The sequence below is a fragment of the Xanthomonas phaseoli pv. dieffenbachiae genome (assembly GCF_008639345.1).
In the GTDB taxonomy this organism is placed as follows: Bacteria; Pseudomonadota; Gammaproteobacteria; order Xanthomonadales; family Xanthomonadaceae; genus Xanthomonas; species Xanthomonas phaseoli.
Genome location: NZ_CP041380.1, coordinates 1,781,274 through 1,836,946 on the forward strand (window position 1 = coordinate 1,781,274; position 55,673 = coordinate 1,836,946).

A 55,673-nucleotide genomic window follows, 5' to 3' on the forward strand; every position below is an offset into this window, starting at 1 on the left:
CCGCTCCGGCGGCGATTGCGTCCGTATACGCGAAGGCACCGCAGCGGGCAACGCGACTCCATCCTGGCCTGCCGGGCAGCGACCGCCTGCGACGCCTGGCGGTGCATGCGGCCGGCTGGCAGGCTGCCACGGCCGGACGCGTTGGCGACCGACGCAGCCACGCGACCGGCGGAGCAAGCGATGCAGGGTGGTGCCCGCAGGGCAGGCGACCGACACCGTGGGCATGCAAGCAGGGAGCAGGTGGCGCGCCATCCGTCCGCCCCCTCGGGCGGCGACGCGCCATGCCGCGTTGGCCGCGCCTACTTCAAGGTGTTGAGGTAGGCGATCAGTGCGTCGAGCTCCTTCGGGTCGTCCAGGCCGTCGTACTTCATCTTGGTGCCCGGCAGCGCCTTGGACGAGGACTGCGACAGATAGGTCTTGAGCTGGGCCGGGGTCCAGGTCCACTTGCTGTTCTTGAGCACGTCGGAATAGCCGGCAAAGTCGGCGACGGTCCCGGCTGGGCGTCCTGCCACGCCGAACAGCGATGGGCCTTTCTTGTTCTTGCCCGGTTTGACGCTGTGGCACTCACCGCATTCGGTGAGGAAGACGCCGGCGCCGTCGGCGGCGTATGCCGAGGGCACGGTCAGTGCGCCCGCCAGCATCAGGCCGGCCAACGGGGCGCACAACGCGGAGAGTTTGCGGGGTGGGTTCATGTGGATCCGTACAGGTGCGGGAGGGATCAGAAGGCCAGGTTGACCGACAAGGTGAAGCTGTCGAGATCGCGCGGATTGGTGATCGGCGGGCCACGGAAGACGTTGGAGGTACTGCCGTTGAACTTGTCGAAACGGAACCAGCCGGCGGACACGCGCAGGTTGGCCATCGAGGTGTAGGTGCCGTCCTTGCCGAATGGGGTCCAGTACAGCAGGATCAAATTGCTGGTGGTGTCCGGGATACCCACTGGCGAATAGCGCGCCGCATCGAACGAGCCGCTGTTGATCATGTGCGCGGCCAGCACGCCGTAGCTCTGCTTGAAGGCGTAGTTCATGCTGAGGGTCTGATCGCGCACGCTGCCCCGGTCCAGCGCCGGCATGGTCGGGTCGGTCGACATCAGCGGGCTGCCGTATTTGCGACGCTCGTAGATGTTGACGTAGGCCAGCGACAGCACGTGCTCGCGGGTGCCGAGGAACTGGTAGGTCAGGTCGTAGCCGAAATCGGTGAGGTCGTCGCTGGGCCCGGTTCGCAAGGGCTGGCGGCGCGTATTGAGCGCGGTCAGGCCCACCGAGAAGAACTGGCGCTTCATGTCCTTCATGTAGGCAAGACGCGCGTAACTGGTGCCGCTGAGCTTGCCCGGGTCGCCATTGACCGGCCAGCCGAGGCGGTCCTGCGCAGACGGCGACAGCGCGCTGTAGCTGCCCACTTCGCCGTACCAATTGCGGTCGTACAGGCCGTAGACGCTGGCGCCGATGACGCGGTTGGACAACGCCGAGGAGCTGAGCATGGTGGAGGCGCCGCCATTGGAGGCGGGGGTGAGCGTGGAGGCATTCGGCAATACGTGCACCGGGTCGGAAATGCCCGGGTTGTTGTTGACGCTGACGCCGATCATGGTGTCCTTGCCCGCCATCTGGAACGGCTTGCTGACAAAGCGCAGATCGACGTCGTCCAGGCGCGTGTCGAAGGTCGCATTGCCGCTGTTGTTGGAGCGGATCTTCGAATAGCCACCGATGTTGTCGTTGAGGCGGCCGCCCAGATACAGATCGGCCTCGCGCAGGCGCGAGGTGCTGTCGCCGCGGCTGGGGTTGTTGCGCGACCAGGTGAGCTGGCCGGACACCGGGATCTTGGTGCCTTCGCCATCGGTATCGGTAAAACCGCCGAGCTTGAAGCGCATGCCGTAGGGCGTGAGCGAGGGGCCATACGAACCGACATGGCAATCGGCGCAGGACGAGCCGGTCTGGCGCGCGAACGAGGGAATCGCCTGCGCCTGCGTACTGGCCAGTAGCAACAAGGGGCCGGACACGCACAACAAGGACGTCAGGCGGGCGGTACGCGTCGCGGTGCAACGCGGGGCGGGCTGGAAAGCGGGCATGGAAAGTCCTTGTTCGACGGTGCGGGATGCAGCAGTGCGGGAATGGGCGAAGAGACGGATCGCAGGCGGCCGGGCATGGCGGTTCATGCGTGCTTGCCCGGCAAGACGCGACGCAGCAGGCCGTCGCGCAGGACCAGGTGATGCCAGAGCGCGGCGCCGATATGCAGCAGCACCAGCGCCAGCAGCGCCCAGGCCGCATTCAAGTGCCAGGTGCCCAGGGTGTCGCCGAGGTCGCCATCCGGCGCGACCAACGCGGGCAAGGGAGCGCCGAAGAAAGACACTTGCTTGCCGTAGGCGCTGCTCAGCGACCAGCCCAGCAAGGGCAATGCGAGCATCAGGCCGTACATCGCCAGATGCGTGGCGCCAGCGGCCAGGCGCATCGGCAGCGACGCGGGCGGGCCGGGCGGCAATCTGCGCAAACGCAGGCGCAACCCGATGCGTAATGCAAACAGCACCAGCACCAGCAAGCCAAAGTGGCGATGGCCTTCCAGCAGCCACTGACGCAGTGCGCGGCCATCCAGCTCGGCGCGCAGCAGGATCAGCGTGGCGGCCATGGCCAGGCACAGCACGGTGAGCCAGTGCAGCACGCGCATCGCTTTGGGCAAGGGCAGCACGCGCGCAGCTGCGGGCGCCTGTTCTGCCAGGGGCACGGTGTCTGTACCGTTGACGGGAGCGCTGGCGGGCGCCGGGGGGGAGGAACGCATCTGATCTGTCTTCCGGTGGTGGTGGTTGGTTTCCGGCTGCGCACCGCGCGGCCAGGCCTGGCTCCCCACGCCGGCCGAACGGCGGCCAGGTGAACGTGCACCGATGGGTGCGGCGATGTCGGAAAAAGGTTGCGTCGTGATGGCGATTGGTTCGCACGTGCCGCACACCGAAGCGCTGCGCCAGGGTCGGCTGCGCTTGCGCGCACAGCGCTTCGCAGGGCCGCGGCCGCGCGCAACCTTTCGCGTCACCCGACGCACTCAGGCATGTCGCACTACGTGCAGTCAGCGGTTACGCCTCTCTAATCATGGCTATCGAACGCATCCAGTTGCATACCCACGGTGACGATCGCGGGCTGCTCATTTCATTGGAGCAGCAGCGCAATGTTCCGTTCGAGATCCGCCGCGTGTATTACCTGTTCGGCACGCGCCACGACGTGCACCGCGGCCAGCACGCGCATCGCCAGCTCAATCAATTCGCCGTGGCCTTGCACGGCTCGGTGACGATCCTGCTCGACGAAGGCCACGGCAATGGCCCCAGCGAAGTGGTGCTGGACGACCCATCGCAAGGCCTGCTGCTCGGCCGCATGGTGTGGCGCGACCTGTACCGCTTCAGTGCCGACTGCGTGCTGATGGTGCTGGCCGACCAGCTTTACGATCCTGGCGACTACATTCTGGATTACGACCAGTTCGTGAGCGAAGTGCGCAATGGCACCGTGCTGCAAGCCCGCAGGCTGGAAGCATGAGCGCACCGAAGCAACTGGTGATTGTCGGCGCGGGCGAGTTCGCGCAGATCGCCTGCGAGTACTTCCAGCACGACAGCCACTACACGGTGGCGGCCTTCAGCGTGGAGCGCGCTTTTCTGCTGCAGCCCTCAGTGGCCGGGTTGCCGGTGGTGGCGTACGAAGAACTGGAGCAACGCTACCCGCCGCAAGACTACGCGGTGTTCGTGGCGATTCCTGCAACGCAACTCAATCGCCTGCGCACCCGTTTCTTCCAGGATGTGCTGCGGCGCGGCTATCGCTGCGCGACGTATGTGAGCTCGCGCGCATTCGTCTGGCAAAACGCGCAGATCGGCGCCAACTGCTTCATCTTCGAGGGCAATGTCGTGCAGCCGTTCACCCGCATCGGCGACAACTGCGTATTGTGGAGCGGTAACCATATCGGCCACCGCACGGTGGTGCAGGATCATGTCTTCATTGCCTCGCATGCGGTGATTTCCGGCTATTGCGAGATCGGGCAGGGCAGCTTTATCGGGGTCAACGCCACGCTCAGCGACAAGGTGCGCATTGCCGCAGACAACGTCATCGGTGCCGGCGCGCTGGTGACGCGACATACCGAAGCCGAGCGCGTGTACGTGGGCTCGCCGGCACGCGCGGTGGCGGGCAGATCCAGCTTCGATGTGGAGCTCTGAGCGGTGTTTGCCTGGAAAAAACGCGGGCTTGTGTTCGATGTCGCCCGCCATGGGGTGGGCGGCTGGATGCACCATGCCGCACTGACGCCAACACCGCATCGCTTGTCTGCTCAGGTGCTGCGTGTGTACGCCGGCTTTCGCGATGCGCAGGGCGTGAGCCGGATCGGCTACGTGGATGTGCGCGCCGATGCGCCAACGCAGATCGTCGGCGTCAGCAAGCAGCCTGTGCTCGACATTGGCCGTGATGGGTGTTTCGACGACAACGGCATGATCCTGGGCGATGTGGTCGCCGGGCCGGATGGGCTGTACCTGTTCTATGTCGGGTTCCAGCGCGTGGCCAAGGCCAAGTTCCTCGCCTTTACCGGGCTGGCGGTGTCCTGCGATGGTGGCGAGAGCTTCCAGCGCCGGCAGGAAACGCCGCTGCTCGATCGCGCCCCTGGGCGCAGCACGATTGCCGCGGTGCATTCGGCACGCTACGACGATGGCCGCTGGCGGTTGTGGTACGCGGTGGGCGATGACTGGGAAACGATTGGCGGCCACCCCTATCCGCGTTACCACATCCGCTACGCACAGACCGACGACCTGCGTTGCATTCCCACCGACGATGTTGTGTGCCTGCGCCCACGCGGCGACGAATACCGCATCGGGCGTCCGCGCGTGTATCGGTTCGGCGAGCGCTACGTGATGTATTTCACCCGTGGCGACCTGAAGGGCGGCTACTTTCCCGGCATCGCCTTCAGTGGCGACGGGGTGCACTGGGAGCGCGACGACCGTCGATTGGGGCTTGCATTGTCCAATGAAGGCTGGGATGCGCAGACGCTGTGCTACCCCGCCTTGATTCGGCGCGGCGAGCGCGTGTTGATGTTCTATAACGGCAACGCGATGGGGCAGGCGGGCTTCGGCCTGGCAGAGGCGGCGTTGCCGGTTGCGTTGCAGGACTGCGATGTTTTCGGTTAGGTCTTACGTGCCGGGCGATGCGCCGGCGTGGGACGCCCTGGTGGCGTCATCGCGCAATGGCAATCTGCTGCATCGGCGTGACTATATGGACTATCACGCCGAGCGCTTCGTGGATGCGTCCGTGTTGGTTGAACGTGGGGGCGCGGTGGTGGCGGTGCTCCCGGCCAATGTGCAGGGCAGTTGCGTCAGCAGCCACGCCGGGCTCACCTATGCCGGGCTGCTGTCGTCGATGGCGCTGCGTGCCGGCGCCACCTTGCAGGTGTTCGAGCAGATTGCCGCGCACTACCGCGCGCTAGGCGTGCGCGAGGTCATCTACAAGCCGGTGCCGCATATCTTTCATGCCTACCCGGCCGAAGAACAGCTGTACGCGCTGCATCGGCTGGGCGCGCAGCTGTGCCGGCGCGATTTGTCGTCGGTGATTGCGCTACGCGAGCGGCCTGCATTCAGTGCCGAGCGGCAGCGTTCCATTGCCAAGGCGCGCAAGGCTGGGGTGCAGGTCCAGCGCGGGACCCAGCTCGTCGAATTCCATGCGCTGCTGACCCAGGTCCTGCAGCGGCATGGCGTGGCACCGACGCATCGGCTGGATGAGCTTCAACTGCTGCAACGCCGGTTCGCGCAGCAGATCGTGTTGCATGAAGCGCGCGCTGATGGGCAATTGGTCGCAGCCGCGTTGGTCTTCGACTTCGGTCGCTGTGTGCATACCCAATACCTGGCGGTCTCCGAACAGGGCCGCCGGCTGGATGCGTTGAGCTTGCTGCTGGCCGACCTCATCACCGATGTCTACGCGCAGCGCGCCTATTTCAGTTTCGGTATCTCCACCGAACAGGGCGGGCAGGTGCTCAACGAAGGTTTGGTGGAACAAAAGGAACGCTTCGGCGCGCGTGCCGTGGTGCAGGATGTCTATCGATGGTTGATGTAATGGATGTGCCTTTCCTGGATTTGCGTGCAGTCAATGCACGCTATGCCGATGCGCTCAAGACCGCAGCGGCGCGTGTCATCGATGCCGGCTGGTATGTGCTCGGCCAAGAGCTGGCCGCGTTCGAGGACGAATTCGCCAGTTATTGCGGCACCACGCAGGCAATCGGCGTGGGCAATGGGCTGGATGCGTTGGCGTTGATCCTGCGGGGCTACCGTGAGCTGGGGGTCTTGCGCGAAGGCGACGAAATCATCGTGCCCGCCAACACCTTCATCGCGACATTCCTGGCGATCAGCCAGAACCATCTTGTGCTGGTGCCGGTCGAGCCGGACCCGGTCACGTTCAACATCGACCCGGCAAGGGTGGAGAAGGCGATCGGGCCCCGCACGCGCGCGATCATGGCAGTGCACCTGTATGGGCAGTTGGCTGAGATGCAGGCCCTGCAGACCCTGGCCCATCGCTACGGCCTGCTGCTGATCGAGGATGCCGCTCAAGCGCATGGTGCACGCGCACACGGGCGGCGCGCCGGTGCGTTCGGCGATGCGGCGGCCTTCAGTTTCTTCCCGACCAAGAACCTGGGTGCACTGGGCGATGGCGGCGCAGTCACGACCTCGGATGCACGTCTGGCCGAGTGCATTCGCGCGCTGCGCAACTACGGCTCGGAAGTGAAGTATCACCATCTCTGCCAGGGGGTGAATTCGCGTCTGGATGAAATGCAGGCTGCGTTCCTGCGCGTCAAGCTGGGCTATCTGGAGGACGAGATCGCGCTGCGGCGCGCAGTGGCGCAGCGGTATCTGCACGGTATCTGCAACCCGCTGGTCATGCTGCCCGCGCCGGTGGCCGAGCAGCAGCACGTCTGGCATCTGTTCGTGGTACGCAGCCCGCAGCGCGATGCCTTGCAGGCACATCTGTTGCGGCAGGGCATCCACACGCAGATCCATTACCCGGTGCCGCCGCACCGGCAGCCTGCATATGCCTCGCTGGGCGAGGCCTGCCTGCCGCTGAGCGAACAGCTGCACCGGGAAGTACTGAGCCTGCCGATGGGGCCGGCGTTGGACGATGCAGCAGTTGCGCAGGTGATCGCGGCCTGTCAATCGTTCGGCAGCAACACATGAATCTCGTGCGCAGCAGCGCCTACACCGGCGTTGCGACGCTGGCCAAGCTGCTGGCGGCATTGGTGGTGGTCAAGCTGGTCGCCGTCGACGCCGGTCCGCAGGGCGTGGGCCGGCTTGGCCAGTTCCTCAACCTGATGTCGGTGCTGGCGGTATTGGCCGGTGGCGGCATCAGTGCCGGCATCGTCAAGTATGTAGCGCAGTACCGCGACGATGCGCCCGCGTTGGCGCGCTTGCTGAGTGCGGCGCTCTTATACGCATTCTGCGCGGCCTGCGTGATCGCACTGCTGGCGGTGGTCTTCAGTGGAGCGATTGCCGAGCGCCTGCTGGGCGATGCGAGCTACCGCCCGCTGATCTGCGTATTGGCAATCGCGCAGCTGGGAATCGCACTGCTCAATTACCTGCTGGCGCTGATCAACGGCTTCATGGATGTACGGCGGCTCGCCTTCGTGCAGACGACAGGCGCCATGCTGAGCGTTGCCTTGGTGGCGTGGCTCTCCAGCCGGGCGCAATTGCACGGGGCGCTGTTGGCGCTGGTCCTGGGGCAGGTGCTGTGGCTGCTGGCGGCGGTCCCTGCGCTGCGGCGTAGCCCCTATTTTCAACCTGCAATGTGGCGGATGCGCTTTGACGCGCAGATGACCCATCGGCTGGCGGCATTTTCGCTGATGACGCTCACCTCGACACTGGTGCCGCAGCTGGTGACCATCGTGGTGCGCCATCATCTCGCGGCGCGGTTCGGTTGGGAGCAGGTGGGCTACTGGCAGGCGGTCAGCCGGGTCTCCGATGCCTATCTGCTGTTCTTCACCACCGCCATCAACGTGTACTACCTGCCCAAGCTGGCATCGCTGCAAGACGGCGCGGGTCTGGGCAGCGAGCTGCGCAGCGCGTATCGCTACGTCATGCCGGCGGTGATCGTGGTGGCGCTGGGCGTGTATGTAGGCCGCGATTGGGTGACCTGGCTACTGTTCGATATGCAATTTGCCGCTGCAGCGCCCTTGTACGGCCCGCAGCTGCTGGGCGATGTCATCAAGGTTGCGGCGTTCGTGCTGTCGTACGTGATGCTGGCCAAGGCGATGACGCGGCTGTTCGTGATCTCCGAATGCGTGTTCGCAGCGAGCTATCTGGCGCTGGTGTACGTGTTCACCGCGTGGTTCGGGCTGATCGGTGCGATGTACGCCTTCGCCGCCAACTACGTGCTGTATCTGTTGTTCAACATCGTGGTGGTGCGACGCTATCTGGAGCGGGCGGCATGAACGATCAGGCGCCGGTATCGGCACGTGCACGCTGGCCGTTGGTGTCGGTGCTGATTCCGGCGTTCAACCATGCGCGTTTCGTGCAACGTTGCCTGGACAGCGTCCTGGAAGACCCGTACCCATGCAAGGAGATCGTGATCATCGACGATGGCTCCAGCGATGCCACTGGCGAAAAGATCAGCCAGTGGATCAGCGAGCATGGGCATCGGCTACCGGTGCACTTCGTGCAACGCGAGAATCGGGGAGTTGCCGCCACCCTCAACGAACTGGCATTGCGCGCGCGGGGAGAGTATCTGCGGCTTGGTGCAAGCGACGATTACTTGTTGCCCGGCGGGCTGGACGCGCAGGTACGCTATCTGCGCGGACATCCGCAAAAGCTTGCGGTGATCGGCGATGCCCGCGTGGTCGATGCGCATGGCCAATTGCTGCATGGCAGCGCCATGCGCGATCTGCATCGGGTCGACAAGAGCCTGTACTGCTCCGAATCCGGCATCCGGCATGCGGTGATACGGCAGTGGGCTGTCAGCGGCGCGGTGGCGCTGCTACGGCGCAGTGCGTTCGACGCGCGCAGCGGCTGGGACGAGTCGCTACGAATCGAAGACTGGGATTTCTTCCTGCGCCTGGTTGCAGGCGATGCACTGGGCTTCATCGATCTGCCGGTATGCGCCTACCGCCTGCATGGCGGCAACCTCAGCAAGACCGCAAACGTGCCGGCACGCATCGCCAACCTGAGCGAGTCGCGGCAAGTGGCGTTGCGTTGCGCACCATTGTTCGATGCGCCCTATCGCACACTGCTGTATGCGCAGGCGCGCTACATCGCAGCCAAGGTGGAATTCCTGCGGCGCCGGCCGCACCGTGTAGCCGCGCATCTAGTGGTCTATGCATGGTTGTCGCTGTCTGCCAGATGGCGTCCGAAACGTGCCGTGCGTGCGGTGGAGCTTGCATGATCGCACTGTTGCGCCGCCCGGCGACCTATCTGGCATTGCCCATGTTGCTCAGCTGCGCGTTGACGTGGCTGACCTATGCGCTACCCGACGGCTACCTGGCAGGCATCGTGCTGCTGGCGCTTGCGGCAGCGGCCACCTTCGCGCTCGACGCGCTGCTGCGCACACAGCTGCCGTCGGTCGAGCGCTTTCGCCACTACCGGTACGCCGGTACCCGCGATGCATTCCTGGCGATGGGGCTGGCCGCGGCGGTGACGGTGTTCTGTATCGCCGACGTGCTGCTGTTTCCCATTCCGTTGTTCAGCGATCCAGCGTCGTACGCCACCTTGAGCCCTGCGCGTGCGCATGTGCGGCACATCTCCAATATGTGCTGGATCCTGCCACCGATCGCCCTGCTGTGCGTGCGCCATCGTGGCTTGCGTGCGGCGATGGTGACGTTGGGGTTTGTATTTCCCATCGTGGTGATCGATCGCAACCGCATCTTCGCTGGCCTGTTCTCCTTCGTGCTGGTGATGCTGTTGCGGCGCGACCCGGCGCGTCGGCTGCCGTGGAAGACCATCGGCCTGCTGGTGCTGGCCGGTGGTGGCGTGTTTTCGATGCTCGGCGCGTTGCGCTCCGGTTCCCTGGCCACCGTGGCGTTGCCGTTCAGTGCGTTCTACCGTGCCATGCCGCAGGGCCTGCAATGGTTGCTGCTCTACATCAGCGCAGGGCCTTATAACTTCGGTGCGATGTTGGCCAAGGGCTACGTCAACGCCAGCTTCCTGGTCAATCAACTGGTGCCGTTCAGTGGTTCGATCGCCACTGCCGGCACCAGCATTCCGCTGGATGCGCCCAATATCAATGTCGGCACCGAGTTCTTCCCGTTCCTGATGGCGTGGGGCGCTGCCGGTGCCTTGCTTGCGCTATTGGCCTTGTACGCCGGGCTGGTCTGGAGCGTGCGCCGGCTCCATGGCTCGCTGTCGATCTTTCACGTGCTGATCTTCCTGCGCATCGCCTATGCCTGCCTGATGTCGCCCTTTGCGCCACAGGCGTTCACCTGGACCAACTTCGGCTTCATCGCGCTGTGCCTGGTGCTGCATGCCTGCACGGTGCTGTTGCCCAGCCGCCTGTCCCCACACCCGTCTGCCGCGTAAGCGTGCAGCACGCCATCCATCGCCCCGTTGCAGAGCCGCGCCCATGCATCAACACGACGAAATCTACCTGATCGACCTGTGGCGCATCCTGCGCCGGGAATGGCGTTGGGCAGCGGCAGCGCTGCTCGTGGTGCTGGGCCTGACGTTCGCCTTTACCCGCTTGGCCAAACCGCAATGGGAGGCCACCGCGTGGATCCAGGTGGGCGAAATCGGCCCGACCCCTGCTGGCCGCGACCCCAAGGTCGAACCGTTTCAGCGCGTGATCGATCGCATGAAAACGCGGCTGTTTCAGGATGCGGTGCTGCGTCAGGCGCAGGTGCCGCTCGATGGCCGCGCCGCGCAGCTGTATCGCGGCAGCCTGAAGCCGGACCCCGACCCGTACGCCAATCTGATCGGTGTGACCATCCGCGCCGAGTCGGCGCAGCAGGCACGCACGCTGGCCATGGCCACCGTCACCCAGCTGCGGATGCTGCACGGCGACACCAACGCAGCTGCGCTGGAGCTTGCGCGCGCGCGCCTGCAAGGCTTGAGCGAGGATCTACGCGCGGCCACCAGCAATCGCGAGCAGCTGCAGCGGCAGTTGCAGGCCGGGCAGGGAGCGGCTTCGGCCACACCCACGCAGGTACTGGCGGGCGTGTTGCTGACCGACAGCAACACCACGATTCGCGCCTTGAAGAGCGAGCGCGACGACCTTGTTGCCCGGCTCACCACGCGTTACACCTACCAGACCTCGCTGGCGTGGCCGCTGTATGTGCCCGACCGCCAGGCATTTCCGAACGCGAGCACGGTTTGGGCAGCGGGCCTGCTTGCCGGGGCGGGACTGAGCGTGCTGGTCGCGCTGCTGCGCAATGCGGTGCGTCGTCGTGCGCGGACTCGTGCACCGACTGGTGCGTGACGCTGCAGTGGGACCTTGGCGCAACCGTGGCGAATGGGTCTGCGCAAGCAGCAGGCCCCGGGCGATATGAGAGCGAAGGTGAAGCCGTGCATCGCATGTGTCGCGGTAGCCAATGCCGGCATGTCGGGTGTGATTGCCTGAGCCAGCTCGGCCACCATCCACCGCGCTGCAACCAAACCGGCACCATCGCGCACTCACGGGTCTATCAAAACGATGCCGCGTTGGGCGTTGCGACCGGAGAGCGTGGTGAAAACATCAGGACGGGTCTGGGAGGCTGTGCATGTCGTCACTCAGTGAGCATGCGGCGCGGGGCGGCACGGTCGCGCCGGAGCAACTGCTGGAAACGCAACGTGCGTTCGACAGCGTTGCTCCAGACTACGATGGTCCCCGCGGCAACAACGCGCTGATCCAGCGCATGCGCACCACGCTGTGGGACACGGTCGCGAGCGAGTTGCCGGTGGGGTCGCGGCTGGTCGATCTGGGCTGCGGTACTGGCCTGGATGCTGGCGAATTCGCACGCCGCGGATATTCCGTGCTGGCCACCGACTGGTCGCCGGCAATGGTCGAGCGCACCCGCCAGCGCGCTGCCACGCACGGGCTGCAAGAACGCCTCACCGCCGCACATGTCGGCATCCAGCAACTCGATCGGCTGGAAGGCAGCTTCGATGGCATGTACTCCAACTTCGGCCCGCTCAATTGCGCGCCGGATCTGCCGGCCGTCGCCGCGCAATGCGCGCGCCTGCTGCGCCCGGACGGCTGCCTGGTGTTTTCGGTGATCGGACGGATCTGCCCGTGGGAAATCGGCCATTACGCCTTGCGCGGGCGCTTCAGGCGCGCGGCGGTGCGTGCCGCCAAAGGGGCAATTGCGGTGGGCATGAACGGCCACACCATCTGGACCTGGTACCACCTGCCGCGCGAGTTCTACCGCGCATTCGAAACGCATTTCGTGCTGGACAGCTACCGCGCCTTGAGCCTGTTCCTGCCGCCGCCGTATCTGGTGGAGTTTTGCGAACGCAATCCACGCCTGTCCGAGCGCCTGGGACGCTGCGACGACCGCTGGGGCGGGCTGCCATTGCTGCGCGACATGGGCGATCACTTCCTGATCGTGATGCGCAAGCGCTGAGGGGAGCGGTCGATGGCCATGGCCGATGTCTGCCTGCACGGCGCACGCGCGATCACCGAGGCGGGTCTCTCGCGTGCCGCAGTGACCATCCGTGCGGGGCGCTTCGGCGGCACGCTCGGCACCGGTACCGTGCGCATGGATCTGCAAGGGCATGTGTTGGCGCCAGGCCTGATCAATGCGCACGAACATCTGCAGGTCAACTGCGTACCGCCGCTGCCGCAGGCCGCACCGTTCCGCAACAGCTATGCGTGGATCGAGGCATTTCAAGCGCATTTTCAGCATCCGGACGTGGCCGCCGCACTGCGTGTGCCCAAGGCGGTACGGCTGCGCCATGGTGGTCTGAAGAACCTGTTGGCCGGCGTCACCTGCGTGGCCCAGCACGATCCATGGCACGCCGCGCTGGATGAAGGCAACTTCCCGGTGAGCCTGTTGCGCGACTTCGGCTGGAGCTACGCATTGGGCTGGACAGGCTATGGCCCGCCCGTACAACACAGCTTTGCCGCGACCCTGCCAGCGCACCCCTGGATGATCCATCTGGCCGAAGGCACCGATGCGGTGGCGCGTGCCGAGCTCGACGAACTCGACCGGCTCGGCTGCCTGGCCGCCAACACGGTGGTGATCCACGGCGTGGGCATGGGTGAACAAGATATCGAGCGGGTGATCGCGCGTGGCGCAGCCGTGGTGTGGTGTCCTTCCAGCAACCAGGCGCTGCTCGGCCGCACGCTCGATCCGTGGCGCTTGTGCATGGCCGGCCGGTTGGCGCTGGGCAACGATTCGCGCGTCAGCGGCGCGCGCGACCTGCTGGAAGAACTGCGGATCGCCAGCGCGAGCGGGCTGGCACCGGACCAACTGCTTGGCATGGCCACCGGTGACGCCGCGCGTATCCTGCGCATGCCGACACGTGGGCGCCTTGCGCCTGGAGCCACTGTGGATGTGTTGATTGCGCGCGACCGCGGCGGCGAGCCTGCCAGCAGCATCATTGGTTGCACGCGCAGCGACTTGCGTGCGGTGATTCGCGATGGCAAGCCGCGCATCGCCGATCCGGATTTTGCAGCGTGGTTCGACGCGACCGGCATCCAGACGGTGCCGGTGTTGCTGGATGGACGGCCAAAATTGCTTGATGCCGCGCTGGCCGATCCGGCGGTGCTGGCGCTCGAACCCGGTCTTCAGCTTGTAACGCAGGAACAGCCGGCGCAGGCCGCCGCGCAGGTGACTCACGCGCTGGCTGCCAACGGGGCGCTTGCATGAGCGCAGTGCCGGTGCTCGAGCCAGCTGCCGCGTACGCGCTGTGGGCGCAGGCGTATCCACCGCACGCGCACAACCCGGTGATGCTGGCCGAAGAGCGCGCCATGCTCGCATTGATGCCGGCCAGCCTGCAGGGCCAGCACGTGCTGGACGCCGGCTGCGGCAGCGGCCGCTACATGCTGCATGCGTTGCGCCGTGGCGCCCGGCGAGTGACCGGGGTCGATCTGTCGCCGCAGATGCTGCACCGTGCCGGTGCCGAGCTCGCACAGGACTGGCCGGCCGCACGCATCGCTTTGCAACAAGGCAGCCTGGATCATCTGCCGCTGGCCGATACGGTGGCCGACCTGAGCGTGTGCGGTCTGGTGGTGGGTCACCTGCAACAGTTGTGGCCGGCGCTGGAAGAACTGCATCGCGTCACCCGTGTCGGCGGCATCGTGTTGTGCAGCGACGTCCATCCGATCGGCCACGCGCTGGGCTGGCGGCGCGACTTCAAGGCCGATGGGCAACGCTATGCGGTCCGCCATACCCAGCATCTCTACAGCCACTGGCATTGGGCATGCACCGCGCTCGGGTTCGCGATCGAAGCCGTCTCCGAGCCGATGCTGGACCCCGCGGACATCCCGGCCGGTGCGCGTTTCGACCAGATGGCGTTGCAGGTGCCGGTTGCGCTGGTGCTAAGGCTGAGACGGGTCGCGTGAGCAAGATCTTGAACACCGCAGTGGCGTCCTGTGCGTTGGGTACGACCCGTCAGGGGCACGCTGCGGCCGCAGCGGTACACGGCAGCGACGTTGCGTCGATCTGCGTTCATACACTGCCGGCCCAATGAGCCTGCACGTCGCACACCTGAACCTGGTTCCCACGCCCGATGGCCTGAGCGCGGAGCAGGTATTCGCCCAATGGCCATCGTTGGCAGATATCGCCGAAGCTGTCGCCAGTGCTGGCGTGCAGGTGTCGGTGATCCAGGCCTCTGCCTTGGACATCCGGCTGCGCCGCGCGGGCGTGGACTATCGCTTCGCCGATCTGCACCAGCGTGGCAGCGCAGTCCGCGCGCGTACGCTTGCCGCCTTGCTGCACGAGATCGCTGCCGATGTGCTGCATGTGCATGGTCTGGAATTTGCCGGCGACGCGCGGCGCCTGGCGCGCCTGCTGCCGCAGTTGCCGATCCTGCTGCAGGATCATGCCAACCGGCCACCACGCTGGTGGGCCAGGCGCGTGTGGCGCGCACGCTACGCGGCCGCAGCTGGCATCGCGTTTACTTCGCTGGAGCTGGCGCAGCCGTTCGTGCGTGCGCGCCTGTTTGGCCGCAGCACGCAGCTGTTTGCCATCCCCGAATCCAGCAGCCGCTTTACCGCTGGCGACCGATTGCAGGCACGCGAGCAAACGCGCGTGCACGGCGACCCATGTGTGGTGTGGATCGGCCATTTCAGTCCAGCCAAGGATCCGCTCTGCGTACTCGACGCGGTGGCCATGGCGGCGCGTCTGTTGCCCGGTCTGCGGTTATGGTGCGTGTTCGACCAGGCGCCACTGCTGGCGCAGGTGCAGCAGCGCCTGCGCGCCGACCCACGGCTTGCCGGATGCGTCCACTTGCTCGGCAAGGTCGAGCACGCACGCGTTCAGGAACTGCTGCGTGCGGCGGATGTATTCGTGTCTGCCAGCCATGCAGAAAGTTGCGGTTATGCCGCACTGGAAGCCTACGCCTGCGGCTGCCTGCCGCTGCTGACGGCCATTCCATCGTTTCGTGCGCTCAGCGATGACGGCGCAGTGGGCGAGTTGTGGCCGGTCGGCGATGCATCGGCATTGTCGGAACTGTTGCTGCGCGTCAGTCGGCAACGCCCCTCGCGTGCACTGGTACGCGCCCATTTCGACGCGCGCCTGTCGTTTGCCGCGGTGGGCCGGCGCTGGGCGCAGGCTTATGCGCAATTACGCACGACCCAGCCGGAGTGCACCGCATGAAGCTGGCATTGGTGGTGCCAGGTGGCGTGGATCGGAGCGGGGAAGTCCGCGTGATCCCGGTGTTCCTGACCTTGATCGAGTGGCTGGCACGCAGCCATGACGTACACGTGTTCGTGCTGCATCAAGAGCCGCAACCGGGCACCTGGCACCTGCGCGGTGCCACGGTGCATAACATCGGCGCGCGCCGCACGCGGCTGCGCGCGATTGCCGCCATCTGCGATGAGCACCGGCGCGCACCGTTCGCCGTGATTCAGACGATTTTCTCCGGCTACTGCAGCTTGATCGCGGTGACCGCCGCCAAGCTGTTGCGCCGTCCGAGCATGGTGCATATCGCCGGCGGCGAGCTGGTTGCCCTGCATCGCATCGGTTATGGCGGCCGCCGCAAATGGCGCGGGCGTCTGCGCGAGGCGGTGATCCTGCGGCTTGCCGACCAGGTAACGGCGGCCAGCGCGCCCATCATCGATTCGCTGCAGGCACTGGGCATCGCTGCGCAACGCGTGCCGCTGGGCGTGGATCTGCGCGCCTGGCCACCGGCAGCGCCGCGCGCCCGCACCTGGCCGACCGCGCGCCTGCTGCATGTGGCAAGCCTCAATCCGGTCAAGGATCAGGCCACCTTGTTGCAGGCAATGGCCGCGCTCAAGCGCGCCGGCGTTGCCTTCACCCTGGACATGGTGGGCGTCGACACCTTGGACGGTGCCATGCAGCGCCTGGTGCAGCAGCTCGGCCTGCAGCAACAGGTGCGTTTCCTCGGCTTCAAGACCCAGCGCGCGTTGCGTCCGATCATGCTGTCGGCCGATCTGCTGGTGCTGTCCTCGCTGCACGAAGCCGGGCCGCTGGTGCTGCTGGAGGCTGCCGTTGCGGGGATTCCTACGGTAGGAACTGCGGTGGGGCATCTGGTCGAATGGGCTCCTGCCTGCGCATTGGCGGTGCCGCCGGGCGACTGGGCCGGAATGGCAGAGGCCATCCGCCAGGTCCTCGGCGACGACGAACTGCGCTTGCGCCTAGCCTGGGCGGCGCAGTGCCGCGCCGTGCGCGAAGATGCTGCATTGACCACACGCCTGTTCGAGCAGGTGTATCGCCAGCTGTGCGAGCAGCGGCCGCTGCCTCACCTGCGCTGATGTGCGCGGCAAGGCAGGGCGCTATCGTCGGTGATCCCGTGCGCCCGTGCTTCGAGTGAGGAGCGTGCTGGTGACAACAGTCCTTGGTGCAGGCTCACGCCGGTTGCAGATAGCCATCCAGTGCCGCACGCACCACGTACAACATGTCCGTGCGCGGTACCGGTCTGGTCAGGCGCGTCACCAGGCGCCGCGCCTGGGTGTGGCGCACCCACGGCTGATCCTGCAGCCATAGTTGGGTCTGCAGCATGTCGGCGCGCTCCCTGCGGCTTTCTGCCGAAGGCACCACACGGCTGTGCAGATACTGCCGGGCTTCGGCCAACGAACGCGACCATTCGATACCAGGCAGCGCCGATAACCAAAGATTCGAGCACGATGCGGCAGTGAGCGTTTGCCGGGCTGCTAGCATGCGCAGCAGCGCAGGACAGTCGGCATGCAGGCGCGCCATCACCGCGGCCGGCACCACGGCGCGGTAATAACGCTGCAGCAACAACAGTGGCGGCAACGCCCACCATGGCGGCATGGCGCTGTCTTCCCACAAGTGCTCCCAATCGCGCGGGCCCATGCGCGTTGCCAGCAAGGCAAGGTCATGCAGATGCATCAGGCGAATGGTGCGGTGGCAGATGCCGCCGGCCGCATGCAGCAGCAGATGACACATCAATGCGCCGATCGATGGATAGGGGTTCAAGCCCGGTTGCGGCCGCTCCGGCTGGATTCTTGCAGTGATTTCCACAGTCCGCACCGGCAAGCGCTCCTGGATGCGCGTGTGCAGCTCGATATTGATCGGCGCATCTCGGTGTTCGCCCAGTCCGGCCACTGCCTCGCCGTGCTGCGGCTTGAAGACCTGGTGCTTCCACTGCTGGAAGGAAGCGACATAGCCGAGTGCGCACAACAACGCCGCCGCTGCAGGCGCGTCGTCGGGTTCCACCAGCAAATCGAGATCGGCCATTGGGCGGTCGCCAGGCAGATACACCCCCAATCGATGCAAGGCGGCGCCCTTCAGACCCACCAGCGCAATGCCCTCGTTGCGGGCAGCGGCATCGATACGCGTCAGCAGCAGCGCAATACGCCGATGGCGGTCCTCGACATGGCTGCGCTGTTCGCCCAGGAAGGCATTCCATTCGGCGTTCTGCCACAACGAGCGGCGCTGCAACAGTGGCGAAATGCCGTGCGCGGCCGCCGCCGCTGCCGCCAGCTGCCACTGCAGCCGGTCCCATTGCGGCACTGCATCGCCCGGCTGGGCGAGCTCCACAGCCAGCCGTTCGGTCGCCGTGTGCAGGCGGTGCTTGATGGTGCGAAGGGAAGGGGGCATGCGCGTGGTCCGGTCAGACAAAGTGTCGAAGGAAGCGTGTGGGAACGATCGAGCGCTAGCCCACCAGGACGGTGCTCAGTTGCCGTGGCTGACGCGCAGCACCGGGGGGCATCGGCTCGCTGCGGTGCCGGCTTTCACCGGCGATCAAGGCAGACCAGCGTGCTTCCAGTTGCTCCGACGCCTGCGTGAACGCGTCCGCCGTCATCGCAGCACGCGCCTGTTGCAGATCGACCTGTGTGTGCAGCAGATCGCGGACGCTGCGATAGAACTCGGAGTCGTACGCGCCACGGAACATCATCGCCAGGTCGTCGCTATCCTGCCAATGCGTCTTGCTGCCCAGCTGATTCTTCACTTCCTCGTAGAACTTGGTGCCGGGCAGGGGATACGACACGCTGACTCCGATGATGTCCGGATTGGCCTGCGTCACCAGTGCGCGCGTGGCCAGGATGTCGTCGAGCTCCTCGCCCAGATAGCCCAGCTGGATGAAGAAGCCCACGCGGATGCCGTGCGTTCCCAGGCGCTCGCGCGCGGCAATGACCTCGCCGACCTGGGTGCCCTTGGTCATCTTGTCGAGAATGCGCTGGCTGCCGCTTTCCGCGCCGATCCAGGCCTCCACGCAACCGGCGCGCGCCAAGGCTGCGGCCATGCGTTCGCTGGTAAGGTCGGCGCGGGTCTGGATGGTGAAGGGAACCGCGCCATCGGCATCGCACAAGTGCTGCGCAAAGGTCTCCACCCAATCGATATGGAAGCCGAAGATGTCGTCGGCCATCCAGATATGGTCGGGGCGAAAGCTGCGTTTGAGGTGAATCATTTCGGCGGCCACCTCTTCGGCGCCACGCCGCTTGTAGTGATTGCCCCAGATCGGCTTGGCGCACCAGTTGCAACGGAATGGGCAACCGCGCGAGGCGGCCATGTTCAAGCTGAAATGGCCATGCCGTTGTTGCCAGAAGTGCCGGTAGCGCGGCATGTCGACCAGGTCCCATGCCGGCAGGCCGCTCAGGCGTGCGTCCGGTGGTTGCGCGCCGGGGTGCACGCGCGTTGCCGCCGGCTGGCTGGTGGCAATTTGCGCAACCCCTGCCAGCCAATGCTCGGTGTCGATATCCGGCGTCGCTTCGATGCGTTCGAGCAACGAGATCAACGGGGCGATGCCTTCGCCGATCAACACCGCATGCGCGCCTGCGGCCAGGAACGCGTCCGGGTTGTCGGACGCATCCGAGCCGGCCACCAGCACGCGGCAGCCGGCGGCACGGGCCTGCGCGATCATGCGGCAGGCAGCCTCGCGCATCCGGCTCAGGCACATCTTGGTGAGGAAGTTGAAGTTGTCTTCGTAGAACACCACCAGCTCCGGCCGCGCAGCGTGCAGCGCAGCGGTGTAGTCCTCTACATCGTCGGCCAGCATGGCATCGAACAGGCTCACTGCATGCCCACGTTCGCGCAGCAGCGCTGCGATCTGCAGCGTCGCCAATGGCGGATACGGCTTGCCGCGCTCCCATTGCTTGGGGTCGTAACGCAGGAAATACGAATGACTGACCTGGATCTTTACCATCTGCACAAGGCTCTCGTTCTCTCGCCAGGCGGGCGCAGCAGCGGCGTGCGCAGGCACCGGCATTCGGCTCGGCAGTAGGTGCGCATGCATGGGGCTTTGGTTGCGTCGCGTTGCATGCGGGCATGGCTTGGGCGAGGCAACCTTTCTGCTGAAACGCGGCACCCATCGGCTGATTCAATGCATCGGATGAAGGCATGCCGCAGTCGGCTGCACGGGCGCAACACACGTCGTTGAGCGATGGCTCCGCTGCCATCGCCACACAGGCAGCCGTAGCGGCAGATCCGTTCGGCGAACGTCGTCCGCGGCGGTTGGGCGTGCGCCGGCAGATTCTCGGGGCGCTGTTCCATTTCCAGAGCGATAGCCAAGCATTGTTGGGGCTTGTCGATGCCGCCTACGCGGGTTTGCCTGCGCATCGGTTGCCGGGCGCTCCGGAATTTCATGTCACGCTGGACCTGCTGCCACGTGCGCCGGGCCGCACCGATGCCGAGCCGCCTCCTGTGCGCACGCACGCCAGCGGTGGCCTGCTGTGCGGTGTCATGGATGCCTGCAATTACCTGATGCTCTCGGTGCCACAGCGCCGCGCGATGCTGATGGTGTCCGAGGACATGCTTGCCCACGCGTATCACGTGCGTTACGAATTGATCGAATTCGCCGTGTTCCTGCTGGCTGCGCGCGGCATTGGGCTGGTGCCGCTGCATGGTGCTTGTGTGGGGCACCGCGGACGCAGCGCGTTGCTGCTTGGCGCCAGCGGTGCGGGCAAATCGACCTTGGTCTTGCACAGCCTGTTGCATGGCCTGGACGTTGTCGCCGAAGACGGTGTCTTTGTGGCGCCCGATAGCCTGCTCACCACCGGTGTGGCCAATTTCCTGCACCTGCGTGCCGAAGCGCTGGGCCTGGTCGATGCGCCCACGCGTGCGTGGATCAGCGCATCGCCGGTGATCCGGCGCCGCAGCGGCGTAGAAAAATTCGAGGTCGATCTCCGCCATCGCCACGCGCATCTCGCGCCCAAGCCCATGCAGTTGCATGCGGTCGTGATGGTGTCCAGGATGCCGGCCATCGCATCGACACAGCGCCTGGTCGCGGTACCTGGCGAGCACGTCGCCGCCTGCCTGGCCCACGATCAACCCTACGCCGCCGGTCAGCCCGGCTGGCAGCGCTTTGTCGAACAGGTGCAGCGCATCGGCATGTTCACCTTGCACCGCGGCACGCATCCGCAGGCATCGGTGGATGCGCTGCTGCAGCTGTTGCAATGAGTGGTTATCTGCAAGCGTGCTGGAACGCCATCGGCCGGCAGATCCTCATCGCGCACCAGCGCCTGCAGGTTGCGCACGAATGAGCAGCCGGCGATGACCGACGGCCGGCGCATGCGCGCGGCATTGCACCAGTTCGCGAGCACTCTGGTGCCGGCAGACATGCCGACAATTGCACTTTACGTCGCCTTGTCGCTGGCTGCCGCGTTGGCCGGAAGCGTGGTGGCGGTGTGTCTACTGCCGCTGGTGCAGCCAGGCCACAGCGTGCAACTGGCGGGCTATCGCCTGGCCTTGCCAGGCGGGCTTGCGATGCAGGCGTGCGTGTTCATTGCGGTGAGCCTGCTGTTTGCCGTGTTGCGCTGGCACAGCGCACGGCTGGCCGCGCAGCTGACCAGCCGCTATGCCATCGGTCTGCGCGCACGTGTGCATGCGGCATTGATCGATGCACCATTGCCGGCCTTGTCCGGGGCAAGCTCGGCAGAAATCGCCAACGTGCTCACGTACAACATCGAGATCGCCACGCAAGGCTTCAGCGCCGTGCTGCAGCTGCTGGTCGCGGCCATCACTGCACTGGTGAGCGTGTGCATCGCGGTGCTGATCGCACCTGCGCTGTTGATCGCCGCCCCATTGCTGGCGGTGCTGGCCTGGTTGGGTCTGCGCTTCTCCAGCAGTCGCGCACAGGCACGCATTAGCCGCGCGTACGTGGCGGACATGACCCAGCTGTTCTGGCTGAGCGAAGATTTTCCGCGTCGCCTGCGCCACGTGCGCTCGTTTCAGCGCGAAGACCTCGAAACCCGCCATTACGAGCGCATTTCCGAGCGACTGGGGCACGGGTATGCGCAACAGCAAGCACTGGTCGCCGGTAGCCGCCTGCTGCTTGAACTCACCGTGGTGATCGTCATCGCCGGCATTTTGGTGCTGGCCAATCGATGGCAGGGGGGCGATCGTGCTGCGCTGATCACCGTCAGTCTGTTGCTCGGCCGTTTGTTGCCGTACCTGGTCACCACGCGGCAGAGTCTTCAGCAGTTGCGTTCGGCGTGGCCGGCGCTGCAGCTGTGGCGCCGCTATGTCGACCTGGGCGCTGCGCGGGTACATGTTCCGGAAACAATGGCCGAACCACTGCCGGCTGCGCTGCATATCGAACACATCGGGCTGGCGTTGCCGCTGCCCCAACGCGCGATCGAATCGATATTGCTGGTTCCAGGCCGGATGACCCTGGTGGTCGGTGCTTCCGGCGTGGGCAAGAGCAGTCTGATGGATGTGCTCTCCGGCCAGACGCCGCCGGCGCAGTTCGTGGCGCACATGGGCGGACGTCGGCTGACGTTCTCCGCGTATCGGCATCTGGTGCGGCACAGCGCCTACATCGGCCAGGGCGTGCGGCCTTGGCAGCACACAGTGCGCGAGTGCCTGCAGTGGGCGCTGCCCGGTGCCTCTGATGCACGCATGTGGGAGACGCTTGCGGATGTCGGCCTGTGTGCACGGCTGCAGCGCGATGCGCACGGTCTGGACACGCCGATTCATGCGCAGGGCGGGCGCCTGTCCGGCGGCGAGTTGCAACGCCTGCTGCTGGCGCAGGTGTTGCTGCGTCGGCCGACGCTGGCCGTCCTGGATGAAGCAACCAGCGCCCTGGATGCCGATGCCGAACATCAGGTGCTGAGCACCCTGCGCGCACGCCTGCCGCAAAGCGCGCTGGTGGTGGTGTCGCATCGCACCAGCCTGGCCGCGGTGGCAGACCGCACGGTGACACTGGGCAGCGCACCTCTCGAACCGGGACATGCCGGGACGAGGGAACTGGCACAGCACGGCGCACGATGACGCGTTATCGGCTGGCAACCAGTCGGGGCGATCACCCCGGGGTAGAGGGTGACGCAGCGGCTTGTGGCGATGGAGCGGTGGCGGATCAGATCCGCCGGCTGCTGCCTGATCCGCTATTGCTGACAGGACCGCGGCCGTTGCCAGGCACGCACCGAGGTGCGCCAATTCCCACCCAACACAGTGGCGTACACACCTGGCGGTTGCGCAGGCGTTTCGTCATCCGCACTCACCTGCAATGTCTTCCAGTGTCCGATTGCGCGTGCGCGGCCCGAATGCGGCAATCACGCTTGCCACGATCGACATGCTGAGCGCGATGAAGGCCAGCACCCCATGGCTGCCAACCTGCGTCAGCAACCAGCCGATCAGCACGCTGCTCACCGCCGTGGACAGGCGACTGAAGGAATAGCAAAAGCCCACGGCACGGGCGCGCAAGCCGGTCGGGAACAGCTCGGCCTGATAGCCGTGATAGGCAAAGCTCATCCACGCGTTGCAGAACGCGACCATCGCCCCGCACAGCACCATGCCGACGGCCTGATGCTGCAACGCGAACAGCCCGCCAAACAGAACAGCGCCCAGCGCCGATGCGGTGATCTGCCATTTGTTTTCCCAGCGCTGCGCAAAACGCAGCAGCAGCAACGGCGCCAGCGGGTAGGCCAACGAGATCGCAAACGCGTAGGCCAGGCTTTTGGTCACCCCGGCCCCGGCGCCTTGCGCCGAGATCAGCGCAGGCAACCAGTTGCCGAAACCGAAGAAGCCGATCGCCTGAAATACATGGAAGACGATCAACATGCCGATGCGCCCGCGATACGGCGCACGCCACAGTGGCGTGCTGGGCATCACACCGGCCGGCGCGGGTGTGGCCGCCTGCGGTGCGGGCAGTGGCGCACCCACATCGCGCGTGCAGCGCGCTTCCAGTTTGGTCACCACTGCATCGGCTTCCGCATGGCGGCCGTGTGCGGCCAGCCAGCGCGCCGATTCCGGCAAGCGGCTGCGCAGCCACCAGATCGCCAGCGCAAACGCGCCGCTGAGCAATACCACCCAGCGCCAGCCGCTCACCCCCAGCGGCGCAGACGGCACCAACATCCACGCGGTCAGCGCGACCGTCGGTACCGCCAGAAATTGCACGAAAAATGCAAATGCAAACGCCGCACTGCGCATGTGCCGCGGTACCAGTTCGGACAGATACGTATCGATGGTGACCAGTTCGATTCCCAACCCGATGCCGACCACAAAGCGCAGCACGATCACACTGCTGGCAGTGCTCTGCAGACCCATCGCCACGGTCGCCGCGGTGTACCAGATCAAGGCGAAGGTAAACACCGGGCGACGCCCGAACCGGTCGGCAAACGGGCTCAATAGCGCGGCACCGACAAACAACCCAAGGAAGGTGGCCGCCGCAAATGCGGCCTGATCGGACATGCCGAACGCCCCGTCCGCGCCACTGGCAAAAATGCCGTCGCCAATCAGGCCGGGGCTGATGTAGGCGGTCTGGAACAGGTCGTACAACTCGAAGAACCCGCCCAGCGCCAGCAACCCCACCAACCGCCACAGCGTGGCGCTGGCCGGCAGCCGCTCGATCCGGGCGGCGATCTGCGCCGAAGCCGAGGGCTGTTCGGGGGACGCTAAAGGACTCGAAGACATGGGCAGGCAAAGGCGCAAACAGGGCGGCGTCATCATAGCCAGCGTCCGGATGCCACAGCGGGCGCGCTTCGTCGCGCAGTCGATGCGTTCGTCTGTGGCGGGAGGGCATTGGGTATTCAAGGTGCGCCCCGCCGACCAAGGAGCAGCGCGCTGCACCGCAGCCGCAAGCGCAGCGCCCCTGCCGACAGCAAGCTCAACAACGCCGCAGTCGCGAGTCGGGCAGGGCCGTACGCCCGATGCGTTGTCCGACTGCTGGAATGCTGTAATCCCTCACGGCACCCAACGAGCCGCTGGCAATGCCGCCGGGCCAGCCCCATCTCTGGCATATCACTCTTCCCGGAGTCATTCGATGACCCCCATTTCCGTGCTTGATCTGGCGCCGGTCTGCGAAGGCAGCGACACCACCCACGCCTTCGCCAACATGCTCGATCTGGCCCAGCACGCCGAGCGTTGGGGCTATCAGCGCTACTGGCTGGCCGAACACCACAACATGCCGGGCATCGCCAGCGCCGCCACCGCAGTGCTGATCGGTCACGTCGCCGGCGGCACCAAGACCATTCGCGTGGGTGCCGGCGGCATCATGTTGCCCAACCACGCGCCGCTGCAGGTGGCCGAACAATTCGGCACGCTGGCATCGCTCTATCCGCAGCGTATCGACCTGGGCCTGGGCCGCGCGCCGGGCACCGATCAGCCCACCGCCCGCGCATTGCGTCGCTATTTCGACAGCGCCGATCACTTTCCACAGGACGTGGCCGAATTGATGCGCTATTTCGCGCCGGCGGTGCCGGGGCAGCTGGTACAGGCCGTGCCCGGCGCCGGGCTGGAGGTGCCGGTGTGGCTATTGGGATCGAGCCTGTTCAGCGCACGCCTGGCCGCCGCGATGGGCTTGTCGTTCGCGTTCGCCTCGCATTTCGCGCCCGACGCGATGGACGAAGCGGTGGCGATCTATCGGCGCGAATTCCGCCCGTCCGCACAGCTCGCCAAGCCGCACGTGATGCTGGCCCTGAATGTGGTGGCGGCCGAGACGCATGCGCAGGCGCAGCGTCTGTTCACCACCCAGCAGCAAAGCTTCGTCAATCTGCGGCGCGGCAAGCCGGGCAAGATACCGCCGCCCATCGACGATATCGGCAGCTTCTGGCAGCCGCATGAGCGTGCCGGCGTGGAGCGTGCACTGGCCTGCACGGTGCTTGGCGATGCCGAGCAGATTGCGCGCAGCGTGGCCGAGTTCATCGAGCGCCACACGCCCGACGAGCTGTTGTTCACCGCCAACATCTACGACCACGCCGCGCGTCTGCGCTCCTTCGAAATCGCCGCTGCCGCGTGCCGCGAGCTGGACGTGACCTTGGTGTGATTCACGTCGCTTTGCGCGGCGATCCGCTGTGATGCATGCACATCCATTGGGAAGACCGGCATGCAATTTCAGGAACGCAGCGAGAGCATCAGGCAGTTGGCCGAATTGATTCGCGGGGTGGACATCGCGATGTTCACCACCGTCTCGGCCGACGGCAAACTGGTGAGCCGCCCACTGGGCACGCAGGAAGTCGAGTTCGACGGCGACTTGTGGTTCGCCACCGCCGCCGACAGCCCGAAAGTCGCGGAAATCGCCGCCGATCCGCGTGTCAACGTGGCCTATGCGTCGGCCTCGAAGAACACGTATGTCTCGGTGGCCGGCACCGCGCGCGTGGTCCACGACCGCACCAGGATCGATGAGCTGTGGTCACCGGCGATGAAGGTGTTCTTCCCGGGCGGCAAGGACGACCCGAACCTGCGCTTGATCCACGTGCGTGCCGAATCGGCCGAATACTGGGACGGCCCCAGCGGCCTGCTCGGCAAGGCGCTGTATTTCGTGATGACGGCGGTCACCGACGATACCGGAAGCCTGTCGGACAACCGCGTGGTCGATCTGAAGTAACTGCGTCGAAGACGACGCGCCGGACGCGCTGCGCTCAGCGCCAGGCGTCCGGCCACCAATCGCGAACCAGGTCCACCAGCTGATCGGAGGTGACGCCGAACACCGCCACCGAGATCAGCGCAGCTGCCCAACCCACCAGCATCAGCGCACCGTCGCGCTCGAGCAGGGCCAACGCGAACAGCAGCAGGATCAGGCCGAAAATATAGTTGGTGAAGGGAATCGGCAGCGTCAGCAGGATGCCGACCAACACCAGTAGCAATCCGGTGAGGAGCTGCGCCGGCATCCGGTCCAGCATGCCGTGCAACCGCGGTTTGAGCAGGCGATCCAGGCGTTGCAGCGTCGGTCCCAGTTTGGCCACGAAGCGTTGGCTGGTCCGACGGCGCGGCCCACGTTCACCGATGAAGCGCGGTACCCACGGCTTGCGCAGGCAGCACATCATCTGCAACCCGATCAGGATGGTCAGTGGCCCGCTGATGCCACCGGCGACGCCAGGGATCGGAATGAACGAGGGCAGGATCGCAAGAAACAGGAACACGCCGAAGGCGCTTTGCTGCAGGTCGGCCAAGATTTCGCGAACGCGCAACACCTGGTCCGGATCGCCTTCGCTGAAGGCTGCCAGCAAGCTGCGGATGCCTTCGTTGCGGTAGCGCATCTGCTCGCTGGCATCATCGCGCGGCGCACTGCCGTCACCCGACGATGTCATCGCTGTCCTCGTCGCCCACCCGGCGCAGCAGCAACTTGTCCACGCGCGCACCGTCCAGGTCGACGATCTCGATGCGCCAGCCGGCCCAATCGAAGAATTCGCCGGCCTGCGGAATGCGCCCGAAATAGTAAATGCACAGGCCCGCGAGCGTGTGGTAATCGCCTTCGTCGGCGTCGGGCAGTTCGGCACCGAGCACTTCGCGCAGTTCTTCCACCGGCAGCGAACCGTCGATCAACAGCGAACCGTCCGCGCGCGTGACTACCAGCGCGTCTTCGTCGGTATTTTCCACCGCCTGTAGACGGCCGACCACCGCGCCCATCAGGTCGCTGATGGTCACCAGGCCACGGATCTCGCCGTACTCGTCCACCACCAGCGCCATCGACTGCTGTTCTTCGCGAAAGATTTCCAGCAGCTTCATTGCGTGCGTGGATTCGGACACGAACAAGGTGTCGCGCAGCGCCTGGAACAGGTGCGCGCCGTGGCCATCCATGCGCGTGACCAGCGATTTGACTTCCAGTACGCCGGCAATGTCCTGATCACTGCCGCGGTATACCGGGTAGCGCGAAAATTCGTGTTCGCGCATGACCTGGAGATTGCGTTCCGGCTCGGCGTTGGCGTCCAGCCAGGCGATGCGGTTGCGCGGGGTCATCAGGCTGTCGGCGGTGCGATCGCCCAACCGCATCACCCGATTCATCATGTCGCGCTCGTGCGCGTCGATCACGCCGGCCTCGTGGCTTTCGGCCACCAGCATGCGGATCTCTTCTTCGGTGACCGAGGCCGACTCGTCCTTGCCCATGCCCAACATGCGCAGCACCAGCCGGGTGGAGCGCGCCAGCACCCATACACCGGGCGCGGCGATCTTGGCCAGCCAGGCCATCGGCACCGCGACAACGCCTGCGATGTCTTCGGAATTGCGCAGCGCCAGCCGCTTGGGCACCAGCTCGCCGAAGATCAGCGTCAGGAACGTGATCAGCGCCACCGCCAGGGTGCTGCCGATCACCACCGAATACGGGCGCGGCTTGCCGACCAGTTCGAACGTGCCCGCCAAGGCCGGGAACACCCCCTGCAGCCAGCTGGCAATGGCTTCGCCGATCGCCTCGCCGCCGAACACGCCGGTCAGGATGCCGATTAGGGTGATGCCGATCTGAACCGTGGACAGGAAATTTTCCGGGCTTTCGGCCAGTGCCAGGGCCCGCGCGGCGCGCTTGCTGGAACCGGCCATCTGCTTCAGGCGGCTCTTGCGCGAGGTCATCAACGACATCTCCGACATGGCGAAGAAGCCGTTCAGCACGATCAGGGCGATGACGATCAAAAACTCAACCACGGGCGTCTTCCCCGGTCAGTGAAGGGGAGGGCGGGAGAGCATTGGGGCTACCGGCGGGCGCACAGGCCGGGCGGCAACACGGGGGGATAGGGTCGTCTTCCATAGGGTGCGCCCGAAGGCGCGCAGGCATGTTAGCAAACCCCAGGGTGGTTCGAGCCGGGAAATGTCGATGTGAAGGCCGCTCCCGGCGCGAGATACCCAGAGAGGTCATGGAACGGTCATAATTCGCGCCTGGCGCCGTCTCTCCCTCGACGGCAGGAAGTTGTCCACCCATGTTCTCGTTGCAGACCATCTTCGGTTCCGGCAAGCAGTTCTATGCGCTTCTGAACGAAGCGGCGCAGGCCGCCTACGACAGCACCAAGGCGTTGCACGCCATGATGCGCGAGTCCGACCGCCAACCGGCGCTGGACGCCTTCAAGCTGGCCCGCCTGCGCGAACGCGCCGCCTCCGATAAGATCGGCCAGGCGCTGGTGGACAGCTTCATGACCCCGATCGAGCGCGAAGACATCGAGGCGCTGGGGTCGGCGCTGTACAAGATTCCCAAGCAGGTGGAGAAGTTCGCCGACCGCTACTCGCTGGCGACCAAACACCTGGAACACATCGACTTCGCCCCGCGCGCGGCGATGCTGGAGCAGGCCGCCGCGGTGGTGGTGGAGATGGTGGCCGACCTGCCGCACATGAACATCGACCGCATGACCGCGCTCAACGACAAGCTGCGCATGCTCGAGAACGAAGCCGACCGGCTGATGCTGGAGCTGTATCGCGACATCTATTCCGGCCGCCTGGACACGTTGCAGATGTTCCTGCTCAAGGAGTTCTTCGAGATTCTGGAAAAGGCCATCGACCGCTGCCGCGAGGCCGGTGTGGTGGTCTACCAGATCGTGCTGAAGAACAGCTGAGGTCGCCGCGTGCTTACCTTAGTTCTGGTGGTGATCCTGGCCGCGTTGGTGTTCGAGTTCATCAACGGCTTCCACGACACCGCCAACTCCATCGCCACCGTGGTCGCCACCAAGGTGCTCTCGCCCGGTTGGGCGGTGATGCTGGCCGCCGGCATGAACCTGATCGGCGCGCTGACCGGCACCGCCGTGGCGCTGACGATCGCCTCGGGCCTGCTCAATACCAACGTGGTCGAGGTCACCCCGCAGGTGATCCTGTGCGCGCTGCTGGGCGGCATCATCTGGAACCTGATCACCTGGTGGAAGGGCCTGCCGTCTTCGTCCTCGCATGCCTTGATCGGTGGGCTGTGCGGCGCCGGCCTGGCCGCGGCGCACAACAACTGGGACGCGCTGATCTGGTCGGAAAACATCGGCAACTGGGCCAAGAACAAGGGCCTGTTGTGGAAGGTGTTCGTGCCGATGATCACCTCGCCGATCGCCGGTTTCGTGCTCGGCATCGTGGTGATGGTGTTGCTGTGGGCGATCATCGCCGGCATGTCCAAGCTCGGCGGCCCGATCGGGCGGCTGGCGCGGCCGCGCTGGGTCAATGCGTTCTTCGGCAAGGCGCAGATCGCCTCGGCCGCGTACATGGGCTACGCGCACGGCCACAACGACGCGCAGAAGACCATGGGCATCATCGCCATGACCCTGATCGGCGCGCAGTCGACCGGCGCGCTGGACGACCTGCCGGGCTGGCTGTCGTTCCTGCATCCGGGCACCGGCCTGGCCGCCGGCGCCGGTATCCCGATGTGGATCGTGCTGACCTGCGCGGTGGTGATGGCCGCAGGGACGGCGTCGGGCGGCTGGAAGATCATCAAGACGCTCGGCCACAAGATGGTCAAGCTGCACCCCATCCACGGCTTTGCCGCAGAAACCAGCTCGGCGACGGTGCTCACCGTGGCGGCACATTTCGGCATGCCGGTGTCCACCACGCACAGCATTTCCACCGCCATCATGGGTGTGGGTTTTGCCAAGAACCCGCGTTCGCTGCGGCTGGGCGTGATCGAGCGCATCGTCTGGGCCTGGATTCTCACCATCCCGGCTGCTGGCGGCGTGGCGTATCTGATCCTGATGCTGTTCGAGTTGTTCGGCTGGACCTGAGCGGTGCCGCGCTGCGGTCACGCACCGTCGGCAGACTGCACTGCCGTTGCCGTATCGGCCTGTTTCCGGTAGGTTGCCCGCATGCCATGAGTGAGACCCTTTCCCGATGATGCTGGCCCTGGTGTGCGTGTTGTTCGGGTTTGCCTGGTTGATCGACCGCCGCGGATTGCGGCGGTTTTCCCGCGGATTGGGCTTGGCCAGCTTGCTGCTGGTGTTCGCGGTGGGGTGCGGTCCGTTGCCCTCCTGGATGTTGCAGCACCTGCAGCGCACCGGGGTCAACGACTTCAACGCGTGGGGCGCGCGCAACGTCATCGTGTTGCTGGGTGCCGGCACCGTGCGCCCGGAAGGTCGCGACGCGGTGGCCGAAGCCAATCTGTTCGCCTACGGCCGCATCGTCGAATCGGCACGGCTGTACTGGCAATGCCGGCACAGCGGGGGCGATTGCAAGATCGAGATCAGCGGCGGCGATGCACGCGGCCTGGGCCTGTCCGAAGCGGTGGTCTACCAGCGTGTCTTGCTGGGCCTGGGCATTCCGCGGGCAGATCTGATCATGGAGCCCTCGAGCATGAACACCTGGCAGAACGCGCAGTTCAGCCAGCCCTTGCTGCGCGCCTACCGGCCCGATCGCATTGCGCTTGTGTCCTCGGCCACCCACCTGCGTCGCGCAGACTTGTATTTCCGCCATTTCGGCATCGAGGCTACACCGGTGCGCGCCGACTGGCTGACCGCCACGTGGTCGATCCTGCCGCAGAGCTACAACTTCACCCTGGCCGATGTGGCCCTGCACGAATACCTGGGCATTGCGCGCTATCAGGTCTACCAGTGGTTGGGATGGAATGTGCAGGCTAGCGAGCCTGGTGCGTTGTGATTGGGAAGCCGGGATTTCGGATTGGGGATTCGTAACAGCTGGTGCGCTGCTGGATCTGCTTGGCTGATGTACTTGCGACGGTGCTTGCCAGTTCCAGATTGACGATGGCAACGCAGATGCGCAGCACTCGGAAATGGTGGGTCTGGCCCATGGCCTGGTCGCCGGCCGCGTGTGCGGCCGGCGCTGGCTGCGCTCAGCGCGTTTGGTACATCGCCTTGACGTCGCTGCGGAACGCGGCCTGGCTGTCGGCGCGGTTGTAGAACATGTGGCCGCCGGGATATTCGCGCACCTGCACGCGCTTGCTGTCGCTGCCCATGGCCGGCATCTGGTCCACCGTCAGGACCGAACCCATGAACGGGCAGGAGAGGTCGTTCCAGCCGTGCGCGATCAACACGCGCAGCTTCGGATCGATCGCCACCGACTGACGCAGCTGGGTCACTGCGCCCTTGCGGAGTTCGTCGTTCCAGTCCCAGAGCTTGTTCACGTCGTAGTTGAGCGCGCGATACTGCGCATCGATCTTCCAGCCGACCACGCGGGTCACGAAGTCCACCATTGCGGTGGTGGTGGGCGCAATGATGCTGTCCAGCAGCGGGTCGTTGGCGCGTTGTTCGGCATCGTTGGGAAACGGATCGAAGGCGGTCACGTTGGAATCGTAACGGCTGCCCAATTCGCCCTTGTCACGAAACACCTCGCGCAAATAGGCCTGGGTTTCCAGGCGTCCGCCGGAGCGCCGCACGTACGCTGGGTCCAGCCCGGTCATGCGGGTGACCTGCTGCAGCATCGCCTCGGTAGCCTGCGGGTCGGTGCGTCCTTTCATCAGCGCCACCGCGTAATCGCCGCGGGTATAGTCGATCACCTGGCGCATCGCGCTGTCGCTGAGCTGGCCCTGGCGCTCCAGGTGCGCGGCAGCGATCGAGGGCAGCGTCAGCATCCATGCCAGGGGCGACACATCGCCGTTGTCGTCCAGGGTCGGGTTGAGATACGGCGACACCAGTACAACCCCGTTCATCGCCACGCCCAGCTGCGTCTGCAGATAGTGGGTGATGCGCGGGCCGCGGAAGCCGCCGTAGCTTTCGCCGACCAGGTATTTGCGCGCCTGCAGGCGGCGGTTCTTTAGCAGCCAGTCGTAGATCACCCGCGAGAGGTATTCCACATCCGCCTGCGGGTTGTAGAACTGCTTCTTGGCATCGTCGTCGCCGATCAATGCGCGGCTGAAGCCGGTGCCGACCGGGTCGATGAAGACCAGGTCGGTGAAGTCCAGCCACGTGCCCGGGTTGTCGCGCAGCGTGGCCGGTGCCGAGGCACTGTCGCCTTCGGCGCCGAAACCGACGATCTTCGGCCCGATCGCGCCCATGTTGAGATACACCGATGCGGCGCCCGGCCCACCATTCAATGCGAAGGTCACCGGGCGGTCCTTGCCGTCGACGGTGTAGGCGGTGAACACCACCTCGCCCGTGGTCTTGCCCTGCGCATCGCGTACCGGCAACGTGCCGACGGTGGCGGTGTAGCTCAGGCTATGGCCGGCCACCCGTGTGCTCTGGCGCACGCTGGCGTCGGCCGGCAAGGGCGCCTGTTTGGCGGCAGCGGCATCGGGTTTGGCATCGCTTTTATCGGCCTTGTCTGGCGCATCGGCCAGCGCTGGCCCGCTGAATAGCACGCAGGCCAGCAGGCCGGCACGGAGAAAGAAGGGCATGGGCATCGGGGTGGGAGCAGGGAAGCGCCGATGCTAGGCTGCTGCAGAGCCCGGTGAATGTGCAGGAAGGCATGGATGTCGCGCGGACTGCCGCCTCAAGGGGCTTCGCCCGCCACCTCACCCCAACCCCTCTCCCGGCGGGAAAGGGGCTTTAGGCCGTGTACTCGTTGCCGCGCTCGATACAGCTCGACATTGCAGCAACGACGTGCGGAGGCGGCAGCGCTGCTGGGAGTTAACGGCAAGGGGTGCCGATATTCCGCGACGGTGAATCGGACAGGATGTTTGCCGAGTCAAATAGCAAGTCCCGGGGCCCACTTGCCCCTTGCCGAAGCCGGCGACCGATCGCCCGCGCTTGCACGCGCCCGCATGCCAATCCTCGCCCCAACCCCTCGCCGACGGCAGAGGGGCTTTCGCTTGTTGGGGCTTCTGAAACTTCCGGTGTCCTCAAACTTCCAGCGAGGCCAGATCGCCCTTGGTTTCCAGCCACTGCTTGCGGTCGCTTGCGCGCTTTTTGGCCAGCAGCATGTCCATCAACGAACGCGTTTGCTCGCCGTCGTCGATGGTCAGCTGCACCAGCCGGCGCGTGTCCGGGTGGATGGTGGATTCGCGCAGCTGCTGCGGATTCATTTCGCCCAGGCCCTTGAAGCGGGTCACGCTGATCTGGCCCTTCATCTTCTCGCGCGCGATCTTGTCCAGCAGCGTGGTCTTTTCCTCTTCGTCCAGCGCGTAGAACACCTGCTTGCCCACATCGACACGGAACAACGGCGGCATCGCCACGAACACGTGGCCGGCAGCGACCAATGCGGGGAAATGCTGCAGGAACAGCGCAGTCAACAGCGTGGCGATATGCAGGCCATCGGAGTCGGCGTCGGCCAGGATCACCACCTTGCCGTAGCGCAGCCCGGTGATGTCGTCCTCGCCCGGGTCGCAACCGATCGCGATCGCCAGGTTATGCACTTCCTCGGAGGCCAGCACGCTGCCCGACGCGACTTCCCAGGTGTTGAGGATCTTGCCGCGCAGCGGCAGGATCGCCTGGAAATCCTTGTCGCGCGCCTGCTTGGCCGAGCCGCCGGCAGAATCGCCTTCGACCAGGAACAGTTCGGTACGCGACAGGTCCTGGCTGATGCAATCGGCCAGCTTGCCGGGCAGGGCGGGGCCCTGGGTGACCTTCTTGCGGACGATCTGCTTTTCGGTCTTCAACCGTGCGCTGGCGCGGTCGATGGCGATCTGCGCGATCTTCTCGCCGATCTCCACGTTCTGATTCAAATACAGGCTGAAGGCGTCGTGCGCGGCGCCTTCGATGAAACCGGCGGCTTGGCGCGAGGACAACCGCTCCTTGGTCTGACCGGAAAACTGCGGATCGGTCATCTTCAGGCTGAGCACGAAGGTCACCCGGTCCCAGACATCTTCCGGTGCCAGCTTGACGCCGCGCGGCAGCAGGTTGCGGAAATCGCAGAACTCGCGCAGCGCATCGGTCAGGCCCGAACGCAGGCCGTTGACGTGGGTGCCATGCTGCGCCGTGGGGATCAGGTTGACGTAGCTTTCCTGCACCAGCTCGCCTTCCGGCACCCAGGCCGCAGCCCAGTCGACGATCTCGGTGTCTTTCTTCAAGCTACCGACGAATAGGTCGGCCGGCAGCAGTTCGTGCTCGGCCATCTCGCCTTTCAGGTAATCGCGCAGGCCGTTTTCGAAATACCAGCTGTCCTGCTCGCCGGTGGCCTCGTCATGCAATTTGACGGTCAGCCCGGGGCACAGCACTGCCTTGGCGCGCAGCAGGTGCCGCAACGCACGCACATTGAACTTGGGCGTGTCGAAATATTTGGGGTCGGCCCAGAACCGCAGCCGCGTGCCGGTGTGTTTCTTGCCGACGGTGCCCACCACTTCCAGCTTGGACGCGGCATTGCCATCGCGGAACTCCATGCGATGCTCGCTGCCCTCGCGCTTGATGAACAGCTCGACCTTGGTCGACAGCGCATTGACCACGCTCACGCCCACGCCGTGCAAACCACCGGAGAAGGTGTAGTTGCGATTGCTGAACTTGCCGCCGGCATGCAGCCGGGTCAGGATCAGTTCCACGCCCGGAATCTTTTCTTCCGGATGGATGTCCACCGGCATGCCGCGGCCGTCGTCGGACACTTCGCAGCTACCGTCCTTGTACAGCGTGACTTCGACCTGCTTGGCGTGGCCGGCCAGCGCCTCGTCGACCGAGTTGTCGATCACTTCCTGCGCCAGATGGTTCGGGCGCGCAGTGTCGGTATACATGCCGGGGCGGCGTTTGACCGGGTCCAGGCCCGACAGCACTTCAATATCGGCGGCGTTATAACGGGTGTTCATGCATCTCGTCGGCACGTGAAACGACGCGCAAGTGTGGGGGCTGAGCCGATTTTTTGCACGCGACCGGCGTTCAGTGGAGGGCCGGGCAGCATTGGCTACCCTGGCGTTGGTTTCGGAATCAAACGTCCCCACCTGAGGATGTCACCGAAGCCAAAGAGGACGCCATGAAGTTCAAGCACATCCTGATGCTCACCCTTGGTGCGGCCGCAGTCGCAGCGCTTCCCGCCATGGCCCAGGCCGCTCCGCAGCAGACCGGACAGGGCGCGGCTGCCCAAAAGGCCGACGACGCCAAGGCCAAGACCGAAGCCGAGCGCAAGGCCGAACGCCGTGCCGCCGCTGCCGCGCAGAAGCCCAAGGCCGACAGTGCGCCGCGCGAGGAAGAGGAAGAAGAAAAGCCTGCACGCTGATCGCGCGGTCTAGCGGCCAGGTGCCACCGACGCCCCGGCATTGCCGGGGCGTTTGCTTTTTGGATCGGCCAAGGAGGGCGACTCAGCAGCGGCCCTGCTGGTCGTAGCCGCTACCGGGAGTGGCATGCGGTGCGCGTGCATTCCGGTTCCTGCATGAAGCTAGCAACTGCCCGTGGTGGCTGTCAGCCGCTCAGGGCGTGCGCGGCATGCACTGTTTCAACCTGTGATGACCTCGTCGTCACGCAACCCTTGGGCATTCGCCCGTCACCCGCTAAACTATGGCTTTCCGGGAGGCTTCAAGCCCCATGACCCCCCTGATTTTCGTTACCGGCGGCGTAGTGTCCTCGCTAGGCAAGGGCATTGCCGCCGCTTCGCTTGCGTCCATTCTCGAAGCGCGTGGCCTGAAGGTCACGATGATGAAGCTGGACCCGTACATCAATGTAGACCCGGGCACGATGAGCCCGTTCCAGCATGGCGAGGTCTACGTCACCGACGACGGTGCCGAAACCGACCTGGATCTGGGTCACTACGAGCGTTATGTGCGCACGCGCCTGTCGCGCAAGAATTCGGTGACCACCGGCCGCATCTACGAGAACGTCATCCGCAAGGAGCGCCGTGGCGATTATCTGGGCGCCACCGTGCAGGTGATTCCGCATATCACCGACGAAATCCGTCGTTGCATCGACGAGGCCACGGCCGGGTACGATGTCGCGTTGATCGAAATCGGCGGCACCGTGGGCGACATCGAATCGCTGCCGTTCCTGGAGGCGATTCGCCAGGTGCGCACCGAGCGCGGCGCCGAAAAGGCCATGTTCATGCATCTCACGCTGGTGCCGTACATTGCTGCGGCCGGTGAGTTGAAGACCAAGCCGACCCAGCATTCGGTCAAGGAACTGCGCTCGATCGGCATCCAGCCGGATGTGCTGCTGTGCCGGTCCGAGCAGGCGGTGCCGGATTCGGAGCGCCGCAAGATTGCGCTGTTCACCAACGTCTCCGAGCGCGCGGTGATCAGCTGCCCGGATATCGACGTGCTGTATGGCATGCCGCTGGAGTTGCTGCGCCAGGGACTGGACGAACTGGTCATCGACCAGTTCAAGTTGCGCGACAAGGTGGCCGCTGCGGATCTGTCGGAGTGGGCGGCAGTGGTGGACGCGGTCAAGCATCCGCTGGACGAGGTCAACATCGCCGTGGTCGGCAAGTACGTCGATCACCAGGACGCCTACAAGTCGGTGGCCGAGGCGCTGCGTCACGGCGGCCTGCGTCAGCGCACCAAGGTCAACCTGAAGTGGCTGGAAGCGCAGGATCTGGAGGGCAGCGACATGTCTGCCCTGCAGGATATCGACGGTATCCTGGTGCCGGGCGGTTTCGGCGACCGCGGTTTCGAAGGCAAGGTGCAGACCTCCAAGTTTGCGCGCGAGCACAAGGTGCCGTATTTCGGCATCTGCTACGGCATGCAGGCGGCAGTGGTGGACTATGCCCGCCACGTCGCCGACCTGGATGCAGCCAACAGCACCGAGAACGATCGCCAGTCGCCGCACCCGGTGATCGGCCTGATCACCGAATGGCGCACCGCCACCGGCGAAGTCGAAAAGCGCGACGAGAAATCCGACCTGGGCGGCACCATGCGCCTGGGCCTGCAGGAGCAGCGCCTGAAGCCGGGCACGCTGGCGCGCGAGGTGTATGGCAAGGACGTGGTGGCCGAGCGGCATCGTCACCGCTACGAGTTCAACAACCGCTACCGCACCCAGCTGGAAGATGCCGGCCTGGTGATTTCCGGCAAGTCGATGGACGATACCTTGGTGGAAGTGGTGGAACTGCCGCGCGATGCGCACCCGTGGTTTTTGGCCTGCCAGGCGCATCCAGAATTCCTGTCCACCCCGCGCGATGGGCACCCGCTGTTCATCGGCTTCGTGCGTGCGGCGCGCGAGAAAAAGGCGGGCGGGAAGTTGTTGAAGGAAGCGCGTGCGTGAGTTGTTCCTTCTCCCGTTGGGAGAAGGCAGTACTTCGCAACCGTACCCTCACCCCAACCCCTCTTCCGGTGGAAGAGGGGCTCAAATCAAAAAGCGCGAGGCAGCTCCCTTCTCCCATCGGGAGAAGGTGGCGCGAAGCACCGGATGAGGGTGCGCCGCAACGCACCGGAAGATGGCAGCCATGACGCGCGCGTCGCTACGCGCCAGCCAGGGCAAACCATTTTGCTTCACCAGCACTTCGCAACCGTACCCTCACCACGACCCCTCGCCCGGCGGGAGAGGGGCTTACTCAATTAGGTGACCTGATGAAATTGTGTGACTTTGAAGTCGGCCTGGATCAGCCGTTGTTCCTGATTGCCGGCCCCTGCGTGATCGAGTCGATGCAGTTGCAGCTCGACGTGGCCGGCAAGCTCAAGGAGATCACCGGCAAGCTCGGCGTCAACTTCATCTTCAAGTCGAGTTTCGACAAGGCCAATCGCACCTCCGGCACCAGCTTCCGTGGCCCGGGCCTGGAAGAAGGCTTGAAGGTGCTGGACGCGGTGAAAAAGCAGATCGGCGTGCCGGTACTCACCGACGTGCACGAATACACCCCGATGAACGAGGTCGCGGCCGTTGTCGACGTGCTGCAGACCCCGGCGTTTCTGGTGCGCCAGACCGACTTCATCAAGAACGTCTGCGCCGCCGGCAAGCCGGTGAACATCAAGAAGGGCCAGTTCCTGGCGCCGTGGGACATGAAGCCGGTGGTGGACAAGGCCAAGTCCACCGGCAACGAGCAGATCATGGTCTGCGAGCGTGGCGCGTCCTTCGGCTACAACAATCTGGTCAGCGACATGCGCTCGCTGAGCGTGATGCGCGACACCGGCTGTCCGGTGGTGTTCGACGCCACCCACTCGGTGCAATTGCCGGGCGGGCAGGGCAGCAGTTCCGGTGGTCAGCGCGAGTTCGTGCCGGTGCTGGCGCGCGCGGCGGTGGCGGTCGGGATTTCCGGCCTGTTCGCCGAAACCCACCCGGATCCGTCCAAGGCGCTGTCCGATGGTCCCAATGCGTGGCCGCTGGATCGCATGGAAGAATTGCTCGAAACCCTGATGGAGCTGGACACCGTCACCAAGAAGCATGGGTTTGCGCGCTTTGCGTGAGTTCTGATCGACGCGTGGCTTCTGCAGCGCACCGCCAGGATCGGCGATGGCGCCACTGGCCGTGGGGCTGGTGGGCACTGGCCACGTCGATCGCGGCGTGGGCGTGCCTGGCGGTCATGGCCGTTCTGTTCAGCGCCAGCATCGGCATGCCGGGCGATGGCGACCATGCCATGCAAGCCACGCGGCTGCCGCTGCGCATCACGGCGATCATGGCCACGACGGCCGCCATCGGGAGCCTGGTCACCGGCTCGGCTGCGTTGCGGCTGGGTCGCCAGCCGGGCGCAGCGATCGCCGCGCTGATCTTGCTGTTGATCTTGCTGCTGCTGTCTGGTGTGTCGCTGCTGGGCTTGATGGCGTAGCGGTCCGCCTGCGACGTACTGCGTGTAGCGGCGACATGCGATTTGGCAATGGACCGGTGTGCAGCGATAATCCGGCAGCTTGTTTCCGGTGTACTTCCCCCCTTACTGGTAACCGAACGGACCTATGACCACTATCGCCAAGATCCTCGCCCGCGAAATCCTCGACTCTCGCGGCAATCCCACGCTGGAGGCCGAAGTCACGCTGGACGACGGTTCGTTCGGCCGCGCGGCCGTGCCGTCGGGTGCCTCGACCGGTACCAAGGAAGCGGTGGAGCTGCGTGATGGCGACAAGACCCGTTACCTGGGCAAGGGCGTGCGCCACGCGGTGGACAACGTCAACGGCACCATCGCCGAGACGCTGAAGAACTTCGATGCGGCCGACCAGCAGGGCCTGGACCGTCGCCTGATCGATCTGGATGGCGCCGAGAACAAGGGCCGCCTGGGCGCCAACGCGCTGCTGGGTGTGTCGCTGGCTGCCGCGCATGCCGTTGCCGCCTCGCGCAAGCAGCCGCTGTGGCAGTACCTGTCCACCATTGCCGAATCCGACGTGGCGCTGCCGGTGCCGATGATGAACATCATCAACGGCGGCGCGCATGCCGACAACAACGTCGATTTCCAGGAGTTCATGGTGCTGCCGGTCGGCTGCAGCTCGTTCTCCGAAGCGCTGCGCGCAGGGACCGAAATCTTCCATTCCCTCAAGTCGGTGCTCAAGGGCCATGGCCTGAGCACGGCGGTGGGCGACGAAGGCGGCTTTGCGCCAGACTTCCGCAGCAACGTCGAAGCGCTGGACACCATTCTCGAAGCGATCGGCAAGGCCGGTTACACCGCTGGCGAAGACATCATGCTGGGCCTGGACGTAGCCTCCAGCGAGTTCTACGACAACGGCAAGTACAATCTGGTTGGCGAGAACAAGCGCCTGACCAGCGAGCAGTTCGTCGATTTCCTGGCCGACTGGGTGGCGCAGTACCCGATCATCAGCATCGAAGACGGCCTGGCCGAAGACGACTGGGCCGGCTGGAAGCTGCTGACCGAACGCGTCGGCAAGAAGGTGCAGCTGGTGGGTGACGACCTGTTCGTCACCAACCCGAAGATCTTCAAGCAGGGCATCGATTCGGGCACCGCCAACGCGATCCTGATCAAGGTCAACCAGATCGGCACGCTGACCGAAACGCTGGAAGCCATCGCGATGGCGCACGCGGCCAACTACGCCTCGATCGTGTCGCACCGTTCGGGCGAGACCGAAGACACCACCATCGCCGACATCGCCGTGGCCACCACCGCCACGCAGATCAAGACCGGCTCGCTGTGCCGCAGCGACCGCGTCGCCAAGTACAACCAGCTGCTGCGCATCGAGCAGGCGCTGGGGTCCGGCGCGCGTTACGCCGGCCGCGACGCGTTCGTTTCGATCAAGCGATAAGCCGTGCGCAACTGGCGCTGGCTACTGCTAGTGCTGGCGGTACTGCTGGCTTGGCTGCAGTACCGCTTCTGGTTCGGGCCTGGGAATTCCGGTGAAGTCATGATGCTGGAAGCCCAGGTTGCGCATCAGACACAGGACAACGAAGGTCTGCGCCAACGCAACCAGGCGTTGGCAGCAGAGGTGAAGGATTTGAAGGACGGCGAGGCGGCAATCGAGGAACGCGCGCGCAGCGAACTGGGCATGATCAAGCCGGGCGAGACGTTCTATCGCGTGGTCGAGGATGCGCCGCTGCCGGCCCCTGCATCGCCTGACGCGACGCCCCCCGCACAACAAGCGCCTGAGCCGATCGATCCGGTGGATCACCCATGACCGGGTCCATCTGGGCCATCGTGCCGGCCGCCGGGCGCGGCGCCCGTTTTGGCGGGCCGCTTCCCAAGCAATATCTGCCGGCAGGCGGTCAGCCGCTCATGGCGTATACGCTCGCGGCACTGGCGGCGCATCCGGCGCTGGCCGGCATCATGGTGGCAATTGCCCCCGGCGATGCCGATTGGCCCGGCTGGACCGCGGTACAGTCCAAGCCCGTGCTGACCTGCCTGGGCGGGGGAACCCGCGCAGCCTCGGTGCTGGCTGGCGTGCTGGCCCTGCCCGAAAGCGTGCGTGCCGACGATTTCGTACTGGTGCACGACGCCGCGCGGCCGAACCTGGCTCTGGCCGATCTGGATCGATTGCTGGAAATCGGTCGCGGCGATCCGGTCGGCGCAATCCTGGCCGCACCTGTGCGCGACACGCTCAAGCGCGCTGGCGACGATGGCGGTATCGACGGCACCGAACCGCGCGAACGCCTGTGGCGCGCACTCACCCCGCAGCTGTTTCGTCGCCATCAACTGATCCGTGGACTCACCGAAGCGGCGGCGGCCGGTGTCGAGGTCACCGATGAAGCGATGGCGATGGAGCGGATGGGGCTGCGCCCGTTGCTGGTGGAAGGCGCCGAAGACAACTTCAAGGTGACGACCCCTGCGGATCTGGCGCGCTTCGAATTCGAATTGGCACGCCGCGGCATGACCGTCGATGCCGATGCGCTGCCGGCGCAGGTCGCCGCTGCATCGGTCAACCCGCGCGCAGCTGCAGCGCAGCCCGCTACGGTCGGTAACGGCAACGACGCCTCTGAGAGCGGATAAGGCCACTGCGTTCACAGCCAGGAAGGCGCGAGAGCTGTGGCGGCACGGCATCTACGACGCGTTCGCTGCCGCTCCATGCGCGCTGCCCGTACCTAACTGCCGACCGCTCGCTACGTATTATTTTCCACTTCAATCATCACAGGCCCTGCATGTCCTTCAATTTCCGAATCGGCCAAGGCTATGACGTGCACGCGTTCGGCCCTGGCGACCACGTGATGCTGGGTGGCGTGCGCGTGGCGCACAGCCATGGCGTGCTTGCCCATAGCGATGGCGATGTGGTGTTGCACGCCCTGTGCGATGCGATGCTGGGCGCGCTGGCGCTGGGCGATATCGGCCGGCATTTCCCGCCTTCCGATGCGCGTTGGAAAGACGCCGATAGCGCGCAGTTCCTGCAGCATTGCGATGGCTTGCTGCGCGAACGCGGCTGGCGAGTGGGCAATGCCGACATTACCGTGATCTGCGAGCGCCCCAAGGTCGGCCCGCATGCGCTGGCCATGCGCGAGCGCATTGCCGGCCTGTTGGCGATCGAACTCGATGCGGTCAGCGTCAAGGCCACCACTAGCGAACAATTGGGTTTCACCGGCCGCGGCGAAGGCATCGCCGCACAGGCCACGGTGTTGCTGGGCAGGATCGCTGCATAATTTTTGTCCCGCACATGCAGCGCTTGGCGCCGAAGCCGGCGCCGATGCTGCCAGACGCAATCACCGCGCCGAACCACTCGGCGCATAGCGCGCCAGCTCCGGCGCGAAGGCGAACCACACCATGAGCGAGACCTCTTTGCTGCCGCGTGCGCATGGCGCCGCCGTGCTCAGCGCAGCGATGCGCAGCACCCCGGACGATTTTCAGGTCGACGAGCTGCCGGCATTCGAGCCCTCCGGCGAAGGCGAGCATCTGCTGCTCACCGTGCGCAAGCGTGGCCAGAACACGGCCTATATCGCCAAGAAGCTTGCGCACTGGGCCGGCATCGCCGAGATGGGAGTCAGCTATGCGGGCCTGAAGGATCGCCATGCAGTGACCACCCAGCGCTTTAGCGTGCATCTGCCCAAGCGCATCGCGCCGGATATCGCCGCGCTGGATGATGCACAGATGCAGGTGGTCCACAGCACCTGGCACAACCGCAAGCTGCAACGCGGTGCGCTGCACGGGAACCGTTTCGTGCTGACGCTGCGCCAGGTGCAGGGCGAGCGCGAGGCGATCGAGCAACGGCTGCAGGCGATTGCTGCGCGCGGCATCCCCAATTGGTTCGGCGAACAACGCTTCGGTCGCGATGGCGCAAATGTGGCGGCTGCGCTGGCGATGTTCGGTCATGTGCAGGCTGACGACGGAACGTTGCTGCCGGCGCCCGCATCCAGGCGGCGGCTGCGCAACGATCAGCGCTCGATGTTGCTGTCGGCAGCGCGTTCGGCCCTGTTCAATCGCGTGCTCGGTGCACGCGTGGCGCAGGACAGTTGGGATAGCCCACTGCAGGGCGAGGCGTGGATGCTGGACGGCTCGCGCAGCGTGTTCGGCCCGGAGCCTTGGAGCGAGGCCCTGGCAGAGCGACTGGCGCGTTTCGATATCCATCCCAGCGGGCCGTTGTGGGGCGCTGGCGAGTTGCGCTCGGCCGATCAGGCCGCAGCGGTGGAGCAGGGCGCGTTGTCCGACCCGCTCTCCACGGCGCTGCGCCAGGGCCTGGAAGCTGCGGGATTGAAGCAGGAGCGCCGCGCGCTGCGCTTGTGCCCGCAGGGTCTGGAGTATCGATGGCTGGAGGCGCAGACCCTGCAATTGGAGTTCGCGCTGCCACCTGGCTGTTATGCCACTGCAGTGCTGTGGGAATTGGGGGATATCACCGACGCCGGTCGCTTCAACGACGGCGTGCGCGCCGACGCATGATCGCGCGCGAACGCCGGTCGAATCGCGCGCGGCAGCATGGACGACGCTCCAATCAAGCTGTGCGCAGAAGCGGCCTCGGCGGTCACTGAGGCGACAGTGACCGGTCGCGGCACCACGAAACGATAGCCAGTTGCACACGGCGCACAACAGGAAGTAGCTCGCGTCGGACCAGCCATGCGCGACAGACCTTCCAGGCAGTACGTCGCCACGCGCAATCGCTGCCGTTTGGCATCACTCGCGCGCAACCATCGGCCTATCGCCGCGCCAGCAATACCAGCAGCGCCCCGGTACCGCCCTGCGTCGGTGGCGCCGAATGGAACGCCAGCACATCGTTGCGTTGACGCAGCAGCCGGTCCATGAGGTTCTTCAGCACAGGCGCACCGTTGTCCGATTGCAGTCCCTTGCCGTGGATGATGCGCACGCAACCATGTTCGTGCGCGTGTGCTTCCAGCAGGAACTGGCGCAGCAACGATTCGGCCTGCGCTGCGGTGGCGCCGTGCAGATCCAGTTCGTCCTGCACCGAGAATTGCCCGCGTTTGAGCCGTTGAAACAGGCGGGTGGGAAGATTCTCGCGCCGATAGCTGGCGGTATCGCCCGCTTCCAGCGGCGCGCTGTCGCGCAGCAGGCGCGCAAATTCGGTGTGCGCTTCGGCGTCGTCGCGCTCGGCCATGCGCGCGCGCGGCTTGGGGCGCGGCTTGGCGTTGGCCGGTGGGGCGACTTCACGAATCGGCTTGACCGCGCCGATCGCTGCGCGGAACAAGGCGCCGTCGTCTTCGTCTTCAGGATGCGACATCTGCACAGCGTACCCCGTCCAAGCGCAGACGCACGCGAAGATCAAGCGCGAAGGCGCGGGACGCATCCGGTATCATGGCCCGGTTTTCCGAGGAGTCCCATGCGCGTACTGGTTAGCAACGACGACGGTGTCGACGCCCCCGGCATCCAGATTTTGGCCGAGGCGCTACGCCATGCCGGTCATGAAGTGATGGTGGTCGCGCCCGACCGCGACCGCTCCGGCGCCAGCAATTCGCTGACGCTGGATGTGCCGATCCGCACCCGCCGCATCGACGCGCAGACCTGCGCGGTGGCCGGCACGCCCACCGACTGCGTGCATCTGGCGCTGACCGGCATGCTGGATTACGACCCGGATATCGTGGTCTCCGGCATCAACAACTCCGCCAATCTGGGCGACGACGTGATCTATTCCGGCACCGTCTCCGCCGCGATGGAGGGCCGCTTCCTGGGCTTGCCTGCAGTGGCGGTGTCGCTGGTCACGCTGAATCACCAAGCGCACAACTACGAAACCGCCGCACGCGCAGCCGTGGAAATCGTTGCGCGGTTGAAGGCCGACCCGTTGCCGGCCGACACCATCCTCAACGTCAACGTGCCGGATCTACCCTGGTCGGATGTGCTCGGTTTCGAGGTCACCCGGCTCGGCAACCGCCACCGCTCCGAGCCGTGCGTGCCGCAGCGCGACCCGCGCGGCCGCACCGTGTACTGGATCGGCCCGGCCGGTCCCGAGCAGGATGCCGGCGCCGGTACCGACTTCCACGCGGTGCGCACCGGGCGGATTTCGATCACCCCGATCCATGTCGATCTCACCCGTTACCAGGCGCTGGAGACCGTGGCCGGCTGGGTCGGCGGCCTGACCGCCGCGCTGGACGGCCCGGCATGACGTCCAGGCTGCGCCTGCAACCGGAATCGGTGGGGATCGGCATGACCTCGCAACGCGTGCGCGACCGTCTGGTCGAGCGCCTGCGCGAAGCCGGCATCCAGGACGAAGCCACGCTCAATGCGATGCGTACCGTGCCGCGGCATCTGTTCATCGATGAAGCGCTGGCCTCGCGCGCCTACGAAGACACGGCGTTGCCGATCGGCCATGGCCAGACCATTTCCCAGCCGTGGGTAGTGGCGCGCATGACCGAAGCGGTGCTGCAGGTGACCCCGAGCAAGGTGCTCGAAGTGGGCACCGGCTCCGGCTACCAGGGCGCGATCCTGGCGGCGCTGGGGTTGGAGGTCTACACGGTCGAGCGCATCGGCGACCTGCTGCGGCAGGCGCGCAAGCGCTTCCGGCACCTGGGCATGAATGTGCGCAGCAAGCACGATGATGGCCGCATCGGCTGGCCCGAGCATGGCCCGTACGATGCCATCGTGGTGACCGCTGCTGCGCCGGCGTTGGTCGATGCGCTGGTCGATCAGCTGGCAGTCGGCGGGCGCCTGGTCGCGCCGGTCGGGGGGGCTTCCTCGCAATCGTTGGTGCAACTCACCCGCGGGGCCGATGGTGCGATCGAACAACAGGTTCTGGCCCCGGTCACGTTCGTCCCGCTGTTGTCGGGCATGCTGGATTGAATCCATGAGAGTTCCTCGATGAAGATTTTTGGGCCGTTGTACGACGTGGCCATCCGTTGGTCGCGCCATCGCCGCGCACCTGCGCTGCTGACCGGTCTCAGCTTCGTTGAGGGCTTCATCTTCCCGGTGCCGCCGGAAGTGATGTTGGCACCGATGTCGCTGGCCGAGCCCAAGCGTTCGCTCTGGTTTGCAACCTTGAGCCTGCTCGGCTCGATCTGCGGCGCCCTGGTCGGTTATCTGTTGGGCCATTTCGCCTTTGCCGCGCTGCAGCCGCTGATCGAATGGCTGGGCTGGAGCGCGAAGATCCAGCAGCAGATCGAAACCCTGCGCGCACTGGTGGCCGATTCGCCGTGGAAGGCGTTCTGGGCGCTGGTCCTGGTCGGGTTCACCCCGATCCCGCTGAAGATCTTCACCTGGGCCTCGGGCGTGGTCGGCGTGCCGATCCTGCCATTCATTGCCAGCATGTTGGTCGGGCGCGGCAAGCGCGTGTATCTGGTGGCCGGCGCGATCCGCCTGGGCGGGGCGCGGGCCGAAGCGGCGCTGCACCGCTGGATCGAGCCGCTGGGCTGGGTGGCAATGGCGGTTTTGGCGGTCGGCGCAGGCTGGTTGGTGTGGAAGACAACGAACGGATGAGCAAGACGCAGATGAATTCGGCACGCAAGACAGCAGTCATGCTCGCAGTGGCCATCGGACTGACTGCCTGTAGCAGCGCAACCGTGGTGCGTTCGCCCGGAGCAAGCGGTGGCGGGTCGTCGTCGCGCCCCAGCGCCGCGCCGCGCCCTTCGGTGCCGCGTCCGGGTGCCACGGTCACCGTGCAGCGCGGCGATACCCTGTACGCAATCTCGCGCCGGACCAATATCACCGCCGCGGATCTGGCCGCCTGGAATGGCCTGTCTTCCCCGAACACCATCTATCCCGGCCAGACGCTCAAGTTGTATCCGTCCGGTACCAGCAAGCCGGGTGGCAGCGCGCCGGTGGCTGGCGGTACCGTGGCGCCGCCGCGTCCTGCTGCGCCGATCGCCGCACCGGTCAGCAGCGGATTTTCCTGGCGTTGGCCGGCCGATGGCGTCGTGGTGGGTACCTTCGTCTCTGGCGAAACCACCAAGCAGGGCGTAGACATCGCCGGCACCAGCGGCCAGGCCGTGCGTGCCGCGGCCGACGGCGTGGTGGTGTATTCCGGCGCCGGCCTGGTCGGCTATGGCGAGCTGATCATCATCAAGCACAACGACCAGTGGCTGTCCGCGTACGGTCACAACCGCAAGCGCCTGCTCAACGAAGGCCAGAGCGTCAAGGCGGGGCAGCAAATTGCCGAAATGGGCCGCAGCGGTGCCTCCCGCGACATGTTGCACTTCGAGATCCGCTACAACGGCAAGCCGGTCGATCCGCTGCTGTATTTGCCGAAGAAGTGAGATTGGGGAGTCGGGATTCGCAACGGCCCTGGGCTGTCCGTATCCGGACAGAGTGTGCGTTCTTCGGACTCACCACTTGGTGACCGATTGACGCTTTAGTCTGGTTTGGCGATTGAAGCGCAGCTTGCTGAAGCCCGCTCTTACAAATCCCCAACCCCGATTCCCGAATCGCGTCCCAAGCCAATCAGCCCGGCAGCACCATCGCCAACGCCACCCGCCGGCCTTCGCTGGCCAGGACGTTGTAGGTGCGTGCGGCGGCGGCATTGGTCATCGCCTCCAGGCCGATGCCGCGGGTCAGGCAGGCCGCCAGCACGTCGGTCTTGGGAAATAACTGGCGTTCGCCGGTGCCGAGCAGGATGACGGCTGGGCTGAGTGCCAGCACCGCCTCCATGTGGCTGGCCTGGAGCTGCTCCAGCGCCTGGACCGGCCAGCGCTCCACCAGCTCATCGGGCATCAGGATGAAGCTCTGCTGCAGGATCTGGTCGTTCACCTTGGCATGGCGGCCATCGGCCGCGCGCAGCGCGTAGGTGTAATCGGGATGTTCCTGGCTTAAAGGCATGACGAACTCGTTGGCTCAGCCGCGCGGCAGCACGATCTGGCGCTTTTCCTTGCTGGGGCGGTACAGAATGGCGACGTGGCCGATGCGCTGTACTAGCGCACTGCCGGTCTGCTCGATCAGCTCGGCAATCAGCGCATCACGTGTCTCGCGATCCTCCGATGCCACCTTCACCTTGACCAGTTCGTGGCGCTCGAGCACTTCCTCGAGTTCTGCCAGAAATGCCGGCGTGACCCCTTTGCCGCCGGTCTGCAGCAAGGCTTTGAGGTCGTGGGCCTGACCGCGCAGGAAACGGTTCTGGGCGGAGGTGAGAACAATGGACATGCAGGATCGAAGGGAAGCAAAGGGTGTTCAGGGTATCATGGCGACCCGTTCGGACCCCTTTGCCAATGCCTTCCCGCAGTAAAAGCAGCCAGCGCTGGCTCAAGGAACACTTCGCCGACCCTTACGTGAAGAAGGCCCAGGCCGAGGGCATGCGCTCGCGCGCGGCCTACAAGCTGGAGGAATTGCTGCAGCGCGACCGCCTGCTCAAGCCGGGCATGGTGGTGGTCGATCTGGGCGCGGCGCCGGGTGGCTGGTCGCAACAGGTGCGCAAGTCCATGGGCGACAGCGGCCGGGTGGTGGCGCTGGATATCCTGGACATGCCGGCCCTGGCGGGCGTTGAGTTCCTTCACGGCGACTTCAGGGAGCAGGCGGTCCTATCCCAATTCGAAGCGATGCTGGGCGATGTGCCGGTGGACCTTGTGCTGTCGGATATGGCCCCCAATAAGAGTGGCATGGATGCGGTCGACCAACCGCGGATGATGCACCTGGCGGAGCTGGCCATGGAATTTGCCGACACCCATCTCAAGCCGGGCGGGGCATTTTTGATCAAGCTGTTCCAGGGTGTCGGGTCAGACGACTACATTCGCGAGCTCCGCCGCCGCTATGACAAGGTGACGATTCGCAAGCCGGCGGCCTCGCGCAAGCGCTCCCCGGAAGTTTATGCGCTCGGTCAGGGCAAGCGTGTCCAGATCAAGTAAGCTGCCAATGACCATCGTATTTCAAGCATCGAAGAGTAGAGGGCACCGGAGCCAATGAGGATGAACGACTTGACCAAGAATCTGCTGCTGTGGGTGGTCGTCGCAGTTGTGCTGATGGTTGTCTTCCAGAGCTTCTCGCCGCGGATGGCGGGCGGCGTCGGTGCCGACTCGATCACCTACACCCAGTTCCTGAAGGAAGTGGACTCCGGGCGCGTCAAATCGGTGGATTACACCGATGAGACCAACCTGGCCGTCAACGCGATCCGCTTCAAGCGCACCGACGGCAGCGAAGCCACCGTCTACGGTCCGCGCGACGACAAGCTGGTCGACGTGCTGTACAGCAAGAACATCGAAATGACTCGCCAGAAGCCCTCGACCGGCCCGGGCTTCTGGTCGCTGGTGCTCAATTTCCTCCCCGTCATCCTGATCATCGGCTTCTGGCTGTTCATCATGCGCCAGATGCAGGGCGGTGGCGGCGGCGCAAAGGGTGCGATGAGCTTCGGCAAGTCGCGCGCCAAGCTGCAGGGCGAAGACCAGATCAAGATCACCTTTGCCGACGTTGCCGGTTGCGACGAAGCGAAGGAAGAAGTCGGCGAATTGGTGGACTTCCTGCGCGACCCGACCAAGTTCACCAAGTTGGGTGGCAAGATTCCACGCGGCGTGCTGATGGTCGGCCCGCCGGGTACCGGCAAGACCCTGCTCGCCAAGGCGATCGCCGGCGAGGCCAAGGTGCCGTTTTTCTCGATCTCCGGTTCGGACTTCGTCGAAATGTTCGTCGGCGTCGGCGCCAGCCGTGTGCGCGACATGTTCGAGCAGGCCAAGAAGCATGCGCCGTGCATCATCTTCATCGACGAAATCGATGCGGTGGGCCGTCATCGCGGCGCCGGTCTTGGTGGCGGGCATGACGAGCGCGAGCAGACCCTGAACCAGTTGCTGGTCGAGATGGACGGTTTTGAGGGCGGCGAAGGCGTGATCGTGATCGCGGCGACCAACCGCCCCGACGTGCTGGATCCGGCATTGCTGCGCCCGGGCCGTTTCGACCGCCAGGTCGTGGTCGGCCTGCCGGACGTCAAGGGCCGCGAACAGATCCTGCGCGTGCACATGCGCAAGCTGCCGCTGGCCGACGATGTCGTGCCGATGGTCATCGCCCGCGGTACCCCGGGTTTCTCCGGCGCCGACTTGGCCAACCTGTGCAACGAAGCCGCGTTGTTTGCGGCACGTGGCAGCGAGAAGGAGGTCCGCATGGACCACTTCGACCGTGCCCGCGACAAGATCCTGATGGGCGCCGAGCGCCGCTCGATGGCCATGAGCGAGGACGAGAAGACCCTCACCGCGTATCACGAGGCAGGCCACGCCATCGTCGGCCGCCTGGTGCCGGAGCACGACCCCGTCTACAAGGTGACCATCATTCCGCGCGGCCGCGCCCTGGGCGTGACGATGTACCTGCCGGAAGGCGACCGCTACTCGATGAACCGCGTGGCGATCGAGTCTCAGCTGTGCTCGCTATATGGCGGCCGTGTTGCCGAAGAGTTGATCTTCGGCGGCGACAAGGTCACCACCGGTGCGTCCAACGACATCGAGCGTGCTACTAAGATGGCGCGCAACATGGTCACCAAGTGGGGCCTGTCCGACGAGCTTGGCCCGGTAGCCTATGGCGAGGAGGAGGATGAGGTGTTCCTGGGCCGTTCGGTGACCCAGCACAAGAACGTCTCCGACGAAACCGCGCGCAAGATCGACGAAGTCGTGCGTTCGATCCTGGACAAGGCCTACAGCAAGACCAAGACCATCCTCACCGAGAATCTGGACAAGCTGCACGCGATGTCGCAGTTGTTGCTGCAGTACGAGACCATCGACGTGCCGCAGATCGACGCCATCATGGAAGGCCGCGAGCCGCCGCCGCCGGCGGGTTGGGGCAAGTCCGACAAGGACGGTGGCAATAACAACGACAAGGGTAGCCCGCGTCCATTGCCGCCGATCGCCGGACCCGCCGAGCAACTCTAAGCCGGCCATGTACTGATCTGCGAGGCATCCATCAAGGCCGGGGAGCGATTCCCGGCCTTGATGCATTGTCGGGCTGCATCAATGCCCACGTGTGGGCGACCATCACCATCCCAGGAGACACTGCCGATGTTCGATACCGCCCTCACACTGGATTGCGCCGGCCGCAGCCTGCGACTGGATGCACCGCAAGTGATGGGTATCGTCAATGTCACACCCGATTCGTTCTCCGACGGCGGCCAGCATGCGACCTGCGAGGCGGCGATCGCGCATGGGCTGGCGCTGGTGGAGCAGGGCGCTGCGGTGCTGGATGTCGGCGGTGAATCCACCCGCCCGGGCGCCACGCCGGTCTCGATGGAAGAAGAAATGCAGCGGGTCATTCCGGTGATCGAAGCGCTGGCGCAGCGCACGCGCGTGCCGATCAGCGTGGACACGTTCAAACCGGAGGTCATGCGCGCGGCGGTCGCGGCCGGCGCCGGCATGATCAACGACGTGTATGCCCTGCGTTCGCCCGGCGCGCTGGAAGCGGCGTCGGACCTGCGCGTGCCGGTGGTGCTGATGCATGCGCGCAGCGCGCCGCATGCCATGCAGGATGCGCCGCACTACGATGATGTCGTGGGCGACGTGCACCGGTTTCTGGCTGAGCGCATCTTTGCCGCCGAAATGGCCGGCATCGACAAGCGCCGGCTGGTCCTGGACCCGGGCTTTGGCTTCGATAAAACCACCACGCACAACCTCACCCTGCTTGCGCAGCTGCAGCGGTTGCAGGAATTCGGTTTGCCGGTGCTGGCCGGGCTGTCGCGCAAACGCAGCATCGGCGAGCTGACCGGGCGCCAGATCGCCGCCGAGCGGGTGCACGGCTCGGTGGCCGCGCATCTGATCGCTGCGCAACATGGCGCGCTGCTGTTGCGCGTGCACGATGTGGCGGCAACCGTGGATGCGTTGAAGGTATGGAAGGCGATGGCGGCGATTCCCGTCCCGCGTGTCAGCGCGCCCGACGTGCCCACGATTCGTTGGCCGGACGAGGACTGATGCCTGTCGACCAACGCCCGCTGGCGATCGCCGTGATGGGCCCCACTGCCAGCGGCAAGACCGCGCTGGCGCTGGAAGCTGCAGAGCGCTGGAATGGAGAAATCGTCAGCGTCGATTCGGCGCTGGTGTATCGCGGCCTGGAGATCGGTGCGGCCAAGCCGGACGCGGCGATGCGCGCGGCGGTTCCGCATCATCTGCTCGACCTGCGCGAACCCTGGCAGGTGTATTCGGCAGCGGAGTTCGCCACCGATGCCCGCCAGGCGATCGCGCAGATCGTGGCGCGCGGCAGGTTGCCGATTCTGGCCGGCGGCACCGGGCTGTATTTTCGTGCGCTGCTGGAGGGCTTGTCGCAGCTGCCCGAGGCCGACCAAACGGTGCGCGCTTCCATCGCAGCCGAAGCGCAGCAGATCGGTTGGGCCGGCTTGCACGCACAACTGGCACGTGTGGACCCGGCTGCGGCAGCGCGCATCCACGCAACCGACCCGCAGCGGATCCAGCGGGCGCTGGAGGTCTACCGCATCAGCGGGCGGCCGATCAGCGAGTGGCAGGCGCTACCGCCAGGGCCGCGCCTGCCGGTGCGCGTGTTGAAGCTGGTCTTGGCCCCGCGCGCGCGCGCGGTGCTGCATGAACGTATCGCACACCGGCTGGATGCGATGTTGGCGCAGGATTTTCTGGGAGAGGTACAGCGTCTGCGGGCGCTGCCGCAGATGCAGGCGGTGGCAGCGCCGCTGGATTTGCCAGCCGTGCGCGCGGTCGGCTACCGCCAGGCCTGGCAGTATCTGGACGGGGCTGGCAACCTGGCCGAGTTCCGCGACAAGGCGATCCAGGCGACCCGGCAACTGGCCAAGCGGCAGCTCACCTGGCTGCGCGGCGAGCTCGACGCGCGCTGGTTCGACCCGGAGCGTGACCGCCATCAATTGGAAGACGCAATTGTCGGCTTCCTCGCTCATCGTCCCGGTGTACGGCAGGCTTCGGGCGTGTAACATCCCGTTTCCGGGGCCGGCTGGGGATAGCAGGTGTCGACCGGAACAATAAGAACAATAATGAAGAGGATTTTTCGATGGCTAAGGGGCAATCTTTACAGGACCCATTCCTCAATGCGCTGCGGCGCGAGCGGGTGCCCGTGTCGGTGTATCTGGTCAATGGCATCAAGCTGCAGGGCACGATCGAGTCGTTCGACCAATTCGTGGTCCTGCTGCGCAATACCGTGAGTCAGATGGTGTACAAGCACGCCATTTCCACGGTGGTGCCGGCGCGCAATGTGCGCGTGGGCCCTGGTGGTGGATATGTGCAATCCAATGAAGGCAATCAGGCGGAAGATGACGACGTCGAGCAGTAACGGAGTAATGCGTGTTTGATCGGTCCCGCAAGGGTGAACACGCGTTGTTGATACAGACTCACTCCGGTGGGCCTGCCGAAGACGATGTGATGGAGGAGTTCGCCGACCTTGCAAAATCGGCGGGCGCCACGGTCGCCGCAACGCTCACCGCACGCATCGATAAGCCCAGCCCGTCGACCTTGATCGGTAGCGGCAAGCTGGAAGAGGTCAAGGCCGCAGCCGAGGCCACCGGCGCCGACCTGGTGCTGGTCAATCACACCCTGTCGCCCGGCCAGGAGCGCAACCTGGAGCGGTATCTGGAGCGGCGTGTGATCGACCGCACCGGGTTGATCCTGGACATCTTCGCGCAACGTGCGCGCAGCCACGAAGGCAAGCTGCAGGTGGAACTGGCGCAGTTGCGTCACATGGCCACGCGGCTGGTGCGTGGCTGGACCCACTTGGAGCGTCAGCGCGGTGGCTCCATCGGCCTGCGCGGCCCGGGCGAAACCCAGCTGGAAACCGACCGCCGCCTGCTGCAAAAACGCGTCGAACAGTTGCAGCAGCGGCTGGAAAAGGTCGAGGTGCAGCGCACCCAGATGCGTCGTGCGCGGATGCGCAGCGAATTGCCACGGATTGCACTGGTCGGTTACACCAATGCCGGCAAGTCGACATTGTTCAATGTGTTGACCGGTGCAGAGGCTTACGTGGCAGATCAATTGTTCGCCACGCTCGACCCGACCGTGCGACGCATTGCGTTGCCGGGTGGCAGCGCGATCCTTGCCGACACGGTCGGCTTCGTGCGCGATCTTCCGCACGAGCTGGTCGCCGCATTCCGCTCCACGCTCTCGGAGGCGCGCGATGCCGATCTGTTGCTGCACGTTGTCGATGCAGCAGACCCGTTGCGCGAAGAACGCATCCTGCAGGTAGACGAAGTGTTGCAGGCCGTCGGTGCCGGCGATCTGCCGCAGCTGCTGGTATTTAACAAGATCGACAAGATCGAAGGCGCCGAAGTGCGCCACGATGCGCAGGACGGCATTCCCGACCCGGCACGCCGCGAGCGTGTTTGGGTGTCGGCGCGCGACGGGCGCGGGCTGGAAGAATTGCAGCATGCGCTCGGCCAGCGGTTGGACCTGCGCCACCTCACCGGCCAGCTACGGCTCCCACCGTCTGCCGGCCGCCTGCGTTCCAGGCTGCATCAGCTGGAAGTGGTGCGCAATGAGCAAATCGACGAAGAGGGTTGGTTGCTCGATGTCGATCTGCCGATGGTCGAGGCCGAGCGGTTGGCCGCCGGGCAGGACGGTGCGCCGCTGCGCGCGATGCTGCCGGATCGTCGCGAAGACTGGGAAGCGTGATGGACGCGCGCAGTCGGTAGTGCACGGCTGTGCGCTGCTTCAAAACGATTAGGGCAACGGCCTACCGGGTCGCTGTGCGGCAGTTGCCAGGCCTCGTCCTGGCCTGCGGGAACCGACAGAAATTCCGTGTGAGTAGTGCGTACTGCAGAACGGTGCGGTCGTGCGCTCATGCGGCACGTCACGCCTGTCATCAGTGATCCGGCGCACTAGCTGCGGTGATTCGGTGGCCTGAAGGCGGCGCTGCGCGTTGACTCGTGCTGCCGGCAAGTCGGCGTACAGACAAGCCCGTCCAGGCCCAGCGTGCGCATCGGCCGCATATCGCCACTGAACCTTGGCCACCTCGCGCCCAGCCGGAAGCGGCGCCAGCGGCAGACAGGCGCGACGAATTGGGCTAAAACGTCCGCTGCCCCCACCTTGCCGTGCCCATGTCTTTTTCCGCCGATTCCGAACTGCAGCAGCTGGCCGAAGCCCTCGGGCAGCAATTGCTTGCCGCGCGCGAGCGCCTGGTCACTGCCGAGAGTTGCACCGGTGGTTGGATCGCCAAGGCGGTGACCGATGTCGCCGGCTCCTCGCACTGGTTCGATTGCGGGATGGCCGCCTATAGCTACGAGGCCAAGCAGGCACTGCTCGGCGTCCGCCCACAGACCCTGGAAGTGCATGGGGCGGTCAGTCGCGAAACGGTGATCGAAATGGTCTCTGGCGCCCTGGTGAATTCCGGCGCAAGCATCGCGGTGGCGGTGACCGGCATTGCCGGGCCTGGCGGTGGCAGTGAGGACAAGCCGGTCGGCACGGTCTGGATCGGCTGGAAACGTCGTGGTGGTTACGCCACCGCACAACTGTTCCAGTTCAATGGCGACCGCGATGCGGTGCGTCGTCAAACCGTCGCTGCGGCACTGCGTGGGCTGAGCGCGCTACTGTAGCGGTGGTCGGGTTCACTGGAGGGCGATCGGCAACAGATCCGCGCCGCCCATTTTTCAGCGCAATCTCGCGCAGCATGGAAACCCGAACGCCGTGGCCGTGCGCAGTCCAAGAACTGGCTGCGGC

The 55,673-nt window shown here is 65.4% G+C and carries 54 protein-coding genes; 41 read left to right on the forward strand and 13 right to left on the reverse strand.

Annotation, left to right across the window (positions count from 1 at the left end; all coding sequences use genetic code 11):
* Positions 1-299: 299 nt before the first annotated feature.
* From FLG15_RS08245 to FLG15_RS08255, 3 genes are all read right to left on the reverse strand, one after another.
* Positions 300-692: a c-type cytochrome gene (locus tag FLG15_RS08245; RefSeq protein ID WP_057678581.1), complete on the reverse strand. Its 393-nt coding sequence runs from the start codon at positions 690-692 to the stop codon at positions 300-302.
* 26 nt (positions 693-718) lie between these two features.
* A complete protein-coding gene (locus FLG15_RS08250; protein ID WP_017155064.1) occupies positions 719-2,062 on the reverse strand; it encodes a hypothetical protein in 1,344 nt (447 codons plus the stop codon).
* Between the two features lie 83 nt (positions 2,063-2,145).
* A complete protein-coding gene (locus FLG15_RS08255; RefSeq protein WP_244664067.1) occupies positions 2,146-2,766 on the reverse strand; it encodes a cytochrome b in 621 nt (206 codons plus the stop codon).
* 305 nt (positions 2,767-3,071) lie between these two features.
* On the opposite strand from FLG15_RS08255, the gene FLG15_RS08260 reads away from it, so the two are divergent.
* From FLG15_RS08260 to FLG15_RS08325, 14 genes are all read left to right on the forward strand, one after another.
* Positions 3,072-3,509: a sugar 3,4-ketoisomerase gene (locus FLG15_RS08260; RefSeq protein WP_057678583.1), complete on the forward strand. Its 438-nt coding sequence runs from the start codon at positions 3,072-3,074 to the stop codon at positions 3,507-3,509.
* The gene (locus FLG15_RS08265; RefSeq protein ID WP_057678584.1) at positions 3,506-4,177 is read left to right on the forward strand and encodes an acetyltransferase; all 672 of its coding nucleotides are present in this window, start codon (positions 3,506-3,508) and stop codon (positions 4,175-4,177) included. Before FLG15_RS08260 ends, FLG15_RS08265 begins: the two co-directional genes overlap by 4 nt.
* A gap of 3 nt (positions 4,178-4,180) precedes the next feature.
* Positions 4,181-5,134 (forward strand): glycoside hydrolase family protein, encoded by a 954-nt coding sequence (locus tag FLG15_RS08270; protein ID WP_057678585.1) that lies wholly within the window; start codon positions 4,181-4,183, stop codon positions 5,132-5,134.
* Between the two features lie 7 nt (positions 5,135-5,141).
* Complete coding sequence (locus FLG15_RS08275) at positions 5,142-6,053, forward strand: GNAT family N-acetyltransferase (RefSeq protein WP_081022791.1); 912 nt, start codon at positions 5,142-5,144, stop codon at positions 6,051-6,053.
* Positions 6,041-7,165: a DegT/DnrJ/EryC1/StrS family aminotransferase gene (locus FLG15_RS08280; protein WP_081022790.1), complete on the forward strand. Its 1,125-nt coding sequence runs from the start codon at positions 6,041-6,043 to the stop codon at positions 7,163-7,165. Before FLG15_RS08275 ends, FLG15_RS08280 begins: the two co-directional genes overlap by 13 nt.
* Positions 7,162-8,415 carry an O-antigen translocase gene (locus FLG15_RS08285; protein ID WP_057678588.1) on the forward strand — a complete coding sequence of 418 codons (1,254 nt, stop codon included), beginning with the start codon at positions 7,162-7,164 and terminating at the stop codon, positions 8,413-8,415. Before FLG15_RS08280 ends, FLG15_RS08285 begins: the two co-directional genes overlap by 4 nt.
* Entirely contained in the window at positions 8,412-9,362 is a 951-nt protein-coding gene (locus FLG15_RS08290) for a glycosyltransferase (RefSeq protein ID WP_057678589.1), read from the forward strand. Before FLG15_RS08285 ends, FLG15_RS08290 begins: the two co-directional genes overlap by 4 nt.
* Positions 9,359-10,492 (forward strand): hypothetical protein, encoded by a 1,134-nt coding sequence (locus FLG15_RS08295; protein ID WP_057678590.1) that lies wholly within the window; start codon positions 9,359-9,361, stop codon positions 10,490-10,492. Before FLG15_RS08290 ends, FLG15_RS08295 begins: the two co-directional genes overlap by 4 nt.
* A 43-nt stretch (positions 10,493-10,535) precedes the next feature.
* Positions 10,536-11,387: a Wzz/FepE/Etk N-terminal domain-containing protein gene (locus FLG15_RS08300; RefSeq protein ID WP_057678591.1), complete on the forward strand. Its 852-nt coding sequence runs from the start codon at positions 10,536-10,538 to the stop codon at positions 11,385-11,387.
* Between the two features lie 280 nt (positions 11,388-11,667).
* Positions 11,668-12,510, forward strand: coding sequence for a class I SAM-dependent methyltransferase (locus FLG15_RS08305; protein WP_057678592.1), 843 nt, complete (start codon positions 11,668-11,670; stop codon positions 12,508-12,510).
* A 12-nt stretch (positions 12,511-12,522) separates the two neighbouring features.
* Positions 12,523-13,758: an amidohydrolase family protein gene (locus FLG15_RS08310; RefSeq protein ID WP_150145823.1), complete on the forward strand. Its 1,236-nt coding sequence runs from the start codon at positions 12,523-12,525 to the stop codon at positions 13,756-13,758.
* Positions 13,755-14,453 carry a class I SAM-dependent methyltransferase gene (locus FLG15_RS08315; RefSeq protein ID WP_057678594.1) on the forward strand — a complete coding sequence of 233 codons (699 nt, stop codon included), beginning with the start codon at positions 13,755-13,757 and terminating at the stop codon, positions 14,451-14,453. Before FLG15_RS08310 ends, FLG15_RS08315 begins: the two co-directional genes overlap by 4 nt.
* 124 nt (positions 14,454-14,577) lie before the next feature.
* Positions 14,578-15,708, forward strand: a complete 1,131-nt coding sequence (locus FLG15_RS08320) for a glycosyltransferase family 4 protein (protein WP_150145824.1) — start codon at positions 14,578-14,580, stop codon at positions 15,706-15,708.
* Entirely contained in the window at positions 15,705-16,826 is a 1,122-nt protein-coding gene (locus tag FLG15_RS08325; protein ID WP_150145826.1) for a glycosyltransferase family 4 protein, read from the forward strand. Before FLG15_RS08320 ends, FLG15_RS08325 begins: the two co-directional genes overlap by 4 nt.
* Positions 16,827-16,920: 94 nt before the next feature.
* On the opposite strand, the gene FLG15_RS08330 is transcribed toward FLG15_RS08325, so the two are convergent.
* Positions 16,921-18,135: a nucleotidyltransferase family protein gene (locus FLG15_RS08330; RefSeq protein ID WP_057678597.1), complete on the reverse strand. Its 1,215-nt coding sequence runs from the start codon at positions 18,133-18,135 to the stop codon at positions 16,921-16,923.
* 55 nt (positions 18,136-18,190) lie between these two features.
* Complete coding sequence (locus FLG15_RS08335) at positions 18,191-19,744, reverse strand: B12-binding domain-containing radical SAM protein (RefSeq protein ID WP_057678598.1); 1,554 nt, start codon at positions 19,742-19,744, stop codon at positions 18,191-18,193.
* 131 nt (positions 19,745-19,875) lie between these two features.
* Between FLG15_RS08335 and FLG15_RS08340 the strand changes: the two genes are divergently transcribed.
* Positions 19,876-20,934 carry a phosphoenolpyruvate carboxykinase (ATP) gene (locus FLG15_RS08340; protein WP_150145828.1) on the forward strand — a complete coding sequence of 353 codons (1,059 nt, stop codon included), beginning with the start codon at positions 19,876-19,878 and terminating at the stop codon, positions 20,932-20,934.
* Between the two features lie 93 nt (positions 20,935-21,027).
* Positions 21,028-22,746 carry an ATP-binding cassette domain-containing protein gene (locus FLG15_RS08345; protein ID WP_057678247.1) on the forward strand — a complete coding sequence of 573 codons (1,719 nt, stop codon included), beginning with the start codon at positions 21,028-21,030 and terminating at the stop codon, positions 22,744-22,746.
* Positions 22,747-22,962: 216 nt separating this feature from the next.
* Here the strand turns inward: FLG15_RS08345 and FLG15_RS08350 are convergent, their stop codons facing one another.
* Positions 22,963-24,387: an MFS transporter gene (locus FLG15_RS08350; protein ID WP_057678246.1), complete on the reverse strand. Its 1,425-nt coding sequence runs from the start codon at positions 24,385-24,387 to the stop codon at positions 22,963-22,965.
* Positions 24,388-24,736: 349 nt separating this feature from the next.
* On the opposite strand from FLG15_RS08350, the gene FLG15_RS08355 reads away from it, so the two are divergent.
* Both FLG15_RS08355 and FLG15_RS08360 read left to right on the forward strand, forming a co-directional pair.
* A complete protein-coding gene (locus tag FLG15_RS08355; RefSeq protein ID WP_057678245.1) occupies positions 24,737-25,738 on the forward strand; it encodes an LLM class flavin-dependent oxidoreductase in 1,002 nt (333 codons plus the stop codon).
* A 60-nt stretch (positions 25,739-25,798) separates the two neighbouring features.
* The gene (locus FLG15_RS08360) at positions 25,799-26,299 is read left to right on the forward strand and encodes a pyridoxamine 5'-phosphate oxidase family protein (protein WP_150145830.1); all 501 of its coding nucleotides are present in this window, start codon (positions 25,799-25,801) and stop codon (positions 26,297-26,299) included.
* Positions 26,300-26,333: 34 nt separating this feature from the next.
* Here the strand turns inward: FLG15_RS08360 and FLG15_RS08365 are convergent, their stop codons facing one another.
* Positions 26,334-27,002, reverse strand: a complete 669-nt coding sequence (locus FLG15_RS08365) for an exopolysaccharide biosynthesis protein (protein ID WP_039569354.1) — start codon at positions 27,000-27,002, stop codon at positions 26,334-26,336.
* The gene (locus FLG15_RS08370) at positions 26,986-28,326 is read right to left on the reverse strand and encodes a hemolysin family protein (protein ID WP_017155087.1); all 1,341 of its coding nucleotides are present in this window, start codon (positions 28,324-28,326) and stop codon (positions 26,986-26,988) included. The genes FLG15_RS08365 and FLG15_RS08370 overlap by 17 nt, the downstream gene beginning before the upstream one ends.
* Before the next feature lie 272 nt (positions 28,327-28,598).
* On the opposite strand from FLG15_RS08370, the gene FLG15_RS08380 reads away from it, so the two are divergent.
* From FLG15_RS08380 to FLG15_RS08390, 3 genes are all read left to right on the forward strand, one after another.
* The gene (locus FLG15_RS08380) at positions 28,599-29,225 is read left to right on the forward strand and encodes a DUF47 domain-containing protein (protein ID WP_017155088.1); all 627 of its coding nucleotides are present in this window, start codon (positions 28,599-28,601) and stop codon (positions 29,223-29,225) included.
* Positions 29,226-29,234: 9 nt separating this feature from the next.
* A complete protein-coding gene (locus FLG15_RS08385; protein ID WP_057678243.1) occupies positions 29,235-30,362 on the forward strand; it encodes an inorganic phosphate transporter in 1,128 nt (375 codons plus the stop codon).
* Positions 30,363-30,468: 106 nt separating this feature from the next.
* Positions 30,469-31,230: a YdcF family protein gene (locus tag FLG15_RS08390; protein ID WP_039570082.1), complete on the forward strand. Its 762-nt coding sequence runs from the start codon at positions 30,469-30,471 to the stop codon at positions 31,228-31,230.
* A gap of 193 nt (positions 31,231-31,423) precedes the next feature.
* Here the strand turns inward: FLG15_RS08390 and FLG15_RS08395 are convergent, their stop codons facing one another.
* Positions 31,424-32,923, reverse strand: coding sequence for a S10 family peptidase (locus FLG15_RS08395; RefSeq protein WP_057678242.1), 1,500 nt, complete (start codon positions 32,921-32,923; stop codon positions 31,424-31,426).
* 444 nt (positions 32,924-33,367) lie between these two features.
* Positions 33,368-35,257: a DNA topoisomerase IV subunit B gene (gene parE, locus FLG15_RS08400; RefSeq protein ID WP_057678241.1), complete on the reverse strand. Its 1,890-nt coding sequence runs from the start codon at positions 35,255-35,257 to the stop codon at positions 33,368-33,370.
* A 164-nt stretch (positions 35,258-35,421) separates the two neighbouring features.
* On the opposite strand from parE, the gene FLG15_RS08405 reads away from it, so the two are divergent.
* The 9 genes from FLG15_RS08405 (at position 35,422) to truD (ending at position 43,596) form a co-directional block, all read left to right on the forward strand.
* Positions 35,422-35,664, forward strand: coding sequence for a hypothetical protein (locus tag FLG15_RS08405; RefSeq protein ID WP_008571226.1), 243 nt, complete (start codon positions 35,422-35,424; stop codon positions 35,662-35,664).
* A gap of 305 nt (positions 35,665-35,969) precedes the next feature.
* Complete coding sequence (gene pyrG, locus FLG15_RS08410; RefSeq protein WP_039570086.1) at positions 35,970-37,634, forward strand: CTP synthase; 1,665 nt, start codon at positions 35,970-35,972, stop codon at positions 37,632-37,634.
* A 305-nt stretch (positions 37,635-37,939) separates the two neighbouring features.
* Positions 37,940-38,770, forward strand: a complete 831-nt coding sequence (kdsA, locus tag FLG15_RS08415; RefSeq protein ID WP_003481823.1) for a 3-deoxy-8-phosphooctulonate synthase — start codon at positions 37,940-37,942, stop codon at positions 38,768-38,770.
* 116 nt (positions 38,771-38,886) lie between these two features.
* Entirely contained in the window at positions 38,887-39,129 is a 243-nt protein-coding gene (locus FLG15_RS08420) for a hypothetical protein (protein WP_057678249.1), read from the forward strand.
* A gap of 124 nt (positions 39,130-39,253) precedes the next feature.
* Positions 39,254-40,546, forward strand: coding sequence for a phosphopyruvate hydratase (gene eno, locus FLG15_RS08425; RefSeq protein WP_057678240.1), 1,293 nt, complete (start codon positions 39,254-39,256; stop codon positions 40,544-40,546).
* 3 nt (positions 40,547-40,549) lie between these two features.
* Positions 40,550-40,915, forward strand: coding sequence for a cell division protein FtsB (ftsB, locus tag FLG15_RS08430; protein WP_017155096.1), 366 nt, complete (start codon positions 40,550-40,552; stop codon positions 40,913-40,915).
* Complete coding sequence (gene ispD / locus FLG15_RS08435) at positions 40,912-41,724, forward strand: 2-C-methyl-D-erythritol 4-phosphate cytidylyltransferase (RefSeq protein ID WP_039570092.1); 813 nt, start codon at positions 40,912-40,914, stop codon at positions 41,722-41,724. The genes ftsB and ispD overlap by 4 nt, the downstream gene beginning before the upstream one ends.
* 149 nt (positions 41,725-41,873) lie before the next feature.
* Complete coding sequence (gene ispF / locus FLG15_RS08440; protein ID WP_017155098.1) at positions 41,874-42,365, forward strand: 2-C-methyl-D-erythritol 2,4-cyclodiphosphate synthase; 492 nt, start codon at positions 41,874-41,876, stop codon at positions 42,363-42,365.
* A gap of 121 nt (positions 42,366-42,486) precedes the next feature.
* Positions 42,487-43,596 carry a tRNA pseudouridine(13) synthase TruD gene (gene truD, locus FLG15_RS08445; protein ID WP_150145832.1) on the forward strand — a complete coding sequence of 370 codons (1,110 nt, stop codon included), beginning with the start codon at positions 42,487-42,489 and terminating at the stop codon, positions 43,594-43,596.
* Between the two features lie 253 nt (positions 43,597-43,849).
* Here truD and FLG15_RS08450 read toward each other — a convergent pair whose 3' ends face one another.
* Complete coding sequence (locus tag FLG15_RS08450) at positions 43,850-44,389, reverse strand: Smr/MutS family protein (RefSeq protein ID WP_017155101.1); 540 nt, start codon at positions 44,387-44,389, stop codon at positions 43,850-43,852.
* Positions 44,390-44,488: 99 nt separating this feature from the next.
* On the opposite strand from FLG15_RS08450, the gene surE reads away from it, so the two are divergent.
* From surE to FLG15_RS08470, 4 genes are read left to right on the forward strand one after another with little or no spacing between them, the layout of a single operon-like run.
* Positions 44,489-45,268 (forward strand): 5'/3'-nucleotidase SurE, encoded by a 780-nt coding sequence (surE, locus tag FLG15_RS08455; RefSeq protein ID WP_017155102.1) that lies wholly within the window; start codon positions 44,489-44,491, stop codon positions 45,266-45,268.
* Positions 45,265-45,942: a protein-L-isoaspartate(D-aspartate) O-methyltransferase gene (locus FLG15_RS08460; RefSeq protein ID WP_057678238.1), complete on the forward strand. Its 678-nt coding sequence runs from the start codon at positions 45,265-45,267 to the stop codon at positions 45,940-45,942. Before surE ends, FLG15_RS08460 begins: the two co-directional genes overlap by 4 nt.
* An 18-nt stretch (positions 45,943-45,960) precedes the next feature.
* Entirely contained in the window at positions 45,961-46,575 is a 615-nt protein-coding gene (locus FLG15_RS08465) for a YqaA family protein (RefSeq protein ID WP_150145834.1), read from the forward strand.
* Entirely contained in the window at positions 46,572-47,351 is a 780-nt protein-coding gene (locus tag FLG15_RS08470; protein WP_057678248.1) for a peptidoglycan DD-metalloendopeptidase family protein, read from the forward strand. The genes FLG15_RS08465 and FLG15_RS08470 overlap by 4 nt, the downstream gene beginning before the upstream one ends.
* 184 nt (positions 47,352-47,535) lie before the next feature.
* On the opposite strand, the gene FLG15_RS08475 is transcribed toward FLG15_RS08470, so the two are convergent.
* Both FLG15_RS08475 and yhbY read right to left on the reverse strand, forming a co-directional pair.
* Complete coding sequence (locus FLG15_RS08475; protein ID WP_057678236.1) at positions 47,536-47,910, reverse strand: Mth938-like domain-containing protein; 375 nt, start codon at positions 47,908-47,910, stop codon at positions 47,536-47,538.
* Positions 47,911-47,925: 15 nt separating this feature from the next.
* Positions 47,926-48,231: a ribosome assembly RNA-binding protein YhbY gene (gene yhbY, locus FLG15_RS08480; RefSeq protein ID WP_005915020.1), complete on the reverse strand. Its 306-nt coding sequence runs from the start codon at positions 48,229-48,231 to the stop codon at positions 47,926-47,928.
* Positions 48,232-48,296: 65 nt separating this feature from the next.
* On the opposite strand from yhbY, the gene rlmE reads away from it, so the two are divergent.
* From rlmE to FLG15_RS08515, 7 genes are all read left to right on the forward strand, one after another.
* A complete protein-coding gene (gene rlmE / locus FLG15_RS08485) occupies positions 48,297-48,929 on the forward strand; it encodes a 23S rRNA (uridine(2552)-2'-O)-methyltransferase RlmE (RefSeq protein WP_057678235.1) in 633 nt (210 codons plus the stop codon).
* A 60-nt stretch (positions 48,930-48,989) separates the two neighbouring features.
* The gene (gene ftsH / locus FLG15_RS08490; RefSeq protein ID WP_003481854.1) at positions 48,990-50,930 is read left to right on the forward strand and encodes an ATP-dependent zinc metalloprotease FtsH; all 1,941 of its coding nucleotides are present in this window, start codon (positions 48,990-48,992) and stop codon (positions 50,928-50,930) included.
* Positions 50,931-51,056: 126 nt separating this feature from the next.
* On the forward strand, positions 51,057-51,959 hold the full coding sequence (gene folP, locus FLG15_RS08495; RefSeq protein WP_057678234.1) for a dihydropteroate synthase: 903 nt from the start codon (positions 51,057-51,059) through the stop codon (positions 51,957-51,959).
* Positions 51,959-52,942 (forward strand): tRNA (adenosine(37)-N6)-dimethylallyltransferase MiaA, encoded by a 984-nt coding sequence (miaA, locus tag FLG15_RS08500; protein ID WP_057678233.1) that lies wholly within the window; start codon positions 51,959-51,961, stop codon positions 52,940-52,942. The genes folP and miaA overlap by 1 nt, the downstream gene beginning before the upstream one ends.
* 77 nt (positions 52,943-53,019) lie before the next feature.
* Positions 53,020-53,298: an RNA chaperone Hfq gene (hfq, locus tag FLG15_RS08505; RefSeq protein ID WP_005915027.1), complete on the forward strand. Its 279-nt coding sequence runs from the start codon at positions 53,020-53,022 to the stop codon at positions 53,296-53,298.
* A gap of 11 nt (positions 53,299-53,309) precedes the next feature.
* The gene (hflX, locus tag FLG15_RS08510; RefSeq protein WP_017155110.1) at positions 53,310-54,629 is read left to right on the forward strand and encodes a ribosome rescue GTPase HflX; all 1,320 of its coding nucleotides are present in this window, start codon (positions 53,310-53,312) and stop codon (positions 54,627-54,629) included.
* 425 nt (positions 54,630-55,054) lie between these two features.
* Complete coding sequence (locus FLG15_RS08515; RefSeq protein ID WP_003481865.1) at positions 55,055-55,549, forward strand: CinA family protein; 495 nt, start codon at positions 55,055-55,057, stop codon at positions 55,547-55,549.
* The last annotated feature ends 124 nt before the right edge of the window (positions 55,550-55,673 follow it).

What these genes read in the sequence shown, in the direction of transcription:
- FLG15_RS08245 (WP_057678581.1), bottom strand. Translation starts at nt 692, where the DNA reads ATGAACCCACCCCGCAAACTCTCCGCGTTGTGCGCCCCGTTGGCCGGC.
- FLG15_RS08250 (WP_017155064.1), bottom strand. Translation starts at nt 2,062, where the DNA reads ATGCCCGCTTTCCAGCCCGCCCCGCGTTGCACCGCGACGCGTACCGCC.
- FLG15_RS08255 (WP_244664067.1), bottom strand. Translation starts at nt 2,766, where the DNA reads ATGCGTTCCTCCCCCCCGGCGCCCGCCAGCGCTCCCGTCAACGGTACA.
- FLG15_RS08260 (WP_057678583.1), top strand. Translation starts at nt 3,072, where the DNA reads ATGGCTATCGAACGCATCCAGTTGCATACCCACGGTGACGATCGCGGG.
- FLG15_RS08265 (WP_057678584.1), top strand. Translation starts at nt 3,506, where the DNA reads ATGAGCGCACCGAAGCAACTGGTGATTGTCGGCGCGGGCGAGTTCGCG.
- FLG15_RS08280 (WP_081022790.1), top strand. Translation starts at nt 6,041, where the DNA reads ATGGTTGATGTAATGGATGTGCCTTTCCTGGATTTGCGTGCAGTCAAT.
- FLG15_RS08285 (WP_057678588.1), top strand. Translation starts at nt 7,162, where the DNA reads ATGAATCTCGTGCGCAGCAGCGCCTACACCGGCGTTGCGACGCTGGCC.
- FLG15_RS08290 (WP_057678589.1), top strand. Translation starts at nt 8,412, where the DNA reads ATGAACGATCAGGCGCCGGTATCGGCACGTGCACGCTGGCCGTTGGTG.
- FLG15_RS08295 (WP_057678590.1), top strand. Translation starts at nt 9,359, where the DNA reads ATGATCGCACTGTTGCGCCGCCCGGCGACCTATCTGGCATTGCCCATG.
- FLG15_RS08300 (WP_057678591.1), top strand. Translation starts at nt 10,536, where the DNA reads ATGCATCAACACGACGAAATCTACCTGATCGACCTGTGGCGCATCCTG.
- FLG15_RS08305 (WP_057678592.1), top strand. Translation starts at nt 11,668, where the DNA reads ATGTCGTCACTCAGTGAGCATGCGGCGCGGGGCGGCACGGTCGCGCCG.
- FLG15_RS08310 (WP_150145823.1), top strand. Translation starts at nt 12,523, where the DNA reads ATGGCCATGGCCGATGTCTGCCTGCACGGCGCACGCGCGATCACCGAG.
- FLG15_RS08315 (WP_057678594.1), top strand. Translation starts at nt 13,755, where the DNA reads ATGAGCGCAGTGCCGGTGCTCGAGCCAGCTGCCGCGTACGCGCTGTGG.
- FLG15_RS08320 (WP_150145824.1), top strand. Translation starts at nt 14,578, where the DNA reads ATGAGCCTGCACGTCGCACACCTGAACCTGGTTCCCACGCCCGATGGC.
- FLG15_RS08325 (WP_150145826.1), top strand. Translation starts at nt 15,705, where the DNA reads ATGAAGCTGGCATTGGTGGTGCCAGGTGGCGTGGATCGGAGCGGGGAA.
- FLG15_RS08330 (WP_057678597.1), bottom strand. Translation starts at nt 18,135, where the DNA reads ATGCCCCCTTCCCTTCGCACCATCAAGCACCGCCTGCACACGGCGACC.
- FLG15_RS08335 (WP_057678598.1), bottom strand. Translation starts at nt 19,744, where the DNA reads ATGCCGGTGCCTGCGCACGCCGCTGCTGCGCCCGCCTGGCGAGAGAAC.
- FLG15_RS08340 (WP_150145828.1), top strand. Translation starts at nt 19,876, where the DNA reads ATGCCGCAGTCGGCTGCACGGGCGCAACACACGTCGTTGAGCGATGGC.
- FLG15_RS08345 (WP_057678247.1), top strand. Translation starts at nt 21,028, where the DNA reads ATGACCGACGGCCGGCGCATGCGCGCGGCATTGCACCAGTTCGCGAGC.
- FLG15_RS08350 (WP_057678246.1), bottom strand. Translation starts at nt 24,387, where the DNA reads ATGTCTTCGAGTCCTTTAGCGTCCCCCGAACAGCCCTCGGCTTCGGCG.
- FLG15_RS08355 (WP_057678245.1), top strand. Translation starts at nt 24,737, where the DNA reads ATGACCCCCATTTCCGTGCTTGATCTGGCGCCGGTCTGCGAAGGCAGC.
- FLG15_RS08360 (WP_150145830.1), top strand. Translation starts at nt 25,799, where the DNA reads ATGCAATTTCAGGAACGCAGCGAGAGCATCAGGCAGTTGGCCGAATTG.
- FLG15_RS08365 (WP_039569354.1), bottom strand. Translation starts at nt 27,002, where the DNA reads ATGACATCGTCGGGTGACGGCAGTGCGCCGCGCGATGATGCCAGCGAG.
- FLG15_RS08380 (WP_017155088.1), top strand. Translation starts at nt 28,599, where the DNA reads ATGTTCTCGTTGCAGACCATCTTCGGTTCCGGCAAGCAGTTCTATGCG.
- FLG15_RS08390 (WP_039570082.1), top strand. Translation starts at nt 30,469, where the DNA reads ATGATGCTGGCCCTGGTGTGCGTGTTGTTCGGGTTTGCCTGGTTGATC.
- FLG15_RS08395 (WP_057678242.1), bottom strand. Translation starts at nt 32,923, where the DNA reads ATGCCCTTCTTTCTCCGTGCCGGCCTGCTGGCCTGCGTGCTATTCAGC.
- parE (WP_057678241.1), bottom strand. Translation starts at nt 35,257, where the DNA reads ATGAACACCCGTTATAACGCCGCCGATATTGAAGTGCTGTCGGGCCTG.
- FLG15_RS08405 (WP_008571226.1), top strand. Translation starts at nt 35,422, where the DNA reads ATGAAGTTCAAGCACATCCTGATGCTCACCCTTGGTGCGGCCGCAGTC.
- pyrG (WP_039570086.1), top strand. Translation starts at nt 35,970, where the DNA reads ATGACCCCCCTGATTTTCGTTACCGGCGGCGTAGTGTCCTCGCTAGGC.
- kdsA (WP_003481823.1), top strand. Translation starts at nt 37,940, where the DNA reads ATGAAATTGTGTGACTTTGAAGTCGGCCTGGATCAGCCGTTGTTCCTG.
- FLG15_RS08420 (WP_057678249.1), top strand. Translation starts at nt 38,887, where the DNA reads ATGGCCGTTCTGTTCAGCGCCAGCATCGGCATGCCGGGCGATGGCGAC.
- eno (WP_057678240.1), top strand. Translation starts at nt 39,254, where the DNA reads ATGACCACTATCGCCAAGATCCTCGCCCGCGAAATCCTCGACTCTCGC.
- ispD (WP_039570092.1), top strand. Translation starts at nt 40,912, where the DNA reads ATGACCGGGTCCATCTGGGCCATCGTGCCGGCCGCCGGGCGCGGCGCC.
- ispF (WP_017155098.1), top strand. Translation starts at nt 41,874, where the DNA reads ATGTCCTTCAATTTCCGAATCGGCCAAGGCTATGACGTGCACGCGTTC.
- truD (WP_150145832.1), top strand. Translation starts at nt 42,487, where the DNA reads ATGAGCGAGACCTCTTTGCTGCCGCGTGCGCATGGCGCCGCCGTGCTC.
- FLG15_RS08450 (WP_017155101.1), bottom strand. Translation starts at nt 44,389, where the DNA reads ATGTCGCATCCTGAAGACGAAGACGACGGCGCCTTGTTCCGCGCAGCG.
- surE (WP_017155102.1), top strand. Translation starts at nt 44,489, where the DNA reads ATGCGCGTACTGGTTAGCAACGACGACGGTGTCGACGCCCCCGGCATC.
- FLG15_RS08460 (WP_057678238.1), top strand. Translation starts at nt 45,265, where the DNA reads ATGACGTCCAGGCTGCGCCTGCAACCGGAATCGGTGGGGATCGGCATG.
- FLG15_RS08465 (WP_150145834.1), top strand. Translation starts at nt 45,961, where the DNA reads ATGAAGATTTTTGGGCCGTTGTACGACGTGGCCATCCGTTGGTCGCGC.
- FLG15_RS08470 (WP_057678248.1), top strand. Translation starts at nt 46,572, where the DNA reads ATGAGCAAGACGCAGATGAATTCGGCACGCAAGACAGCAGTCATGCTC.
- FLG15_RS08475 (WP_057678236.1), bottom strand. Translation starts at nt 47,910, where the DNA reads ATGCCTTTAAGCCAGGAACATCCCGATTACACCTACGCGCTGCGCGCG.
- yhbY (WP_005915020.1), bottom strand. Translation starts at nt 48,231, where the DNA reads ATGTCCATTGTTCTCACCTCCGCCCAGAACCGTTTCCTGCGCGGTCAG.
- rlmE (WP_057678235.1), top strand. Translation starts at nt 48,297, where the DNA reads ATGCCTTCCCGCAGTAAAAGCAGCCAGCGCTGGCTCAAGGAACACTTC.
- ftsH (WP_003481854.1), top strand. Translation starts at nt 48,990, where the DNA reads ATGAACGACTTGACCAAGAATCTGCTGCTGTGGGTGGTCGTCGCAGTT.
- folP (WP_057678234.1), top strand. Translation starts at nt 51,057, where the DNA reads ATGTTCGATACCGCCCTCACACTGGATTGCGCCGGCCGCAGCCTGCGA.
- miaA (WP_057678233.1), top strand. Translation starts at nt 51,959, where the DNA reads ATGCCTGTCGACCAACGCCCGCTGGCGATCGCCGTGATGGGCCCCACT.
- hfq (WP_005915027.1), top strand. Translation starts at nt 53,020, where the DNA reads ATGGCTAAGGGGCAATCTTTACAGGACCCATTCCTCAATGCGCTGCGG.
- FLG15_RS08515 (WP_003481865.1), top strand. Translation starts at nt 55,055, where the DNA reads ATGTCTTTTTCCGCCGATTCCGAACTGCAGCAGCTGGCCGAAGCCCTC.